General features: G+C 62.7%; 51 protein-coding genes (2 of these 51 only partly in view). 16 read left to right on the forward strand and 35 right to left on the reverse strand.

The genetic code is table 11. From position 1 onward, the window contains the following. Window positions 1-362: the 3' end of a CoA-acylating methylmalonate-semialdehyde dehydrogenase gene (locus A3AC_RS0115650; RefSeq protein WP_025599948.1), read on the forward strand. Its footprint begins 1,162 nt before the window's first position; the window shows 362 of its 1,524 coding nt (coding positions 1,163-1,524); its start codon lies beyond the left edge, outside the window; its stop codon occupies window positions 360-362. Window positions 363-473: 111 nt separating this feature from the next. On the opposite strand, the gene A3AC_RS0115655 is transcribed toward A3AC_RS0115650, so the two are convergent. From A3AC_RS0115655 to A3AC_RS0115680, 6 genes are all read right to left on the reverse strand, one after another. Next, complete coding sequence (locus A3AC_RS0115655; protein ID WP_025599949.1) at window positions 474-1,814, reverse strand: MFS transporter; 1,341 nt, start codon at window positions 1,812-1,814, stop codon at window positions 474-476. Between the two features lie 64 nt (window positions 1,815-1,878). Continuing rightward, on the reverse strand, window positions 1,879-2,448 hold the full coding sequence (locus A3AC_RS0115660) for an isochorismatase family protein (protein ID WP_025599950.1): 570 nt from the start codon (window positions 2,446-2,448) through the stop codon (window positions 1,879-1,881). 32 nt (window positions 2,449-2,480) lie between these two features. Continuing rightward, window positions 2,481-2,933 carry a MarR family winged helix-turn-helix transcriptional regulator gene (locus tag A3AC_RS0115665; RefSeq protein WP_025599952.1) on the reverse strand — a complete coding sequence of 151 codons (453 nt, stop codon included), beginning with the start codon at window positions 2,931-2,933 and terminating at the stop codon, window positions 2,481-2,483. A gap of 71 nt (window positions 2,934-3,004) precedes the next feature. Continuing rightward, window positions 3,005-4,948, reverse strand: coding sequence for a putative bifunctional diguanylate cyclase/phosphodiesterase (locus tag A3AC_RS0115670; RefSeq protein WP_025599953.1), 1,944 nt, complete (start codon window positions 4,946-4,948; stop codon window positions 3,005-3,007). Further along, complete coding sequence (locus A3AC_RS0115675) at window positions 4,945-5,472, reverse strand: YfiR family protein (protein WP_025599954.1); 528 nt, start codon at window positions 5,470-5,472, stop codon at window positions 4,945-4,947. The genes A3AC_RS0115670 and A3AC_RS0115675 overlap by 4 nt, the downstream gene beginning before the upstream one ends. A gap of 1 nt (window position 5,473) precedes the next feature. Next, the gene (locus tag A3AC_RS0115680) at window positions 5,474-7,513 is read right to left on the reverse strand and encodes a TonB-dependent receptor plug domain-containing protein (RefSeq protein ID WP_025599955.1); all 2,040 of its coding nucleotides are present in this window, start codon (window positions 7,511-7,513) and stop codon (window positions 5,474-5,476) included. Between the two features lie 321 nt (window positions 7,514-7,834). Between A3AC_RS0115680 and A3AC_RS0115685 the strand changes: the two genes are divergently transcribed. The 6 genes from A3AC_RS0115685 to A3AC_RS0115710 all read left to right on the forward strand — a co-directional run bounded on the left by A3AC_RS0115685 (window position 7,835) and on the right by A3AC_RS0115710 (window position 11,592). Further along, a complete protein-coding gene (locus tag A3AC_RS0115685; protein WP_051361637.1) occupies window positions 7,835-8,083 on the forward strand; it encodes a hypothetical protein in 249 nt (82 codons plus the stop codon). Between the two features lie 383 nt (window positions 8,084-8,466). Next, the gene (locus A3AC_RS0115690; RefSeq protein ID WP_025599958.1) at window positions 8,467-8,751 is read left to right on the forward strand and encodes a CsbD family protein; all 285 of its coding nucleotides are present in this window, start codon (window positions 8,467-8,469) and stop codon (window positions 8,749-8,751) included. Window positions 8,752-8,858: 107 nt separating this feature from the next. Then, window positions 8,859-9,233 (forward strand): phage holin family protein, encoded by a 375-nt coding sequence (locus A3AC_RS0115695; RefSeq protein WP_025599959.1) that lies wholly within the window; start codon window positions 8,859-8,861, stop codon window positions 9,231-9,233. Next, window positions 9,230-9,532, forward strand: coding sequence for a hypothetical protein (locus A3AC_RS0115700; protein ID WP_025599960.1), 303 nt, complete (start codon window positions 9,230-9,232; stop codon window positions 9,530-9,532). The genes A3AC_RS0115695 and A3AC_RS0115700 overlap by 4 nt, the downstream gene beginning before the upstream one ends. Before the next feature lie 155 nt (window positions 9,533-9,687). Then, complete coding sequence (locus A3AC_RS0115705) at window positions 9,688-10,857, forward strand: zinc-dependent alcohol dehydrogenase (RefSeq protein ID WP_025599962.1); 1,170 nt, start codon at window positions 9,688-9,690, stop codon at window positions 10,855-10,857. 123 nt (window positions 10,858-10,980) lie between these two features. Beyond that, window positions 10,981-11,592: a hypothetical protein gene (locus tag A3AC_RS0115710; protein ID WP_025599963.1), complete on the forward strand. Its 612-nt coding sequence runs from the start codon at window positions 10,981-10,983 to the stop codon at window positions 11,590-11,592. Window positions 11,593-11,691: 99 nt separating this feature from the next. On the opposite strand, the gene A3AC_RS0115715 is transcribed toward A3AC_RS0115710, so the two are convergent. Further along, window positions 11,692-11,949, reverse strand: a complete 258-nt coding sequence (locus tag A3AC_RS0115715; RefSeq protein WP_025599964.1) for a hypothetical protein — start codon at window positions 11,947-11,949, stop codon at window positions 11,692-11,694. A 149-nt stretch (window positions 11,950-12,098) separates the two neighbouring features. On the opposite strand from A3AC_RS0115715, the gene A3AC_RS0115720 reads away from it, so the two are divergent. Further along, on the forward strand, window positions 12,099-13,847 hold the full coding sequence (locus tag A3AC_RS0115720; protein ID WP_025599965.1) for a RecQ family ATP-dependent DNA helicase: 1,749 nt from the start codon (window positions 12,099-12,101) through the stop codon (window positions 13,845-13,847). On the opposite strand, the gene A3AC_RS0115725 is transcribed toward A3AC_RS0115720, so the two are convergent. From A3AC_RS0115725 to A3AC_RS0115760, 8 genes are all read right to left on the reverse strand, one after another. Continuing rightward, window positions 13,826-14,833 carry a UDP-glucuronic acid decarboxylase family protein gene (locus A3AC_RS0115725; RefSeq protein ID WP_025599966.1) on the reverse strand — a complete coding sequence of 336 codons (1,008 nt, stop codon included), beginning with the start codon at window positions 14,831-14,833 and terminating at the stop codon, window positions 13,826-13,828. The two genes, A3AC_RS0115720 and A3AC_RS0115725, sit on opposite strands and share 22 nt — an antisense overlap. A 34-nt stretch (window positions 14,834-14,867) precedes the next feature. After that, window positions 14,868-15,824, reverse strand: a complete 957-nt coding sequence (locus A3AC_RS0115730) for a glycosyltransferase family 4 protein (protein WP_025599968.1) — start codon at window positions 15,822-15,824, stop codon at window positions 14,868-14,870. Next, window positions 15,814-16,953 (reverse strand): glycosyltransferase family 9 protein, encoded by a 1,140-nt coding sequence (locus A3AC_RS0115735; protein ID WP_025599969.1) that lies wholly within the window; start codon window positions 16,951-16,953, stop codon window positions 15,814-15,816. The genes A3AC_RS0115730 and A3AC_RS0115735 overlap by 11 nt, the downstream gene beginning before the upstream one ends. Next, complete coding sequence (locus A3AC_RS0115740) at window positions 16,950-18,029, reverse strand: glycosyltransferase (RefSeq protein WP_025599971.1); 1,080 nt, start codon at window positions 18,027-18,029, stop codon at window positions 16,950-16,952. Before A3AC_RS0115740 ends, A3AC_RS0115735 begins: the two co-directional genes overlap by 4 nt. After that, entirely contained in the window at window positions 18,026-19,771 is a 1,746-nt protein-coding gene (locus A3AC_RS0115745; RefSeq protein ID WP_025599972.1) for a carbamoyltransferase family protein, read from the reverse strand. Before A3AC_RS0115745 ends, A3AC_RS0115740 begins: the two co-directional genes overlap by 4 nt. A gap of 25 nt (window positions 19,772-19,796) precedes the next feature. Continuing rightward, the gene (gene waaF, locus A3AC_RS0115750; protein WP_025599974.1) at window positions 19,797-21,056 is read right to left on the reverse strand and encodes a lipopolysaccharide heptosyltransferase II; all 1,260 of its coding nucleotides are present in this window, start codon (window positions 21,054-21,056) and stop codon (window positions 19,797-19,799) included. Next, complete coding sequence (locus A3AC_RS0115755; protein WP_025599975.1) at window positions 21,053-21,658, reverse strand: D-glycero-alpha-D-manno-heptose-1,7-bisphosphate 7-phosphatase; 606 nt, start codon at window positions 21,656-21,658, stop codon at window positions 21,053-21,055. The genes waaF and A3AC_RS0115755 overlap by 4 nt, the downstream gene beginning before the upstream one ends. A gap of 109 nt (window positions 21,659-21,767) precedes the next feature. After that, a complete protein-coding gene (locus A3AC_RS0115760) occupies window positions 21,768-23,063 on the reverse strand; it encodes a glycosyltransferase family 4 protein (protein WP_025599976.1) in 1,296 nt (431 codons plus the stop codon). A 486-nt stretch (window positions 23,064-23,549) separates the two neighbouring features. On the opposite strand from A3AC_RS0115760, the gene A3AC_RS0115765 reads away from it, so the two are divergent. Next, window positions 23,550-26,231, forward strand: a complete 2,682-nt coding sequence (locus A3AC_RS0115765) for an ATP-binding cassette domain-containing protein (protein WP_025599977.1) — start codon at window positions 23,550-23,552, stop codon at window positions 26,229-26,231. A 35-nt stretch (window positions 26,232-26,266) separates the two neighbouring features. Here the strand turns inward: A3AC_RS0115765 and A3AC_RS0115770 are convergent, their stop codons facing one another. Both A3AC_RS0115770 and A3AC_RS0115775 read right to left on the reverse strand, forming a co-directional pair. Then, window positions 26,267-27,211 (reverse strand): glycosyltransferase family 2 protein, encoded by a 945-nt coding sequence (locus A3AC_RS0115770; protein WP_025599978.1) that lies wholly within the window; start codon window positions 27,209-27,211, stop codon window positions 26,267-26,269. Window positions 27,212-27,271: 60 nt separating this feature from the next. Beyond that, window positions 27,272-27,982: a PIG-L deacetylase family protein gene (locus A3AC_RS0115775; protein WP_025599979.1), complete on the reverse strand. Its 711-nt coding sequence runs from the start codon at window positions 27,980-27,982 to the stop codon at window positions 27,272-27,274. A gap of 212 nt (window positions 27,983-28,194) precedes the next feature. Here A3AC_RS0115775 and A3AC_RS0115780 point away from each other — a divergent pair, with 212 nt between their 5' ends. Both A3AC_RS0115780 and A3AC_RS0115785 read left to right on the forward strand, forming a co-directional pair. Beyond that, on the forward strand, window positions 28,195-29,226 hold the full coding sequence (locus A3AC_RS0115780) for a flavodoxin family protein (RefSeq protein WP_025599980.1): 1,032 nt from the start codon (window positions 28,195-28,197) through the stop codon (window positions 29,224-29,226). A gap of 88 nt (window positions 29,227-29,314) precedes the next feature. Next, window positions 29,315-30,553 carry a phosphatidylserine decarboxylase family protein gene (locus A3AC_RS0115785; RefSeq protein ID WP_025599981.1) on the forward strand — a complete coding sequence of 413 codons (1,239 nt, stop codon included), beginning with the start codon at window positions 29,315-29,317 and terminating at the stop codon, window positions 30,551-30,553. A 115-nt stretch (window positions 30,554-30,668) separates the two neighbouring features. Here the strand turns inward: A3AC_RS0115785 and A3AC_RS0115790 are convergent, their stop codons facing one another. After that, window positions 30,669-31,544 (reverse strand): manganese catalase family protein, encoded by an 876-nt coding sequence (locus tag A3AC_RS0115790; RefSeq protein WP_025599983.1) that lies wholly within the window; start codon window positions 31,542-31,544, stop codon window positions 30,669-30,671. A 165-nt stretch (window positions 31,545-31,709) separates the two neighbouring features. On the opposite strand from A3AC_RS0115790, the gene A3AC_RS0115795 reads away from it, so the two are divergent. Further along, window positions 31,710-32,210 (forward strand): YciE/YciF ferroxidase family protein, encoded by a 501-nt coding sequence (locus tag A3AC_RS0115795; protein WP_025599985.1) that lies wholly within the window; start codon window positions 31,710-31,712, stop codon window positions 32,208-32,210. 129 nt (window positions 32,211-32,339) lie between these two features. Here the strand turns inward: A3AC_RS0115795 and A3AC_RS0115800 are convergent, their stop codons facing one another. The 4 genes from A3AC_RS0115800 to A3AC_RS30015 form a co-directional block, all read right to left on the reverse strand. Further along, complete coding sequence (locus A3AC_RS0115800; RefSeq protein WP_025599986.1) at window positions 32,340-32,852, reverse strand: hemerythrin domain-containing protein; 513 nt, start codon at window positions 32,850-32,852, stop codon at window positions 32,340-32,342. Between the two features lie 82 nt (window positions 32,853-32,934). Beyond that, window positions 32,935-33,453: a hypothetical protein gene (locus A3AC_RS0115805; RefSeq protein WP_025599987.1), complete on the reverse strand. Its 519-nt coding sequence runs from the start codon at window positions 33,451-33,453 to the stop codon at window positions 32,935-32,937. A 53-nt stretch (window positions 33,454-33,506) separates the two neighbouring features. Beyond that, on the reverse strand, window positions 33,507-33,734 hold the full coding sequence (locus A3AC_RS0115810) for a hypothetical protein (protein WP_025599988.1): 228 nt from the start codon (window positions 33,732-33,734) through the stop codon (window positions 33,507-33,509). A 73-nt stretch (window positions 33,735-33,807) separates the two neighbouring features. Beyond that, window positions 33,808-34,371, reverse strand: coding sequence for an NUDIX hydrolase (locus tag A3AC_RS30015; protein ID WP_332261475.1), 564 nt, complete (start codon window positions 34,369-34,371; stop codon window positions 33,808-33,810). Window positions 34,372-34,391: 20 nt separating this feature from the next. On the opposite strand from A3AC_RS30015, the gene A3AC_RS0115820 reads away from it, so the two are divergent. Continuing rightward, entirely contained in the window at window positions 34,392-37,076 is a 2,685-nt protein-coding gene (locus A3AC_RS0115820) for a glucose/quinate/shikimate family membrane-bound PQQ-dependent dehydrogenase (protein WP_025599990.1), read from the forward strand. Between the two features lie 268 nt (window positions 37,077-37,344). Here the strand turns inward: A3AC_RS0115820 and cydB are convergent, their stop codons facing one another. Both cydB and A3AC_RS0115835 read right to left on the reverse strand, forming a co-directional pair. Continuing rightward, window positions 37,345-38,361 carry a cytochrome d ubiquinol oxidase subunit II gene (gene cydB, locus A3AC_RS0115830; RefSeq protein ID WP_025599993.1) on the reverse strand — a complete coding sequence of 339 codons (1,017 nt, stop codon included), beginning with the start codon at window positions 38,359-38,361 and terminating at the stop codon, window positions 37,345-37,347. Beyond that, on the reverse strand, window positions 38,342-39,793 hold the full coding sequence (locus A3AC_RS0115835; RefSeq protein WP_025599995.1) for a cytochrome ubiquinol oxidase subunit I: 1,452 nt from the start codon (window positions 39,791-39,793) through the stop codon (window positions 38,342-38,344). Before A3AC_RS0115835 ends, cydB begins: the two co-directional genes overlap by 20 nt. Window positions 39,794-40,033: 240 nt before the next feature. On the opposite strand from A3AC_RS0115835, the gene A3AC_RS0115840 reads away from it, so the two are divergent. Next, complete coding sequence (locus tag A3AC_RS0115840) at window positions 40,034-42,340, forward strand: FdhF/YdeP family oxidoreductase (protein WP_025599996.1); 2,307 nt, start codon at window positions 40,034-40,036, stop codon at window positions 42,338-42,340. A gap of 63 nt (window positions 42,341-42,403) precedes the next feature. On the opposite strand, the gene A3AC_RS0115845 is transcribed toward A3AC_RS0115840, so the two are convergent. The 3 genes from A3AC_RS0115845 to A3AC_RS0115855 all read right to left on the reverse strand — a co-directional run bounded on the left by A3AC_RS0115845 (window position 42,404) and on the right by A3AC_RS0115855 (window position 45,784). After that, a complete protein-coding gene (locus tag A3AC_RS0115845; protein ID WP_025599997.1) occupies window positions 42,404-42,991 on the reverse strand; it encodes a hemerythrin domain-containing protein in 588 nt (195 codons plus the stop codon). A 114-nt stretch (window positions 42,992-43,105) separates the two neighbouring features. Continuing rightward, window positions 43,106-45,166 (reverse strand): NAD(+) synthase, encoded by a 2,061-nt coding sequence (locus A3AC_RS0115850; RefSeq protein WP_025599999.1) that lies wholly within the window; start codon window positions 45,164-45,166, stop codon window positions 43,106-43,108. Window positions 45,167-45,259: 93 nt separating this feature from the next. Beyond that, on the reverse strand, window positions 45,260-45,784 hold the full coding sequence (locus tag A3AC_RS0115855) for a CinA family protein (protein ID WP_025600000.1): 525 nt from the start codon (window positions 45,782-45,784) through the stop codon (window positions 45,260-45,262). A 287-nt stretch (window positions 45,785-46,071) separates the two neighbouring features. Between A3AC_RS0115855 and A3AC_RS0115860 the strand changes: the two genes are divergently transcribed. After that, complete coding sequence (locus tag A3AC_RS0115860) at window positions 46,072-46,581, forward strand: GNAT family N-acetyltransferase (RefSeq protein WP_025600002.1); 510 nt, start codon at window positions 46,072-46,074, stop codon at window positions 46,579-46,581. Window positions 46,582-46,637: 56 nt separating this feature from the next. On the opposite strand, the gene A3AC_RS0115865 is transcribed toward A3AC_RS0115860, so the two are convergent. Genes A3AC_RS0115865 through coxB form a run of 6 tightly spaced genes read right to left on the reverse strand, consistent with a single transcriptional unit; the run spans window position 46,638 to window position 52,897 of the window. Next, window positions 46,638-47,930, reverse strand: coding sequence for a c-type cytochrome (locus A3AC_RS0115865; protein ID WP_025600003.1), 1,293 nt, complete (start codon window positions 47,928-47,930; stop codon window positions 46,638-46,640). Then, complete coding sequence (locus tag A3AC_RS0115870; RefSeq protein ID WP_025600005.1) at window positions 47,927-48,901, reverse strand: cytochrome c oxidase assembly protein; 975 nt, start codon at window positions 48,899-48,901, stop codon at window positions 47,927-47,929. Before A3AC_RS0115870 ends, A3AC_RS0115865 begins: the two co-directional genes overlap by 4 nt. Next, window positions 48,874-49,206, reverse strand: coding sequence for a hypothetical protein (locus tag A3AC_RS0115875; protein WP_025600006.1), 333 nt, complete (start codon window positions 49,204-49,206; stop codon window positions 48,874-48,876). Before A3AC_RS0115875 ends, A3AC_RS0115870 begins: the two co-directional genes overlap by 28 nt. Window positions 49,207-49,218: 12 nt before the next feature. Then, window positions 49,219-49,869, reverse strand: a complete 651-nt coding sequence (locus tag A3AC_RS0115880) for a cytochrome c oxidase subunit 3 (RefSeq protein ID WP_025600008.1) — start codon at window positions 49,867-49,869, stop codon at window positions 49,219-49,221. Further along, on the reverse strand, window positions 49,866-51,815 hold the full coding sequence (ctaD, locus tag A3AC_RS0115885; RefSeq protein ID WP_025600010.1) for a cytochrome c oxidase subunit I: 1,950 nt from the start codon (window positions 51,813-51,815) through the stop codon (window positions 49,866-49,868). Before ctaD ends, A3AC_RS0115880 begins: the two co-directional genes overlap by 4 nt. Then, a complete protein-coding gene (coxB, locus tag A3AC_RS0115890; protein ID WP_025600011.1) occupies window positions 51,812-52,897 on the reverse strand; it encodes a cytochrome c oxidase subunit II in 1,086 nt (361 codons plus the stop codon). The genes ctaD and coxB overlap by 4 nt, the downstream gene beginning before the upstream one ends. A gap of 308 nt (window positions 52,898-53,205) precedes the next feature. On the opposite strand from coxB, the gene A3AC_RS0115895 reads away from it, so the two are divergent. After that, the gene (locus tag A3AC_RS0115895; RefSeq protein ID WP_025600013.1) at window positions 53,206-55,569 is read left to right on the forward strand and encodes a PAS domain S-box protein; all 2,364 of its coding nucleotides are present in this window, start codon (window positions 53,206-53,208) and stop codon (window positions 55,567-55,569) included. A 20-nt stretch (window positions 55,570-55,589) separates the two neighbouring features. Here A3AC_RS0115895 and A3AC_RS0115900 read toward each other — a convergent pair whose 3' ends face one another. Continuing rightward, window positions 55,590-55,871: a hypothetical protein gene (locus A3AC_RS0115900; protein WP_025600014.1), complete on the reverse strand. Its 282-nt coding sequence runs from the start codon at window positions 55,869-55,871 to the stop codon at window positions 55,590-55,592. Window positions 55,872-56,003: 132 nt separating this feature from the next. After that, window positions 56,004-56,356, reverse strand: the 3' portion of a protein-coding gene (locus A3AC_RS0115905) for a hypothetical protein (RefSeq protein ID WP_025600016.1). It continues 100 nt past the right edge of the window; the window shows 353 of its 453 coding nt (coding positions 101-453); its start codon lies off the right edge, out of view; it ends in the stop codon at window positions 56,004-56,006.

Here is a 56,356-nt window from a genome sequence, read left to right on the forward strand (position 1 = left end):
TCTACAAGGAAGAGATTTTCGGCCCGGTGCTGGCGGTGGTACGTGTGCCCGATTTCGCGAGCGCGGTCGAACTGATCAACGCGCATGAGTTCGGTAACGGCGTGTCGCTATTCACCTCGGACGGCGGCGTTGCGCGCGCGTTGGGCCGGCAGATACAGGTGGGCATGGTCGGCATCAATGTGCCCATTCCGGTGCCGATGGCATGGCACTCGTTCGGCGGCTGGAAGAAGTCGCTGTTCGGCGACCATCATGCGTACGGCGAAGAGGGCGTGCGCTTCTATACGCGTTACAAGAGCATCATGCAGCGCTGGCCCGACAGCATCGCCAAGGGTGCTGAGTTTACGATGCCTGTGGCGAAGTAACTCGCGAGCCGGGCAACGAGCGGAACAAGCGCAACAAGAGCAACGAGCGCGATCAGCGCAACAAGAGAAGCCGCGGCTGACACTTCAGCCGCGGCTTTTTTCATTGTGGCTTCATACACCCGACGACGACTCTTCTTCCGCCTCATCGAGCACCGCGTTTTGCACGGCGGTAGCAGGGCTTACATAGGGCGGCGCCTGGCGCGGCTCGTCGATGCTGTAGCGAAGGCGCCCGGCGTCGACAAATACGCGCAGGCCCCGGTATTTGACGAGATACAGCAGGCCTACCAGCGCGGCCGCGAAACCCGACGCCGCGCCCACGCCAAGCGCCCAGCGTGGACCGAAACGATCCGCGACCCAGCCGACCACCGGCGCGCCAAGCGGCGTGCCGCCGAGCGCAATGGCAAGCAGAATTGCGATTACGCGGCCGCGCATCGCGGGTTCCGTGGAGAGTTGCACGAGACTGTTGGTCGACGTATTGAAGGTTTGCGTCGACACGCCGATAAAGACGAGCACCATGCCGAACAGCACATAATTCGGCATCAGCGAAGCGGCGGTGCAGCCCACGCCGAAGATCGCGGCCGCGCCAAGCAGCAACGCCATGCGCGGCCGCGCGCGGCGCGCGGCCAGCAGCGCGCCGGTGACCGAACCCACCGCCATGGTCGAGCTCAGCACGCCGTATTCGCCTGCACCCGCATGAAAAGCGGTGACCGACATGGTCGAAATGAAAATCGGGAAGTTAAGCCCGAACGTGCCGATAAGGAACTGCATCAACAGCGCGGCCTTCAGATCGGGGCGCTTCCATACATATTTGAAGCCTTCCACAAAGCTGCCGCGCGAGCGTACCGCACGAGGCTTCGCATGCAGTTCGCGCACGCGCAGCATGCGCAATGCACCGAGCACGGCAACAAAAGAGAGTGCATTGATCAGGAACACCCAACCGGTTCCAACCGATGCAATCAGCAAGCCGGCCACCGCCGGACCGATCATGCGCGCTGCGTTGAACGACGTTGAATTGAGGGCGACTGCATTCGACAGATCGCTTTCGCCAACCAGATCGGACACGAAGGTCTGTCGCGCGGGCGAATCGAATGCGGTCACGCAGCCGAGCAGTCCCGCGAAAACATACACATGCCAGAGCTCGACGAGGCCCGTAATGGTGAGCAGGCCAAGGCCCAGCGCGAGACTGCCCATGGCGGCCTGCGTGACCAGCAGAAGCTTGCGACGGTCGAAGTGATCCGCTGCATAGCCGGTGAGCGGCAACAGCAGCATTTGTGGCCCGAACTGCAACGACATGACGATACCCACGGAAGTCGCATTGTGTTGTGTGAGTTCCGTGAGCACGAGCCAGTCCTGCGCGGTGCGTTGCATCCACGTGCCGACGTTCGAGACGATGGCGCCGCTTGCCCACATCCGGTAATTGAAGTTGCGAAGCGAGCGGAACGTGCTGCTCATAGCAACGCCTTGCGCGGCGGCAAGTGGGCGACGTGCGGCTCACGGCGCATGCGCATCGTCATGCTCATGCCGATGCGCGAGTCTGTTCCAGCATGTCTAGCACTTCCTGTGTCGTGCCGGTCTCGCCGAGCCGCGGGAAGATGCGCGTGAGGCTGTTGGTATGAGCATCCAGATGCAGGTCAGTCATCGCGTCCACGGCAAATGCGATGTTCAGGCCAAGCTCGTGCGCGAAACGCGCGGTGGATTCGACGCCGATGCTGGTGGACACGCCCGCAAGCACGATTTGCGTTACGCCTTGCTCGCGCAGATACGCTTCGAGGTCCGTGTTCGTGAACGCGCCCCACGTGCGCTTGGTCACCAGGTGATCCGACGCTTGCCGGTTCAGTTCGGGCACGAGATCCGCGAATCCCGGCGGGAAGTTGCCGGTAGGGCGCGTCTGTTCCGCGCGCCCCGGTGCGCCGCCCGCCACGTTGACGAGTACGACCGGAAGGCCGTGGCGCCGGAATGCGTCGGCTAACGCGGCCGCGCGTTGCACCACGTCTGCGGTGGGATGCGCTGTGGGCATCGCCACGATGCCTTGCTGTAAATCGATCACGACCAGTGCGGTTCTTCCATCGAGTGTAGACAGTGCCACGGGTGCTCCTGTTGAGGTTTGTGCCTGACGCTTTACGACTCGATCAGGCGTTTGAGCAATGCGACGGCGGTGACGAGCTGCTTTTGCTCGGCCGCCGAAAAGCGCGTCTGGATGGTGCGGAAAAGCCAGTCTTCGCGCGCGGCGCGGCTTGCCTTGATTTTCTTGCGGAAGGCCGGTGTGACGGACAGCACGGTTTGCCGGCCGTCGTTCGGATCGGGCGCGCCGCTCACGAGGCCCGCGGCTTTCAGAACCGAAAGCGTCTCGCTCATGGATTGTGAACGCATGCCCTGTGCGCGCGCGAGTTCGGTAACCGTTGCCGGGCCGTCGCGCTCGAGCAGACCGAGTACCTGGATTTGCGAAGGCGTGAAGTCGCCGAGATGCGCCTCTTCACGCAGGCGGCGGCGGAGCTTGCCGTTCAGCACGCGCAGGTCTTCAGCCAATACATGCAGGGAGTTGGAGTCGAGCGGCGGATCGTTCTTGCCCATGCGTGCCGGAATAATATATGAAGGTTACCTGCGTAGGGTACCTTCGTATATTGCAGCGGTCAAGGGCGCACTCAGGCGGTCGGGGCGCGTTGTGGCCGCGCTCCGGGCTGCGTGCGCAGTCCGACTGGCCTGTCTTTTTCCGGGGCTTCTTCCGCGCGAATGATCGCGAGCAGTTGCGGCAGCGACATCGGATGCCCAGTGAGGTAGCCTTGCACGACATCGCAGCGCGCATCGCACAGCCATTCCAGTTGCGCCGGATATTCGACGCCTTCTGCGACCACCAGCAGCCCGAAACTATGCGCCATCGAAATAATGGCCGTGACGATGGGCTGACCGCCGTTCGGCAATGGACAGATAAAGCTGCGGTCGATCTTGATGCTGTGCACCGGAAAGGATTGCAGATACGACAGCGACGAGTAACCGGTGCCGAAGTCGTCGAGCGAAAGGCGCACGCCCGCTGCGCGCAATTCCTGCATTGCCTGAATGCCCACCGACATGTTGGACATCAATTGACTTTCGGTCAGCTCGAGTTCGAGCAGCGAAGCGGGCAGGCCGCTTTTTTGCAGCGCGTTGCACACTTCGTTGGTGAAGCCCTCGGCCCGCAATTGCCGCGCCGAAATGTTCACAGCCACATGCACGCTTGCGTTGCGGCCGGCGTTCCAGTTTGCCGCGTCGCGGCATGCGCGCCACAGAACCCAGCGGCCGAGCGACACGATCAGGTCGCTGTTCTCTGCAATCGGCACGAATTCGGCGGGCGAGATCGGCCCTTCCGAAGGATGCGTCCAGCGCACCAGCGCTTCCGCGCCAAGCAGCCGGCCCGACAGGCAGTCGAATTGCGGCTGGTAGACGATCTCCAGTCCGTCCTGATCGACGGCCTTGCGCAGTTCGGCCTCAATACGCGCGCGCCGTTGTGCCTCTGCCGTCATCTCGCTCTGAAATTCCACGGCAATGCTCTTGCCCCTGCTTTTAGCGGAGTACAGCGCGATGTCGGCATTGCTGACCAGTTCGGCCATTTCGCGGGTGTCCTCGGGATAGACGCTAAAGCCCACGCTCGCCGTCACGGCCGAGTCGCTGCCTTGCAGAAGGAACGGGCGTGACAGATTGCGCGCGATGCGCCCGGCAGTCGCGCGTGCGCGAACGCGGCTGGCGTCGGGCCCGAGCACCACGGCGAATTCGTCGCCGCCGATGCGGCTCACGAGGTCATTGGGCCGCACCACATTGCGCAAGGCTTCGGCAACCTGCTTGAGCAGTTCGTCGCCCGCGCCGTGACCCAGCGTGTCGTTGACGATCTTGAAGTTGTCGAGGTCCACCATCATCAGCGCAACGCGCTTGTCCGCCGCGCTCGCCTTGTGCAGGCGCGCCTTCAGTTCGTCGTAGAACGCGCGACGGTTCGGCAGATCCGTCAGCGGATCGGTCGAGGCGAGATATTGGAGGTCCTTTTCCGCGCGCGAGACGCGCTCGCGCATGCGCCTCATGACGAGCGAGGCGATCCACACGGAACACAACGATGCGCCCACGAGGAAGCAGCCATATTGTGCGAGCTGCATCTGAATGGCGTCCGTCGTCGCCACGATCACAATGCTGCCGAGCGACTGGTTGTTATGAACGATCGGAGCCGCGACGAAGATGTCTGCGAGCGAAAGGCGCTGCGAGTTGCCGGCTTTCGCCAGCGTGCCTTCCTCGGACTCCTCGCGGCTCAAGCCTGGGCGGGTGTAGCGCACGAACAGGTCGCCGGCCGGCGTATAGACAGTGGCGCTTTCCACGTGCGGGACCTTGCGCAATGAGCCGAGCACTTCCGCGGTGGCATCGCGGTCGCGGAACATCGCGGAGGCGGTCAGATTTTCGGCGAGCACCGAGGCTTGCATGCTGACGTCCTCGGTCAGCGAAGTGCGCAGCGAAAGCGCCTGATAAACGAGCAGCACGACGCTCGAAACCAGCAGCGCGATCGCCACGCCGACGAGGTTCACGTGCTCGCGCGGCCATGCGAATTTGCGCCAGACCGAGAAACTGTTCATAGAACCGTCCTTGCCAGCCGCATGAGTTTCGAACTCAGCGTGATGCGCCGGCGTGAAGCTTCGGTAACGTTGATATCGAATTTCAGATGCTCGCCCTCGCGCACGAGGCGGATCACCCAGCCCTGCTCGGTGGCGTCGGCCTCACTGACGATCACGACGGGCGCGTCGGACGCGAGCAGCGCCTTGATCGCCGAACTCGCCGCGGTGCCCGCTGTGAGCACCGCGAGTTGGCAATCCGCCGCTTTTTCCGCGCGGGGCAACGGGCGAACCCGCCACGCCTCTTTGCCTCCGTGCTTGCCGTCCAGTCTCGCGAGTGCCTGGCCAAGCGGGCTCTCAGGATCCGCGCATACGGATACTATGTTGTCGGCGGGGCGCCCCGCAGGCCAGTCGGTGAACTGCGCGAAGTTGAAGATGTACGCGGCCTCGAGCGCAGGCAGGTCGACCTGCGCGTCGACGGTGTGCACGATCAGGGGCGACGCGAACAGGACATACGCCGCGATGATCTGGATGCGAACGCGGTCCATATCAGAACCCGTAGACGGCCTTGAAGAGGAAGGTACGGCTTTGCTGCGCAACAGTCTCCTGTATGAAGCCGGGGCCCACTGGGTCGGCGTACCGTTTGTCGGTCAGGTTATAGATCGAGAAAGACAGTTCGGCTCCACGAACCAGCCGGCGCGAACTGAGCGTGAGGTTCGCCAGACAGAAGCCGCCCGCCTCGCCGGCCACGGCCAGACGCGACGACGTGCATTGCACCTCGAGCCCGCTCATCAACGCATCGGCGAAGAAAGGCGCGGCCAGGTTGAGCTTCGCGAGATGCCGCGGCGAGTTCTGCAGCGCGGCGCCGGTGTCGGAATCGTGAGCGATCTGATACGAGTAACTCGCGCGCAGACGCGCGCGCGCGAATCGCTGCTCGTAAGCGAGTTCGGCGCCGCGCGCGGTCGCGCGGCTCACGTTGCGGAACATGAAGAGGCCGGACGAGTCCTGCGTCTCGCTGATCAGATCGCGCGCGTAGTACTGGAAGAGCGAAAGCGTTGCGCGGCCCGTCGTGGACACCGCTCTTTCATAGACGAGTTCGGTCGTCGCGATGTGCTCGGCCTTTAGCGACCGGTTCCCCAATTGCCCGTCAGGGCCGCTTGACGCGTAGTACATCTCGTAGGCGTTCGGCGCGCGGTAGGCCTCGCCGTACAGCAGCTTGAACGTATCGCGCGGCGTCAGCTTATAGATCAGCGCGATGCGCGGACTCAGGTTGCCGCCCGCGGCGGTCTGCTCGTCGTAACGCAAGCCCGCGTTCAACGTGAAGTTGGCGGGCAGCGTGATTTCATCCTCGATATAGACGCCGGCACGATTGCCGCTGTGATGGTCGTCGAGAATTTGCGAATAGGGCGCGACGTTGTAGTTGTACTGGTCGAGGCGCGCGTCTCTCGCGAAGTCCGTGCCGATCACGATGCGATGCTTCGCAAGCGACGAAATGGTTGCATGCACATCGGCCCCGTACCACAGCGCATGGCTTCCGTCGATGTTGACTATGTACGGTTCTGGGCCGTTGACCGCGGGCATCCGGTAGTCGTAACGGCCCCAGTAGACCTGCGACGCCAGCAAGACGCCGTCGGAGAGCGCGTGCTGGTAAGAGAGATCCAGATAGCTATGCGTATCCGACACGCTGAACGGCGCATTGAACACTGCGCCGTATGGCGCATCGGGAATACCCTTAGTGCGATTTCCGTAGATGAGGCTCAGCCGGAAGTCGCCATAAGCGGCTCGCGCAAGAAAGTTCTGCGCACGGTCGTAGTCCAGCCGGTTCGCGATGCCGTGGTTCTGATCGGGCGTGTCGAACTCTGGATAGTAGAGATCCTGGCCGTTTCGTCCGTACGCTGTTGCCGACAGCAGAATGTCGGCTCCGTGCGCTCCATGCCAGCCGTATGACGCACGCGCCTTCTTTTCGCCGAAGCTGCCTGCCGCGACGGCGGCTTCCGCGCCGGCCAGATCGCTGCCGCTTTTGGTGATCACGTTGATGACGCCAAAAAGTGCGTTGGCTCCATACATCGACGAACCCGGACCCGGCACGTACTCGATGCGCTTGACCATGTCCATGTCGAGCGGGAAGTCCGAGCCGATAGGCGCCTGACCGAACACGCCGTCGTTCGTGCGAATGCCGTCTATCAGCAGCAGGAAGCGGCTGTTGTAGTCGCCGGGGCGCTGAAAACCGCGTGCGCCGAGATATTCATATGAGCGGTCGTTCGTCACATAGAGGCCAGGCAGCGACGCAAGCGCGTCGGCGAGCGTGCGCCAGCCAAATTGACGGATGTCCTCGGCGGTCAGCACGACGACTGCAGCGGGGGCGTCGGTGACGGACTGATCGAAACGCGACGCGGTATTCACCGTGACCTGCATCAACGCTTCCAGAGGCATCGCGGCGAGCTCGGCAGTGTCCGGGGTCGGCGCGATGCTCCCGGCAGACTCGTTGTTGGCGAATGCGGCCGGCGAGCACAGCGTCGCCAGTCCAGCTACCGAATAAACGACAAGGCGGTGCGTAATGGAATCGGAAGCGCGCGTAATTAGAGCCATGACAGCCGTTGATCTGAGGAACGCTCCTCACAAAATGGATTGTTACGTCCTGTTATCGGCTCGCGGCAGAGAAGCTTGAATGAAGATGCGCTCCGCATGCAGGTTAGGCGAGGGCGGACATTGTAAAAAAGGGCGTGGACAAAGGCCGTTTTGCGCGATGAAAAGGCGCGCAGGAGCGAGGCCGCCGGGCGGGATTCATGCGTTCTCGCACGCCGCTATAGCGCGCCCTGCATGGATTTCGGCGGTATCGGACGGGTGAACTGGAGTGTTGCGGCACGCGGCTTGCTCTCTCAGTGCTTTTTACCGCTAGACGCCACCTTCATGCGACAGACCTTCCCCACCGGAGCGCTCGGCTCCATGCGACAGGCAATGATCGAACGCGATCTCGCCCATATAGAACACGTGCTGTTGTCCTCCCAGGCAAGCGCGCGCGAGAATTCGGCTCTTCCTCTTAGCTACTGGCACGACCGCTTGCGCCGCATCAAGGACGGCGGCCAGTTGTGGGGCATGCATCTTCGCAAGATCGACACGTTGCAGCGCCTTCTCGACGGCGCGCTACCGCCGGGTTAACCCTGTTCCTCATCCGTTGTTTGCACGCGCCTGCTGCACGCGGTTGCGTATGCAGCCGCGCGTCGCGACTTGCCCTGGTTGCGCGAATGCATTTGTCGATGTATTAGGGAGCCCTGGAGCATTTGCCTTTGCGCACTCGGCTGTCTGCTCGTAGTGCCCGCCTGATTCCGCGTTTTCTTCGCGACGATCCGTCGCCCACTTCTGTGCTCTTCTCCCTCGCGCGTCCGTAGGACTTGCGGCGCCGACACCTCCTTATCAACTCAGTCTTCGACATCTGCTCGCGCGGCGCGCTTCTTGCGGCGTGACGGCAACGCATGCCGGGGGCTCCGGCAACGCGGCCAGTGCAGTGCACCTTCGGTGCGCACCAACCACGGAGAAGAGACATGGAAACAGGGAAAGTGGAAGGAACGGTGAAGGAAATCGGCGGCAAGCTGGAGCAGACGGCGGGCGAAATGCTCGGTGACACCGGGACGCAAATGTCCGGCACTGCACGCGAATTGAGCGGCAAGGCTCAACAGGTGTGGTCGGATCTCGCGGACGTGGTGCGGGAGACCACCACCGAGCGGCCATTCACTGCGCTCGCAATTGCGGCCGCCGCCGGCTTCATACTCGGCGCGCTGCGCTCGGCGACCGCCCGCGATGTTCGCGGCGACAGGGATTACCGTTAGATACGGTTGGCACAGAGCCGATTGCATCGTTCCGATGAGCGCTCGCCGCCGGCCGGCACATCCGGCGGCGGGCGCCCGTGACGGCAATTGCTGGCGGGAGATACACGATGTCGATACATACCAAGGTCAGCCAGTGGCGCAACGTCGCGCGCTTCTGTTCCAGCCGGGCTGTCGATTATGCCGAGCTTCTGGCGCTCGAACTGGACGAGGCTAAAGCGCGACTGGTACGCGAGGTGATCGCGATGGTCGTGCTGGCGGTCGCCGCCATGTTCACCCTCTCTTTTCTTTGCGTGGCCATCATCGTGACGGCGTGGAATACGCCCTACGTCGTGGCCGTTGCGTGGGGCGTCGCGGCCGCGTGGCTGCTCATATCGATTGCCACGTTCGCGATGATGAAGATGCAAAAGCCTGTCGAGCCGTTGCACGTGCTGCGCGACGAAGTGTCGAGCGACCTCGAAGCCCTGAAGGATGCCCTCAAATGAAACACGATCCACGCTGGCATCAGGAACACCGCGCGGCCATCCTGCAGCGCATGGCCATGACGCGGGCGCAGTTGCTGTCCGCGAATCTCGCGCTGCGTACGCCGCGTCGAGCGATAAAGGCCGGCGTGCCGGCCGTCAACGTGATGACCTCGCTCGCCGATACGCCATATGTTGCACTGGTGCTGGCGGCCGGTCTTGCCGCTGTGCTGCTCGGGCCGCGCAAGGCGATCGGAACGCTGGCGCGCACCAGCGTGATGGCCTGGCTCACGAAGTCCGCGCGAAGCGTATTTCAGCGCTAGCGCTCTGCGGCGCTTCCCTACCCGCGCCGCGAATTTACACGCGCGATGTAGCAACTATCGCGTGACGCCGATCGCGGCGCATTCATGCGCGTATGTGCAGTGCGCACGGTTGAGCAGCGAGCCGAAGGAACCGTACCTAGAGTGTGGAGGAATTTATGAAGGCCCTCAGGTGGCATGGCAAGAAAGACATACGCTGCGACAGCGTGCCCGATCCGAAGATCGAACATCCGCGTGACGCGATCATCAAGGTGTCGAGCTGCGCGATATGCGGCTCCGATCTTCACCTCTACGACGGCTTCATGCCCGGTATGGAATCCGGCGACATCATGGGTCACGAATTCATGGGCGAGGTGGTGGAAGTCGGCAACGAGAACACCGCGCTGAAGGTCGGCGACCGCATCGTCGTGCCGTTCACGATTATCTGCGGGGAATGCGATCAATGCAGGCGCGGCAACTTCTCGGTGTGCGAACGCAGTAACCGCAACAAGGACGTCGCCGACAAGATGTTCGGCCACACGACAGCAGGTCTCTTCGGCTATACGCACCTGACGGGCGGTTATCCCGGCGGACAGGCCGAGTTCGTGCGCGTGCCGTACGCGGACAAAACGCACGTGAAAATTCCCGACGGTCTCACCGACGAACAGGTGCTGTTTCTCGGCGACATCTTTCCGACCGGCTGGCAAGCCGCTGTGCAATGCGATATCGAACCGACCGACACGGTCGCGATCTGGGGCGCGGGTCCCGTCGGGCAAATGGCGATTCGCAGCGCCGTGCTGCTCGGCGCGAAGCAGGTGATTGTGATCGACTGCGTGCCCGAGCGTCTTTCGATGGCGCGCGCGGGCGGTGCCGTCACGATCGACTTCAAGGAAGAAAGCGTGCTCGAGCGATTGAAGGAACTGACGGGCGGCAAAGGCCCGGAGAAATGTATCGACGCCGTGGGCATGGAATCGCACGCCACGCGCTCGCTGGACGCAATGTACGACCGCGCGAAGCAGGCCGTGATGCTCGAAACGGACCGCCCGCATGTACTGCGCGAGATGATCTATGTTTGCCGTCCTGCTGGAACGTTGTCCGTGCCTGGCGTGTACGGCGGGCTGCTGGACAAGATTCCGTTCGGTGCGTCCATGAACAAGGGACTCACGTGGCGCATGGGGCAAACGCACGTGAACCGGTGGACCGACGACCTGTTGCGGCGAATCCAGCAAGGGCAGATCGATCCGTCGTTCGTAATCACGCATACGGTTTCGCTGGATGACGGTCCGCGCATGTACAAGACGTTTCGCGACAAGGAAGACGGCTGCATCAAGGTCGTGCTGAAGCCTTGACGGTTTGTGCGGCCGGTCGCGGCGGACTGTGACTTGCTGTCACTGTCATGCAAAGCGCGCTGCATTTTTTTGGGCATGAGAGAGCGGCGTTAATCGCGGCTCTTTACGATGAAGGTGACGCAAATGGATTCTCGGAGTGACTCGAAGCAGGAGGGCGCTCGCGCGCTGAAGGAAAGGCTGCCGCAACCGGATTCGATCGCGCGCGGCCTCGGCTGGTTCAGCATTGCACTGGGTGTCGCGGAACTCGTCGCGCCTCGCATGATGGCCCGCGTCGCCGGCGTGGAGACAGGCGACGGCGCCATGCGTTTTTATGGCTTGCGCGAGCTGGCGTGCGGCGTTGGCATTCTGGCGTCGCGTAATCCACGGCCGTTTTTATGGGCACGCGTGGGCGGCGATGCGCTCGATCTCGGCACGCTGGCGCTGTCGTCGAACAGGTTGAGCGCGCGCGAGCGGCAACGCGCGGGCGTTGCGGCGGTCAACGTTGCGTGCGTCACGGCGCTCGACGTGTATGCCGCGACGTGTGCGTCCAACGCGCCGCGCGGGCAGTCCCTCGACTACAGCGACCGCACGGGTTTCGCGAAATCGGCGGAGCAGATGCGCGGCGCCGCGCTCGCGGACTTCAAAACGCCCCGCGATATGCGCACGCCCGAGGCCCTCGCGCCATACACGCGTAGCGAGCGTTCGGCGTCGCAGGCGGGAGTTGGACGCGTCGGCAGCGCGACGAACGGAGCATGAGTGGGCGAAGCGTATCTGTTCGCGTTGCGGGTACGCTTCGTTTCATTTCGGTTTCGGTAACCACGTGCGGCGATTCCGGCCATCGGAGAGCGGGCCGGCTCAAGCACCCAAGTCGTCCTTAGTGGTGGGATGCCCCTTCGCGCCGCCCGGTTCCAGATCCGGGTCGACGTGATCGTGCTCGGGTGTGTACGGCCCTTCTGACGGATGATCTTTTCCTTTTGGAATGAGCGTGGCGTCCATGCTTCCGTGCGGGCGCTGTTCGACTGTGCCATCGGACTTCACCTTCACGTCGCCATCGCGAACCCGTTCACGCCGTTGGTCCGCGCGTTCGACCGGATCGGACGGTTCCTGATTCATCGCTTTCTCCTTTCGGTTCGTTCACGCATTCGTTCATGCACATCATGCATCGAGCAAACGCGATACCCGCGGCGCGCTGCACGCGAATTGCTGTCAACTTTCATCTCACCGCGGGCGAGCGTGCCCGCCAAGGACACCAGCTTCCAGCCATGACACTCGACCAACGGCTTCGCAGCATGCGCAAGACCATGCGCGACATGTTCGGCATCGCGCGTTTGCGCGCCGGCCAGGAGGACATCATCCGCAGCGTATTGCAACATCGCGACACGCTCGCCACGATGCCGACCGGCGCGGGCAAGTCGCTGTGCTATCAGTTGCCCGCGTTGCATCTGGATGGCATGACGCTTGTCGTCTCGCCGTTGATCGCGCTGATGAAGGACCAGGCCGACAAGCTGCTCGCGGCGGGCATCGACTGCACGCTCGTGAACAGCACGCTTAAGAGCCGCGCCGAGCGCGAAGCGCTGCAACGCATAGCAGCGGGCGACAGCGGCATTGTGTTCGTGACGCCGGAGCGTCTCGCGCAGCCGGCCTTCATCGAAACGTTGCGCGCGCGCCCGGAGAATCGCGTCGGCCTCGTGGTCGTGGACGAAGCGCACTGCGTGTCGCATTGGGGACACGATTTCCGCCCCGCGTTCCTCGAGATCGCGGCGGCGGTGAAGGCGCTTGGGCAGCCGCCCGTGCTCGCGTTGACTGCCACGGCAACGCCGCGCGTGATCGACGACATCGTTCATTCGCTCGCGTTGCGCGAGCCGCGCGTGGTTCGCACCGGCACGTATCGCGAGAATCTGCGCTATCGCGTGGTACAGGTCAGCACGGCGGGTGGCAAGGACGGCGCTGCGCGCGCAACGGCCGCGAAGCGCGAGCAACTGTCGACGCTGATCGCGTCTCTTCAGGGCACCGGCATCGTCTATGCGGCCACCGTGCGCGACGTCGACCGCATCTACGGCTGGCTGTCAGAAGCCGGGGAATCGGTCTCACGCTACCACGGTCGGATGGCGGCGGCCGCGCGCGAAGAGGCGCAGGAACAGTTCATGTCCGGCACGACCCGCCTGATGGTCGCGACGAACGCGTTCGGCATGGGCATCGACAAGGCGGACATACGCTTCGTGATTCATTACCAGATGCCTGGCAGTCTGGATGCGTACTATCAGGAGACGGGCCGCGCGGGCCGCGATGGAGAACCCGCCGATTGCGTGCTGCTGTTCGATCTGAACGACAAGCGCATCCAGCAGTTCTTTCTCGCCGGGCGCTATCCGAGTGTCGAACTCGCGCAGCGCGTGTATGACGCGTTGGCGGCGCGTGTCGGCGAAGACCCGAAGGGCGCGACGCTGAAGGCGCTCAAAGAAGCGTTGCCTGAAGTGGGCGCGGGCAAGCTGGAAGTCGCCTTGAACATGCTGGTCGATGCGCGCGTGGCGGGCCGCGACCGTCAGCGCCGCTATCGTCTGCGCGAACATGACGACGCACGGCAGCCGGCGCGCGACACGGTCGCGCAAGCCGCAGCGCAATTCGAGCAGATGAGCGCGCACGACAGGCAGACGCTGCAGGCGATGATCGACTACGCGCAAACCGGGCAATGCCGCTGGCGCGCGATTCTGGACTATTACGGCGATGCGCCTGCTGTCGAGCGCTGCGGTGTGTGCGATAACTGTGTGCGTCCGCCGCAGATCGATGTGGCGCCGGAGGCTATCGTTGCGGGCGAAACGTCAGCGCATGAACTCTCGCCGACCAGCAGGAAAGCGCCGCCCAAACCGCGCATCTGGGCTCCTGGCGATGCAGTGCGCGTGCCGCGTTACGGTGCGGGCGAAGTCGCGCTCGCGAGCGGCGAACAGGTGGCCGTGCAATTCCCGGACGGCAGCACCCGCACGTTTCTCGCGAGCTACGTAAGAGCCGGACGCTGAGTCGCGGGCTCCGTGGAGGTGTCCACTGCGGAGCCCGCCTCGATCCGCGCGCGGAAGTACCGCGCGGTTTGCTTCAGCCCCTCGTCGAGCGAGGTTTGCGGCTGCCAGCCGAGCAGTTCGCGCGCGCGCGAAATGTCCGGCTGCCGATGCCACGGATCGTCCGTCGGCAATGGATGCAATTCGAGCGGAGAGTTCGAGCCGGTAATCGCGACGATCCGCTCTGCAATTTCGCGCATGCTCACTTCGTGCGGATTGCCCAGATTGACGGGGCCGCCTGGATCGTCGGCGGTATTCATCAGGCGGATGAAGGCGTCGATCATGTCGTCCACGTAGCAGAACGAACGCGTTTGCGAGCCGTCGCCGTAGAGCGTGAGCGGCTCCCCGCGCAGCGCCTGCATCATGAAGTTCGATACCACGCGGCCATCGGCGGGATGCATGCGCGGCCCATACGTGTTGAAGATTCGCGCAATGCGAATCGACAAGCCATGCTGGCGGCGGTAGTCCATGAAAAGCGTTTCTGCGCAGCGCTTGCCCTCGTCGTAACAGGAGCGCGGTCCGATCGGATTCACATGGCCCCAGTAGTCTTCCTTCTGCGGATGCACGAGTGCATCGCCGTACACCTCGCTTGTCGACGCCTGAAAAATCCTGGCCTTCACGCGCTTCGCGAGGCCGAGCATGTTGATTGCGCCATGCACGCTCGTCTTGGTGGTTTGCACCGGGTCGTGCTGATAATGAATCGGCGATGCGGGACACGCGAGGTTGTAGATTTCGTCCACCTCGACATACAAAGGAAATGTCACGTCGTGACGCATCAGCTCGAAGTTCGCGCAGTCCAGCAGATGCGCAATGTTGTCCTTCGTGCCCGTATAGAAGTTGTCCACGCACAGCACGTCGTGGCCCTGCGTGACGAGCCGCTCGCACAGGTGCGAGCCGAGAAAGCCGGCGCCGCCTGTGACCAGAATCCGCTTGCGAGTGAGTTCTTTCATGTCGTATCGTCCTCGTGATGATTCGACCCGCGGCTCATGCGGTGACCTGCAGCAGGGCGTCGTGCCAGTCCTGCGCGAAGCGGTCTATGTGGAACCGCTCCAGCGCGGTGCGCCGGGCGCCTTCGCCAAGACGCCGTGCTTCCGCCGGGTCACGCAGCAACTCGTGCATCGCGTCAAGCAGTGCATTCACGTCGGTATGCACGAAGCCGTTTTCGCCGTTGCGAATCACGGTGGCGAGTTCCGTGGTCGCGAGCCCGACAATCGGCATGCCGATCGTCATCGCCTCGACAATCGCAAGGCCGAGACTGGTCCAGCGAATCGGATTGAAAAAGAAGCGGTAGCGCGCGGTGAACGCCGCGAGATCCAGATTGCCGATTTCGCCGATGCCGTCGAGGCGCTGCGCATCCATGCCAACCAGATCGAGCGGCACGCGCGTGCGCAGGTCAGCGAATACGTCCGCGCCCAGCCGCCGCCCGCGCTGTGCAAGATGATTCACGACGACAATGCCGCGTTCCAGTTCGCCGCTGTAGCGCACGCCTTCGGGCACCACCACGCCGTGCTCGATCACGCGCGTGGGCGTCACGCCGCAATCCCACATCAACTGGTTGAAGTGCGTGACGTGTACCAGCAGTGTGTCCGGATCGTCGACCCAATGCCACTGCTGGAACGGGTTTTCCTGCGGCGGATCGTGTTCGATATAGATGCGCGGCAGGCGCCGTTGCGCGTCGCTCAGCACATGCTCGCGGTCGTATTCCCAGTGCGTTCTGTGCTGATACAGCACGACGTCGAATTCCTGATCGGGCACGTCGTCCGCATTGATTTCGTGGACGTTGTCGCCCCACGGCAGCACGCCGACCTTGCCTGCATAGCCGGGCGGGTTGCCCGGCTTGGTGACCAGATAGAAGTCGTGCGGCGCCTGGGTCAGGTAGTACAGATAGTTGCCGTGGACGTGCCATGTCAGCACACGCAGACGGCGGCAGTTACGCAGCATGATGCAACTCCTCGAAGGGCCCGGTTCCTGTTTGCGTGTGCAATGCATACGGACCGGCGGGATGCGCGCCGCGAGCGTGGGCGAGTTGCGCGCGCGCCGTCTCGACCACGAGATCGACGCTGATGTTGAGCGCGCACGGATGACCATAGGGACATTCGCGGAACATGCACGGACGGCACGGCGGATAATCCGCGAGCACCCGATGCCGCGCGTGATCGAGCGGCGCCCAGCGTTGCGTGTCGCTACCTGAAGCGATCACGACCGATGCGGTCGCCATGGCGGCGGCGATGTGCGAAATGCCGGTGTCGTTGCAAACCACCAGCCGCGCATGCGCGACGAGCGCAGCCAGTCCACCGAGCGAGGTCGCGCCGGCCAGGTGCAACGCGGGCGCGGTCATCGCGCCGAGCACCTCGCCGGTCAGCGATGCTTCCGCCGCTGTGCCGGTGATCGCGATCTGCCAGCCTTCGGCGGCGAGGCGATCCGCGACTTCAGCGAAACGTTCGGCGGGCCAGCGGCGCGAGGGTAGTTGCGCGCCCGGATGAACCAGCACGAGGCGCTGCGCCTCGATACCGTGGGTTGCCGCGAGCGACGCATATTCCTCGCCGTCGCGCTCGCTGAGCGGAAACCACAACTGCCGCTCGGCGGTTTCAGCGCCAAGCGCGCTCATCAAGGCGAGATAGCGCTCGGGCTCCGGCAGATCATCCGGCCAGCCGATGAATACGCCGTCGCGCGGTTGCTCGTCTGGCTGGACAAAGCCCGCGTACGCCCGTGCGCCGAATTGCAGCAGCAGATCGTTCGCGACGCCGCCGCTGCCATGCAGCTGAATCGCTAGATCGAAAGGTTGCGCACGCATCTGCTCGTAAAACGCGGGCAGGCCTTCGTTCGATTCGCGCTGCTCGGGAAAGCCCTCTGCACCGGGAAACACAATCAGTTCGTCGACGAGATCCGCATAACGCTCGACAAACGACTGCGCCCACGGCAAGCCGATCAGTGCAACATGCGCTTGCGGCGCGGCCTCGCGCAGCGCCCGCAGTGCGGGCACCGAGCACAGCATGTCGCCGAGTTGCAGCGCGCGAAAAATCGCTATGCGCCGCGGTGCGAGTGATGCGAGCAACGAGCCTGCATTCATAGGAAGAGCACCTTGTAACGTACCGCGCCGTAGAGCCGCCAGTAGATCGAGAGAAAAGGAATCGGAATGGACGTCCACGCCATTTCGGCAATGTGCCGCCAACTGCGGTCGCGCCCGCGCAAACGCATCACGCAGAAATAGACGGTCAATGCGAACCATGCGAGCAGGCCGAGGGTGATAGTCGTGGCGTCGCCCACCAGCGCGCCGATCAGCGCAGCGCATGCGGCGCACAGAATCAGGTAATAGAGCACCGGCGGCGATGAGCGAATCCGGGTCCTGAATAGTTCGGGATGCTTTTTATATAGAAGCGCGTCGAACTGGCTCTTCTTCTGCTGCGAGATGCTGACGCCCCAGCGCGCGGGGCGCACCGGATGCACGACAACCGCTTCGTTCGCGCGCACGATCTTGCCGCCGGCTTGCAGCAACGTGAACTGCAGGTCCGAGTCTTCGCGCCATGCCGCTGTGAAGCGTTCGTCGAAGCCGCCTGTCATGGTCAGAAAGCTTCGGGCTACGAACACATTGGCGGTGGCGAATTCGGCGCGTTCGAGACCGCTCGCATCGGCCTCGTAATCGGTGGGCGACGCGGGCAATGGAACGACGATTTTTCCCGCCGCAGCGGCCGCGCCCTGGCGAATCGCCGCGAGTCCTTCTTGCAACCAGTGTGGATCCGGCAGTGTGTCGTCGTCGGTGAAGGCGATTACCGGCGAGCGCGCCTGCTGCCAGCCCGCATTGCGCGCGCCCGCAGGGCCTTGCGTGCGAGTGACCGGCACATAGCGCACCGCGAGGCCGCGCGCGGCCTGTTCCGCAGCAATGCGAGCGACGCAGGCGCGCGTCGCTTCATCCGGACCGTCGTCGCACACCACGATTTCATAGCGTCCCGCGGGAAACTCCTGTTCGGTCAGCGCACGCAGGCAGGCGGCGAGCATATCGGGCCGCCGGTATGTCGGCACCACCACCGAGACGTCGAGGTGCGCGAGCAGCACGCCAGGATAGCCTGCCGCAATGGGCTCGGCCTCGCTATGCGGATTGCTGAAACTGCCCTGTACGCCGATGGGTCCCGTAGCGGATGGACTCATGCGCTGCCCCGCGTTTTGTCGACGAGGAACGGACCGATCACGAGTGCGTCGAGCGGCGAGGTCCAAAACGACTCCACCGCGTCGCGTGGCGAATTCACCATCGGCTCGCCACGCGTGTTGAACGACGTATTCACGAGAATCGGCACGCCGGTGCGTTCGTTGAACGCGGCAAGCAGGTCGTAGTAGAGCGGATGCTGCGAACGGTTGACGGTCTGCACGCGTGCGGTGCCGTCTACATGCCGCACGGCGGGAATGCGCGCGGCCTTGTCGGCACGCACGTCGAACACGAACAGCATGAAGGGCGCGACGTTGCCGTTCACGAACCATTCGCTCGCGTGCTCTTCCATGACGACTGGCGCGACCGGCCGGAAGTCCTCGCGGTCCTTGATCTCGTTGAGCTTTGCCTGCATGTGCGGATCGACGGGCGACGCGAGGATAGAACGCGCGCCGAGCGCGCGCGGACCGAATTCCGTGCGGCCCTGATACCAGCCGATCACCTTGCCGCTCGCGAGCAGGTCCGCCGTTTCGCCTGCAATATCGTCAAGCCGCCGGTACGGCACCTTCGACCATTTGAGGAACTGTTCGATTTCCTCTTCGGGATACTCCGGGCCGAGGTACGCGTGATCCATCGTCCAACGACGCTTGCGATCGCCGTGTTCGCTGCGTTCGCGATAGTCGATCCACAGTGCCGCGCCGAGCGCGGTGCCCGCGTCGCCCGCTGCGGGTTGCACCCATACTTCGTCGAAGGGGCCTGCATCGCGCAGTTTCGAATTCATCACGCAGTTCAATGCGACGCCGCCCGCCATGCTGAGCTTTCGCAAACCGGTCTTGTCATGCAGCCAGCCCGCGAGTTGCAGCACGGTTTCTTCGAGCACGCGCTGCAACGAATGCGCGATGTCGAAGTGGCGCTGCTCGAGCGGACCACCGCGTTCGCGCGCCGGGCCAAAGCGCTTGACGAGGCGCGGGGCCTCCACCGTATAGCTGCCGTCGCCGCGATAACGCACGATGTCGCGGAACACGTCGATGTATTCCGGCTTGCCGTACGACGCGAGCGCCATCACCTTGTACTCGTCCGAAGAATGCAGAAAGCCGAGCCAGTCGGTTACCGCTTCATAAAGCAGTCCTAGCGAGTGCGGCAACTCGACCTGTTTGAGCCGCGTGTATTCGCCGTCGACGAATTGGCCCATGCTCGTCGTCACGCCTTCGCCGCGGCCGTCCATGGTGAGCACGGCAGTGTCGCCGTATGGCGCGGCGAGAAACGCGCTTGCTTCGTGCGCGAGGTGATGGTCGACAAAATGCCATTTGAAGCCGTTGTCGCGGTCCACGCCCTGAAAGCGCTTGCGCAGATGATGCGGCGCGCCGTCGAGCAACTGGCCCTTCGCGTTTGCGATGTAGCTGAGAAAGAGCGGGTCCCACGGCGATGCGGAAGGGTCGGACAGGCGCGTGTTGGCCGGATCGAACGGCAGCTCGATGGTCGCGCCGGGGCGCTTCGGCATGCCGCTAAAGAGGCTCGGATCGTACGAGTACGCAACATGGTCGACGTCGGCAAGCGTGATGCCGGCGGCTTTCAGGCAGTAGTCGATCGCATCGAACGGCAGTTGCCAGGTCGAGAAGGGCACGGGGCGCTTCGCATGCTTGACGTGCGTGAAGCGTTCGTCTTCGGCGGCGGCGAGCACCACACCGTCGCGCAGCAGGGCTGCGGCGCTGTCGTGATAGACGGCATTGATTCCGAGTGTGTACATGGGCGTTCGCTGTAGGAGTGGGTTGTCAGGGCACCACCGGTTGACCGGGGAGCGGCGGCACCGCGTCGCTGTGGTGGTCAGTGGATGCGTTATCGGAAGAGCAGCACGCGGACGCGGCGCGCGACTGCGCTTCGGCGCGCAGCTCGAGCGCGGCTGTCACGACCTCGCCGGGCGTCACCCCAAGCAGGCACGCGTGATGATGTTGCGGACACACGCTGCGATAACACCAGCGGCATTCGACATCGCGAAACAGCACGCGATGCGGCGTTTGCCACGGCGTGTGCTGCGGATTCGTGAGTGCATACAGATCGACGACCGGCGTGCCGAGCGCGGACGCGAGATGCACCGGGCCGCTGTTGTTGGAGACCAGCACGCTGGCGCTTTCGACCAGCGCTGCCAGTTCGCCGAGTGCGAGCGCGCCGCTCATATCGTGCAGTTGTGTACGAACGCGCGGCGCAGCGGCGGAAATCACGGCCTCGACAAGGACGCGCTCGCTTGCGCTGCCGGTGATCAGAATGGGTGCGCCCGTTTCTTGAGCGAGCCGCGTCGCCACCTGACCGAAGCGCTCCGGCGGATAGCGGCGCGAGGCGGCGGTTGCGCCCGGGTGCAACACGATCGGCGCGCTCCCGTTTGCATCGAGGTGCATGCCGCGTGCCGCGAGTTGCCTTGCCAGCGTGCGCCGATCCGACTCGTGCACCGCGAAGCGCATGTGAGTATCGGGCGCATGCGCGCCGACCTGGCGCACGAGGTCCAGTTGCCGCTCCACTTCGTGGCGTGTGCGCTGCTGGGGCTCCGGTTCGCGCAACCAGTCGGTGAGCAACGCATACGGATTCTCGCGGCAATGCGCGAGCCGCCGCGGGATGCCCGCCAGATAGCACAGCATCGCGGCCGGCAACGGGCTCTGACTGTAGACGGTGAAGATCACTGCCGCGTCGAAGCCGCCGCGCCGCAAGCGTTCCTGCATGCGTTGATCGTCGGCGAGGGAACGTGAACTCGCAGACGGATTCGCGACCCATGGCGCCTCGTATTCGATCACGTCGTCGACATCGTCCAGATACGGCGCGAGCGCGGCGCCGCTGCGCGATCCAAGCAGCGTGATATGGCGTCCGGGACCGGACTCGCGCAATGCATGCAGCGCGGGTGTGGTCATCAGCACGTCGCCGAGGTTGTCGAGCCGCACGCACAGAATCCGCTTGATGTCCTCGCCCCAATGCGCAAGCTGCGGGCTCTCAGGCACGCGAGCGTGTGCGAGCATGGGTTGAGCGATCAGCAGCGGCGCGTTCATTGAGCGGTTTCCTCGCCGGCGGGCGCGGGCCGCGCCGCCGCTTCGACACTGCTCGCGACGATGCGGGCCGCCTCATGCAGATCAGCGGCGCGCGCGTGGGGCACGCGCTGCTGGCCTTCTATCCACTCGGTCTCATGGCCGTTGTCGAGCAGGATCGTGCGGCATCCGGCGCGATTGCCCGCTTCCACGTCGTCGAGAATGTCGCCGATGAACCAGCTCTGCGCGAGATCGAGCCGATGCTCGCGAGCCGCGCGCAGCAGCAGCCCTGGGGCCGGCTTGCGGCAGTCGCAGGCAGTCGCATAGGGCGCCACGCTGCCATCCGGATGATGCGGACACCAGTACGCGCCGGCGAGCGTCGCGCCGCACTCGGCAAACATGCGGGCGAGCTCGGCCTCCATGTCCTTTAACGCCGCACGCTGAAACTTGCCGAGCGCGACGCCCGACTGATTGCTGATCACGAACAGCGCGAACGGCTGGCTCGCGAGCAGCGTCAACGCTTCGCGCGCGCCCGGTGCGAGGCGCATCAGCGAAGGGTCGATGTTGTAGGGCACGTCGTCGAGCAGCGTGCCGTCTTTGTCGAGAAAAACAGCGGGTTGCGGCATGATGATGGCGGTGCTGAAAACGTGAACGATTCTCCGGAGACGAACAGCCGGTCCGCCCCGGTTCGACAAAACAGGTCGCGCTGATAGCGCTGCGATGAGGCGCGGCGTTCTAGCGGAACGACGCGCCGGCCGCCGCGCGCAGTCGAACCTCCACGCGTTCTTCCGCGGTTTTTGCAGGCAGGAGCCGCGCGGTGCGCATATAAATGCGCGCGAGCGATTCGCCCACGCCACGCCACGTGAACTCCTTGCGCGCGCGTTCGAGACCTGCTTCGCCCATGCGCTGCGCGAGCGCGGGATCGCGCCGCAACTGGTGAAGACGCGCGGCGAGCGCGAGCGGATCGCGCGGCGGCACCAGAAAGCCTGTGATGCCGTCGGCCACCGAATAGCGGATACCGCCGACATCTGCACCGATTACGGGCGTGCCGCAGGCCATTGCCTCGACCGGCGTGATGCCGAACGGCTCGTACCACGGCGTCGTCACGAACACGTCGGCGGCGCTGTAGTAGTAGCGCAGTTGCGCGCGCCCGCGCCGGCCGACAAAGTGCGTCTGCTCCGCGACGCCGCATTCGTGTGCGATGCCGCGCAAGCGCGCGATTTCCGGCGTGGCCTTTTCATTGGGCGCATCCGAGTTGCCGCCCACTACATACAGTTGCGCGGAGGTTCTGAAGGCCTTTTTCAGCACGCCGACACCGCGCACGACGTTGTCAATGCCCTTGCGCTCGACGAGGCGGCCGAGCTGCAGCACGGTGAATTGATCCTGCTCCCAGCCGAGCGCTTCTCGCGCGGTGGCGCGGTCCATCGGATGAAACTCGTCCGCGTCGAAGCCGCAGGGCACGATCTGAATGCGCGCGGGGTCGGCCTGGTAATGCCCGATCAGGTCCGCTTCGTCCTGCGGACATTCGGCGATTACCACGTCGGACTGCGCGACGAGGTCGTCCTCGATTGCGAAGCGCTCGTCCGGGAAGCCGTCGTTCGCGCCTTGATGGATCCGGCGCACGCGGCCGAGTGCATGGAATGTCGTGACGAGCGGCACGCCGAGCGCCGCTTTCACCTTCATCGCCGCGAGGCCCGACATGAAGAAGTTCGCATGTATCACGTCATACGGTTTCTTCTCGCGGCGAAAGAATTCGATCAGGAATGCGGCGAACTCGTCCATGAAGGGCAGCAGCAGTTCCTTCGGCAACTGCATGGGCGGCCCCGCGGGGACATGGATCACGCGCACGCCCTCCATATCGGAGATGAGCGGCAGCAGCGCGCGGTCGCGGCGCGTGAACACATCCACTTGATGGCCCATCTCCGTGAGTTCACGCGCGACGTTCGCGACGTAAATGTTTTGTCCTCCGCTGTCGACGCCTCCGGCGACGGCGAGGGGCGAGGCGTGTTCACTGATGAGGGCGATCTTCATTGACATTCCTTCGCGAGATAGGCGTTGGCAGGGCGTGTATGCGGCGCTTTGCTGAGAACTCTTATGCAATTTCGCGCGATACGACGCTGTTACCCGGCGACAGCATGCGCTGTGCCTATGCGCGACAAGGCGGGCACGCCACCTCAATGCAACGGTGGGTGCGGAGAAGCGCTGTAGCGTTCCCTGTTTCCGAACCGGGAAGCGCTGTGGCGTTCCCTTTTTCTACAAGCCGTCATGTAAATTCGAGTAGTACTTGTACGGAAAGAGCGAATTTTTTCCTCTACCATGCGAGGCGAATCGCGCCTGTCCCCTCTGTGCTGCGTGTGCTAAGTTTTGTCCGATGGCGGGCGCAGTGCTTGCTCGTCACTGGCCTCGGCGCGCTTCCCCGCCATGCGGCGTTATCGTCGCGCCGCTTTGCGAATCCGCGTAGTGGAATCGAATGTCCGTCTGCAGCGCCCGTGCTGCGGCGGCTCTCACAGGGACCCCATGCCGAATCCCGCAACGCTGCCCCGCTCCCAGTTGACCCGCCGCATTGCCGCCGACCTGATGCGTGCGGTCTGGCGCTACCGCAACCAGACGCTCGCCGCTTTGCTGCTGATGGTCTCGGCCAAGCTCTCGACCGTGCTCATGCCGCTCGTGCTGAAGCACGTGGTGGACGAATTGGGGCACCCGATCGCGCAGGCGCTGTTTCCCGTCTTCCTCGTATTGACCTATGCGTTGCTGCGTTTTCTCGGCGATGCGTTGAACGAAGCACGCGACGTGGTGTTCAGCATCGTGACGCAACGCACGGTTGCGGCCTTCACAGAGCGCACCTTCGCGCACCTGCATCGCATGAGCGCGCGCTTTCATACGAAGCGCGAGACCGGCGCAATCGTGCGCGACGTGCAGAAGGGCGCCGACGGCATTGGGTTTCTGCTGGGCGTCGCGCTCTTCACTATCGTGCCGACCGGGTTCGAGATCGTCACCATCGTCGCGATCATGGTCCACAATTACGCGCGCGAATTCATGATTGCGATTGCTGCGACCTTCGTGTGCTATGCGGTGTACACGTTCGTCTTCACGCGGCGGCGCGTCGCGTTCCAGCGTGCGGTCAATGCGCTCGAGGCGCAATCGGACGGCCGGCTGGTGGACAGTCTGCTGAATTACGACACCGTCAAATACTTCGCCACGGAAGACACCGAAACGCATCGACTTTCAGCGGTGCTGGAAAAATGGGTGCATGCGAGGACCGCGAATCAGCGCGCGCTGACTGCGTTGCATGTCGGGCAGAGCGCGGTGATCGCCTTCGGCATTGGCGCGATCATGCTGCTCGCGGCGCAGCATGTGGTGGCCGGCGCCATGACCGTGGGCGATCTGATTCTGGTGAACGCGTACATCATCCAGATCTGCATGCCGCTGAATACGCTCGGCTTCGTGTTCCGCGAGACCAACGACGCGATGGTGAACGTGGAGCGCATGTTCGAGATACTGGCTGCGCGCGGGCGCGTTGGCGAAGATATCGACGAACCCGCCGCCAAACCGCTTATGGTGAGCGCCGGTCAGATATCGTTCGAGCATGTGGACTTCGGCTACGACCCGGCGCGGCAGATTCTGCGCGACGTCGATTTTCATGCGTATCCGGGCAAGACGCTGGCCATTGTCGGCGGAAGCGGCTCGGGGAAGTCGACGCTGGTGAAGCTGCTGTTCCGTCTATATCAGCCGAGCAGCGGCACGATTCGCATCGACGGGCAGGACATTGGCCAGGTCACGCAAAAGAGCCTGCGTGAAGCGATCGGCATCGTGCCGCAAGACACGGTGCTGTTCAACGAAACGATCGCCTACAACATCGCCTATGGGCGGCCGTCCGCCACGCGCGCGGACGTCGTGCGGGCGGCGCGCGCGGCGCAGCTCGACGAATTCATCGAACGCTTGCCGGACCATTACGACACGCGTGTCGGCGAGCGCGGCGTGCGGCTCTCGGGCGGCGAGCGGCAGCGCATTGCCATCGCGCGCGCGATTCTGAAAGACCCGCGCATCATCGTATTCGACGAAGCCACATCCGCGCTCGACACGCGTTCGGAGCGCGCGATCCAGACCGAGTTGACGCGCCTCGCGCAAGGCCGCACGTCGATTGTGATTGCGCATCGACTCTCGACCGTAGTCGACGCCGACTGGATTCTGGTGATGGAACATGGCCGCGTGGTCGAGCAGGGCACGCATCGCGAACTGCTCGCGCGCGACGGCGTGTACGCGAAGATGTGGTCTCTGCAATGGCAGCAGGGCGAACTGGAGCACGCGCAGCGCAAGCTCACCGCGCAATCGGTCAGCCTCGCGGCGTTGATGGCGGGCGTGATCGACGCGTTGCACGACGAGATTGCGGCACAGCGCGTGACCCTGTATCCGCAGATCAGCGACAACGACCTGCGTGTGACCGGCGACCCGAGCGTGCTGCAACCGCTGATCGCCGAGTTGTGCCGCAACGAGATCGTGCACGCGAAGCCGGGGCAGCGCATCGAATTGCGCGTCGAGCGGCATAACAATCAGGTGTGGGTGACCGTGCTCGGCATGGGCGAGAAGCCCGCGGAACTGTCGCAAACAGCGGCGCGCTATATGGAAGAGGCGCTCGCCGCCGCGGGCGGCAGCTTCACCCTGACGCCGCTCAACGGCCGGCTCGCGTATGTGGCAATGTTGCCGCTGCGTCCCGTGGCCGATGCGGATGTGCAGGCACAGGCCGCGGCGGCGCCTGCCGACGTGGACGGCGCCGCGCCGCTCGAAGGTCTCTTCGTCATGGCGATCGACGATCAGGAAGATGCGCTCGACGCGCTCGAAGCGGTGCTCACCGCTAGCGGCGCGCGCGTGCGGACCGCATTGTCGGGCAAGGAGGCATTGGACTGGTTCGCGCAGACGGAGACCGTGCAATGGCCGCATGCATTGCTATGCGATATCGTGCTCGCCGACGAAGATGGCTACGACGTGCTGCGCCGTTTGCGTCGGCTCGAAGCCGAGCGCCAGTTGCCGTTGCAGGACCGTGTGCCGGCCATCGCCTTGACCGGCTACGCGCAGAGCGAGGACCGCATGCGCGCGAAAATGGCTGGTTTTCAGGCGCATTTGACGAAGCCCGTTGCGCCCGAGCAGCTGATCGGCGAGATTCGCAATCTTGCCATGGCGTCCGCGCGTACCGGCGCGTAGAAGATTCGCGGTAAGCGTGAGGCGCGTCTGATGATTCACGTGCTGGCGTCGGCTTTACCCACCGTTGGCTTCGCGCGAGTGCTGGGCGCCGGCGCTGCCATCTGCCGTTCGCCGGTCCGCACGCGTTCGCGCAGGTTCAGCACGTGAGGTGGCACGGGCTTGCGGTTTCTCAACGCCCATGCAAGGCCGCGCAGGAGTGGAAGACCGTCGCGAGCGAGCGTGCCTTCGCGTGAGAAGGTTGCGAGCGCCTGTGCTGTCGCGCGGCACGCTTCGGGCCACGGCAGACGCAGCCACGCGATCCACGCGGCATTTCGCGCGAGCGTGCGCCGCCGCAAGCCGCTGTCGCGCGACGGCGACGGATGATGATGGACCATCAACTGATCGCAGTAGACAATGGCGTGCCCGGATGCGAGTACGTCCAGCGCAACAAGTTCTTCTTCTCCGCCGATGAAAAGCCGCCGCTCATAGCCGCCCAACTCGCGAAACAGGGATGTGCGAAACACGCACGCGCCCGCCATGTAGCCGATCAGCGCGGGGCCCGGCAATCCCTCGCTGCCGAGCGGGCTCGCACGCATTACCGAGCACATCGGGTCGGTGATCTGGTCTTCGCCCACCACCACGCGGCCGCTCAGAATGCCGACGTTCGGCCATGCATCGAGCAGTTGCACCGCGCGTTCCAGCGCGCCCGGTTCCCACCAGGTGTCGTCATCGCAGAACGCGACGTAGTCGGTGCCGACACAGGCAGCGGCGCGGTTGCGTCCAGCCGCGCCGAGATTCGCCTTGCATTCGACGATGCATACGGTAGGAAAGAGCGTCTTCACCAACGCTACGGTGTTGTCGCTCGAGCCGTTATCTGCCACAAAGATTGGCGGATTTTCCGGAAGGGCGACTAAGCGCTCGAGGGTAGCCACAAGCTCGTCGGCGCGGTTGTGTGTCAGAACGACGACCGAAATGCGCCGGGAAAGCGGTTTATTGTCCATGCGGTTGTTTGCTTTTAACGAGGCGATGCCCCGGTCAAGCAAACGATGTGCCGTTCGCTTTCAACCAGCTTCAGGTTCTATTCGCCGCGTTTGTAGCTGCCAATACTTTTCCGTCGAATAGAGCCTGGTTTCGGCGTCTGCACCGAATGCGCGCAACTGGCTCGTGTATGCCGCAATTGCTTCGCGCTTCATCTTTTCATGCGAAGCGGATCGGTTGATCGTGGCGGGCACGTCATCGGCGGGACTGAGCAGGTAGCCGCGTTTCGTCAGTTCTTCAATGCGTTGGGACACGGCCTGGTCCATCCGTCTATATGGAACGTCTTCATAAGCATGGAATACCGTGTCGGGCATCTCGGTGATTAGCGGGAGACACGCGTCGGTTACGAGCATGTGATCCGAATGAAAGAGGCCAAGCGGCACTATTGCCTTGTCCGGCTTGTGCGCCCGGAATGTGTGGCGCAGAGCTTCGGTCAGTTCATTCAGCGACGGAGTCTGTCGATATTGCGCATCGCAGAAGGGCAGATGAACGGGTTGCGCGCCGAGCATTTGCAGCGCTAGGGCGTCTTCCCGCTTGCGGGCCTGCATGGCTTCGAATGCGTCTTTAAAGCCCGATTGGCGGTCCCAGTCGGTCGACATATTCTCGCGCGGCGGGGCCGTAAACACCGTGCAGACAATCGCCGAGGGGCTCGCTATGAGCAGCAGGCCACAACTCAATACCGCATCGTCGAGATGGGGAGAAACGACGAGCAGGCGGGCATGCGATTGCGTCATTTTGTGATGTATCGGTCGTTGGAGTGAGAGGCAATTCGCCAGGTGAGCAAATCGCGGGCCCGCTCTCTGACCAACAGCGGTGCTACGCAAGGAATGCGGCTTGCTGCTCTATGGCCGTACTGTTTTCCGTGTGACACCTCGTGAGCGAAGCGAAGAATCCGTCGATAGCGGCCCCGCCTGTCGAAGTCCGCAAAGGGCAGGTTACGGAGCAACTGCCGCGCGAAGTCTTTCGCGAACGCTTCATGGCGCGCTTCTACGATCCTGCTTTCCGCCAGGAAGACGAGGCGCTGGCACGGCTCGAGGCCATCGCGTGGGACGCCTATTCGCAATCGCGCAAGTCGCCGATAACGTCGAAGGCAGGCGCTGGCTATGCCGATCCCGACTACGACCTGTCCGTCGAATGGCGTGCCGCAAGCGAGCGCATCCAGGCTGCGCAGGCCCGGCAGCGCGATCCGGCTACCCGTTCGCGGGTGCTGATCGTGAATGCTTCGTCGCGAAACGACTATACGTGTCCGAGCGAAATGTCGAAGAGCTTCCGGCTTGCGAAGATTGCCCAAGGCGCGCTGGAGCGGCGCGCTTTCGACGTGGACTTCCTCGATCTGTCGCGCCTGAACTCCGACCGCGATCTGCATATTCACCCGTGCAAAGGGTGCGTTTCGACGGCAATGCCGCTTTGCCATTGGCCGTGCAGTTGCTATCCGAATCATTCGCTTGGCCTCGTCAACGACTGGATGAACGAGATCTACGAGCGTTTTGCAGCCGCTCACGGCGTGATTTTTGTCACGCCGGTCTACTGGTATCAGGTGACGAGCCCGTTGAAATTGCTGATGGATCGCCTCGTTTGCGCGGACGGTGGCAATCCCGATCCGACCTCGACGCACGGTAAGAATCCCGAGGAAGCGAAGAGAATCGAGCTTGCCGGTTGGGATTATCCAAAACATCTGGCGGGCAGGGCCTATGGCGTGGTGGTACATGGCGACGTCGCCGGCATCGAGGGATCGCGCCGCGCGTTGAGCGACTGGCTGGACTGGATGGGCCTGATCGTATCCGGTCCCAAATCGCAGCTCGATCGCTTTATCGGCTATTACGAGCCTTATGCGACGAGCCACGCGACGCTGGACCGCGACGAGGATATGCAGCAGGAAGTCGTGAACGTCGCGCAGGCGGTGGCCGAATGCGTCGATCAGATCCGCAGTGGACACAAGCAGCCAGGCGACGCGCTGCAAACGCCGCGCGCGAAATAAGCGAGGGCGGGCAGCGCCCCCGGAGACGCTCATTGGACGCCCGGCGCAGTTTCTTTTTAACCTTTGAACGCGACATTGAAGGATCAGCATGACAGACAAAAAAGCGGCTGAACGGCGCCGCCTCGGTGGCTGGCTACCGACCAACGAAGAGCATCTTGCGCGTTACCGCACCGATCTCGCGGAAAAAGCTCGCGCCCGCGCGGCACACGCGCCGCGTACAGAGGCAGTGGAACATCTCGCCGCGCTGCTGAACGGCGACCCGGTGCTTCGCATGGATATGACGCGGGCCATCAATCAGGCGCTCGATGAAGGCTACGTGCTCGGCTATTCGTCGATAGACGAGTTGATGGTGATCATCGACTATCTGATGACTTATGCGCCGCCGTTCAGCGAAACAAGCCTGATTCAGTGTCCGTTGAATGCAGTGCTCGACTGGCCGATGTGTATGCCCTCCGGCTACGCGCTTTTTCGCGATCCGGCGTTCAACCAGCGGCTCAAGCATGTGCTCAATTGCTGGTGCGGATTCCTGAGCGGGCCGCATTCGCGAGAACATCTGAATACGTCGCCGCCAAACGGCTGGTTCTCGTCTGAGGCCGACAAGAAGATCAATTTCTCGCAGTTCTGTTGCGATAGGGACAAACCGTACTGGGGCTTTTCTTCATGGAACGACTTTTTCACGCGCCGCTTTCGCGAGGGCGCGCGACCCGTGGATCAGCCGGATAACGACAAGATCATTGTCAGCGCCTGTGAGGCGGCTCCGTACAACATCGAGACGGATGTCAAACTGACCGACAGCTTCTGGATCAAATCGCAGCCTTATTCGCTGCTGGATATGTTTTCCGCCGGCCAGCGCGAGCTCGCGCAGCGCTTTGTCGGCGGCTCTATTTACCAGTGCTTCCTGAGCGCATTCAACTACCACCGCTGGCACGCGCCGATAAGCGGCGTCATCAAAAAGGCATATGCACTGGATGGTACCTATTATTCTGACGCCGATGCGGAGGGCCGTGACCCTGGCGGTCTGAACGATTCCCAGGGCTACATCACCGCCATTGCGGCGCGCGCCGTTATCGTGATCGAAAGCGACGACCCCGCTGTCGGGCAGGTGGGCTGCATATTCGTCGGTATGGCCGATGTGTCGTCGTGCATTATCGAAGCGCTGCCGGGGCAACGCGTTGCGAAAGGCGACGAAATCGGCTTCTTCCAGTACGGCGGCTCGACGTGCTGCCTCGTGTTCGAACCGGGCGTAATCGACAGTTTCGTTCCCCAACCACCGTTCGACAATGCGCCGCCGGTCAAGGTGAAAACGCACCTGGCGACGGCGAGGTAGCGAGGCCGAACGCAATTTTCGACGGCTGCAAAGCTAAGCTGAAACGCCGCGAAGCGCGATACGCTCCGCGGCATTCTTCTTTTACAAGCGACTTTGGAATGCAGCGGACCAGAAACTATCCGGGCTGCTGTCCTGAGCCAAGATCCGCCCCCGTGACCGGGTCTGTCGCTGTGTTCGAAGCGGTTCGCGAAGCCAGCGCGCCGAGCACTTCGACATCCGCTTGCGTCACGTTGACCGACGGCAGACCGTCGCCGCCGTCCACCGCCGGTTGCGGCGCTTCGACAAACTCCCATTCCGGTCCTTCGTTCCAGGGGCCGCGTGCGTCTCCCTCTCCAGCAGACATGTTGTAGTACACGTTTGTAAATTCAGGAACGCCTGGCAATTTGCCTTGCGGGAAGTTCGGCTGGATGGAATGCAGTGCTTTCTCGAACGACTTCTGGTGAGCAATTTCGCGCGTCATCAGAAAGCCCAAGGCTTCCTTGATGCCCGGATCGTCCGTGACGTTCAGCAGGCGCTCATAGACGATCTTCGCGCGTGCTTCCGCAGCGATATTCGATCGCAGATCCGCGGTCGGCTCGCCGATCGTGTCGATGTACGCCGCTGTCCACGGCACGCCGGCGGAGTTGGTCAGCGCAGGTCCGCCGCCGTACAGCAGCGCGGTGGTGTGCGAGTCGTTGCCGCCGCCTGTCAGCGAGCGATACAGTTCCGCCTCCTGCTCGACGCCTTCGGCCAACTGGCCTTTCGCGCCCTTGTTCAACATGGCGACGATCGAGCCGATCACTTCGAGGTGACTCAGTTCTTCCGTTGCGATGTCGAACAGCAAATCCTTGCGGCCCGGGTCATCTTCAGCGACGGCCTGAGTAAAGTACCGGCACGCCGCTGCCAGTTCGCCCTGTGGCCCGCCGAATTGCTCGAGCATCAGATTGGCAAGGCCTGGATTGGGTGCTGCGACACGCACGGTATATTGAAGTCGCTTGTTGTGAACGAACATGGCTTCTCCGTTGAGTATGGTTGGGGAAAGTTGGACTGCGTGACGTTCTACGCATGCGCCGTACCTGGTGCGAATGGGCACTACCGTCTGCGCGAAACGCGCTAATCTCGCCGGGCACACCCGTTGCGCGATGCAGGGCTCCTTAACACTACTTGGGAGTTGCACATGACACAGCGAAAGACCATCGACGATCTGTTCGTTCACATGCTCTCGGATATCTACAGTGCGGAGAAGCAATTGACCAAAGCATTGGCAAAGCTCTCGCGTGCTGCGTCCGATCCGCAACTGAGCGAGGCGTTCAGGATCCACCTGGAGGAAACGCAGGGGCAGGTGGAAAGAATCGATAAGGTTGTAGAAACGAGCGGTGTGAAGTTGAAAAGAATGAAGTGCGTCGCAATGGAAGGCCTGATCGAAGAGGGGCAGGAACTCATCGACGAAATAGACAAAGGCCCGGTTCTCGACGCGGGCCTTGTCGCCGCCGCGCAAAAGGTCGAGCACTACGAAATTGCGGCTTACGGCAGCCTGTGCGCAATCGGTAAGCAGTTGGGTTTTACCGAGGGCGTGAATCTGCTGAAGGAAACGCTCGAAGAAGAAAAGGCAACCGACATGAAGCTCACCGAATTCGCCGAGCGGGCAGGCAACGAAAAGGCAAAGCAGCAAAAGTAACGGGGCATTCCGCCGGGTGAAAACGAGGCGGGATGAATGCAGGTGTGTTGATGTTGTCGATCCCGCCCGTGACAGGGCGGGTATTTTGCGGGCCGCGCATTACGCGTCAGCCCGCACCTGGAACATGCATCAGGTTTTGTCGCCGACAGAGCGGCTTCCCACCTGGTCGAGTTTGCTTTGCAATTCCATCTTGCGCTTTGCGATCTTCTGGCCCAGTGCCTTTACGTCGAGATTGGCCTTGCGCAGTTCGGGGAAAAGCTCGCTCTCTTCTTCCTCGACGTGATGTTGCACCATTTCGCTCATTACCTTGAAGGTCGCATCGAAGCCCTTGTCGCCCGCCTTCAGCGTTTCGAATTTGCTGATCAGCGTCTTCACCAGAAAGTGTTCGACGTAGGCTTCCTCGACGTCGACCACGTCGCTTGAAGGAAGCGCTTCGCTCGCGGCTGGATAAAGCAGCTCTTCTTCGATAATGGTGTGAATGGTCAGTTCTTCGCAGGCACGTTGAGCGAGAGTTGCCTTCGCTTCCAGGTCGTCTTCTTTGGCCTGCTTGAACGCGGTAAAAAGCCGTTCCACTGCGCGATGGTCTGCGGTGAGCAGTTCCAGCGCGTCGTCTGTGTTGGGGGTCGGTTGTTTTTCTGGCATGTCGCTCTCCATGTTGAACGCCGCCGCGCGGCGGCACGTATCGAGGCAAGCACCGCAAGCATTGTGCCTGTGCAAACCCGGCTCAGCTTCTGCCCTTGCGCGGCGCGGCAGCGTTGACGAGCGGATTGAACGCAGCCGTGCGGGTTGGTTTCTCTGCGGACCTGTCGGCATCTTTCGCCTTCGAGGCGCCGCTTTTCCGGGTAGCTGGCGCGCCGCGCGTGCTGCCGGACAATTGTTTCGCGAGTTCGGCGCTTTCGTCGTCTTCTGCTGGTTCCTCGTTATCTTCTTCCTCTTCGGCTTCACGCGACGCGCGGCTCGTCTTTTTTGTTTTTGCCGCGCCGGCAATGTGTTCGATCACGGACAGAAACGACTTGCGGGCCGCGCGCAACGGTTCGCCTGGCAGCATCGTAAGTGTGACCACTTCGTGAATGGAGCGTCCGTCGACGGAGCGCTCGGTCGGCTCAGTGTCCCAGTCGGGGTTCGCGTTGGCGAATGCGGTTAGAAGCCGCTCGAGGACGGCGGGCGACAGCACGCCGCCGTCATACAGGCTGATGATCGCGCGTTCGGCGAGCGCGAAAGGTGTAGCCGAAGTTTTAGGCACCGTGCTCGCCTCCTCGCCGGTAAAGGACGCGATAGTTCAGGGGTTCACAGCGTTCAGACGGCCTGCCTGGCTTCACTGCCTTTCAACTCGCCGTGACGATGAGCGTGTGTGGCCGCGTATTTGAGCTCGAAATGCGCGCCTTTGCCGCTGCGTGTCGGCGGAAAATGTTCTCCCTCCACGCATGTCACTTCGAACGTGTCTTTGCCGTCGTCACGAACGACTGCATAGATGCCGGACGTCTTGACGATCTCGCCCGGCTTGAATGAGTTATCTCCTGCCATTTGAAACTCCGTGAGTGAGTACACAACAAGCATTGCTATGCAACGCTTATGCCACCCATTTCCACAACGTGCGTCATGCGCGCTCGAAAAAGACCCGATGCAGGCTTTCCTGTCGAGCGGAGCCCAAAGGGCCGCGTTCTTCGAACAGCACCTGGACAATTCCGCGCGTGGACACACTGACCCATGCGGAATGAATGTCTTTAGCGCGGATCCAGCGGCATCGGCGGATTTCGTGACCCGGTACCGGTTCTACATTGTCGGGAATGCGCGCGGCGAATACATAGTGGCGAGTGCGTGCGCCCCGGAACTCAAAGATGTAGTGAAGCGCCAGGTCGCTCAATTGTGTTTCTTCTACGAGTTCGCGAACTGCAGCCGCGGATATGGGTTCGCCTGCCTTGCATCGGCCCCCCGGTAGCGCCCATCTTCCATTGGCTCTCGCGACAAGCAGGATGCGATTGGCGCGCAGACACAGTACGGTGGCTCGGTGCTTCATGGCATATCGGCAAAGAGGTGCGAGCTTACAAAGCATGCAATATGCCTTCCCGCCGTCGGTCCGGGAACTACAAATGCTACTCGCAGGGCGGCGCCTTCCAGCTCTGTGCAGGCGGGCGATTTTTTGCAATTCAATTTGAATCATTGTCTGCAGAGGTGGCGAATATGTCGAAGCCGCATCGGTTTCCACCCGCGCTCGCGGTCCCCGCGGTCGTATTTATCATTCTCGGTTTAGCGTTGGCCGCGGGCGGCGTTCCGCTCGTCACGCTTGGCGGCTCCTGGTACTACGTGATTACGGGTATTGCGATCGCGTTGACTGGCGTGCTGGTCAGCATTCGCCGGCGCTCAGCGCTGTGGTTGTTCGCGCTGATCCTGTTCGGCTCGACGATCTGGGCCGTGGCGGAAGCGCGCTTCGACTTCTGGCAATTGTTGCCGCGTTTGTGGGTGTGGCTCGTGCTCGCCTTGTGGCTTCTGTTGCCGCCTGTCACACACAAGCTGGTTTTCGGACCGCCGGCAGCACATCGGGAGGGTGTGGTGCCGTTGGCAGCTGCCGTGATCGTGACGGTGCTGCTCGGCATCGGCACGGCATTCAATCATCCGTACGATCACCCCGGCACGCTTGCGTCTACGGCGGCCACTCCCAGTACGACGCTTGCCGGCGACGCAAACCGCCAGGCGGCCGACTGGATTGATTATGGAGGTTCGCCATTCGGTCAGCGCTATTCGCCGCTTACGCAAATCACGCCGGAAAATGCGGGGAAATTGAAGGTGGCGTGGCAGTTCGAAACAGGCGACAAGCCGGGTCCCGGAGACCCGACTGAGACGACTGCCGAGAATACGCCGATCAAGGTTGGCAATAAGCTGTTTCTCTGCACGCCGCACAGTATCGTGATCGCACTCGATCCCGCGTCGGGCAAGGAGCTCTGGCGCTACGATCCGCATATTCAGAGCCCTGTCGGGTTCAAGCACTGGGAACATATGACATGCCGTGGCGTGTCTTATCACGACGACGCGATGTATCCCGCGAATGCCACGGTTGCGGCGGCGGCTAACGCGGCGGCTGCTTCGGCTGCGGGGGCGGATACGGGCGCGAGTGCCGCAGCGAATGCGGCTTCGGGTGCGGCCTCGAGTGTGACTGCCGATGCATCGTCCAGCACGGCGGGATCGAGTACTCCAACGTCTGCTTCGGCACCTGCTGCCGGCGCAGCATCGGCGAACACCGAAGCAGGCGCAGGCGCTTCGGCCCCGCCTGTCACTGCGGCTGCGGAACCCGCGTCAGGCACGACCGCCGCCAGCGATTCTTCAACCGCCACGCAGCAGACGGCCAACGCCGCGGCGAGCGCCGAATGCCCGCGCCGCATTTTCCTGCCGACTGCCGATGCGCGCCTCATCGCACTCAATGCGGACACAGGCCAGCCATGCGCACATTTCGGCAATAACGGTCAGATCGACCTGCGCACGAACATCGGTCCGTTCACACCCGGTGGTTATTACTCGACATCGCCGCCCGCGGTCACGCGCGATCTCGTCATCATCAGCGGACACGTCACCGATAACGAATCGACCAACGAACCCTCGGGCGTCACTCGTGCTTTCGACGTACATGACGGTCATCTTGTGTGGAACTGGGACGCGGGCAATCCGGATGCGATCCAGCCCATCGGCCCGAATCAGACATATGTTCGCAATTCGCCGAACATGTGGTCGGTGTTCAGCGTCGACGAAAAGCTCGGCATGGTTTATCTGCCGCTTGGCAATCAGACGCCCGACCAGTGGGGCGGCGCGCGCACGCCGGCTTCGGAAAAGGTGGGGGCGGGCGTGGTCGCGCTCGATCTCGCCAGCGGCCGGATGCGCTGGAATTATCAGTTCACGCACCATGATCTATGGGACATGGACGTGGGCGGGCAACCTTCGTTGATCGATCTGCAGACACCGGGCGGCGTGCAGCCTGCACTGATTGCGTCGACCAAGCAGGGCAGCATCTACGTGCTGAACCGCGAAACAGGCAAGCCTATCGTCCCCATCGCGGAAGAGCCGGTGCCCCAAGGCGCGGGTACGGGCGATCACACCTCGCCGACGCAACCGTTCTCGGCACTGAACTTCAAGCCGCCGAAAGTCCGCGAGCGCGACATGTGGGGCACCAATCCTTTCGACCAGTTGTGGTGCCGCGTGAAATTCAAGTCGCTACGCTATGACGGCATGTTCACGCCGCCTTCCGAACAGGGATCGCTTGTTTTCCCGGGCAATTTCGGGGTATTCGATTGGGGCGGCGTGGCAGTCGATCCGGTGCGGCAAATACTCATTGCGAATCCGAGTTACATGGCCTTCACGTCGAAGCTGATACCGCGTTCACAGATTCCGTCCGATAACGGCGACAAGAAGGGCAGTGAAACGAGCGGCATCAAGCTCGCTCGCGGCACGCCGTATGGGTTCGAGCTCAACGCGTTTCTTTCGCCGCTCGGCATTCCGTGCCAGGCGCCGCCATGGGGCTATGTGGCGGGCGTCGATCTGCGCACTAACCGCATTGCATGGGAACACAAGAACGGCACGATCCGCGATAGTGCGCCTTTGCCGATTCCGATGCCGCTCGGCGTGCCGAGTCTCGGCGGGATGATTACGACCGCCGGTGGCGTCGCATTCCTCTCGGGTACGCTCGACTACTATTTGCGCGCTTACGATGTGCGTACCGGCGACCGCTTGTGGCAGGCGCGCTTGCCTGCAGGCGGCCAGGCCACGCCAATGACATATGCGGACAGCAACGGCAAGCAGTACGTACTTGTGACCGCCGGCGGCCACGGCTCGCTGGGCACGAAGCAGGGAGACTACGTGATCGCCTACACGTTGCCCTGAAAGACGACTGCGGATTGAAAATCAGCGCGCCGGCGAATGCGGAAATCATCTCGTATCGCGGCGCGCTTTCGAGCGGTTTGTCGATAAACGTGGAAAACGTTACGCGTCAGCGGGCAAACATTTCCACCGACCAGACAGTGCACGAATACTATGAGCCGGTCATTGCGTTGCCGCGTGTAATGCGGCTTTCAATAAGCCTGCTACCAGGCCCACCGTGACGACGCCCAGCACCCATAGGCCGACGAACCATGCGAATCGTCGCCACATGCTAGTGATACCCCTCGCCAGCGCGCATTTTGCCTTTGAAGACAGAATACGCGTAGATGGTGTACCCGAGAATCATCGGGATCGTGATAGCGGCGCCGACCAGCAGAAATAGCAGGCTCGCGTGGGGCGCCGCTGCATCGCGGAAAGAAATGGTGGGCGGCACGAGATACGGATAGAGGCTGATCAGAAGCCCCGCATAGCAAAGAATGAAAATGCCATAGGCAAATAGCAACGGCAGTACATGACGGCGCGCGGAAAGACTGCGCCAGAAACCCGCAGCGAGAAGTACCAGCAGTATCGGCACCGGAGCGGTCAATGCGGCAGCGGGCCAGCGGAACCAGCGCTCAGTGAGCGAGCCTTGCAGCATCGGCGTCCACAGCGTGACTACCACGATCAGTGCGAGAACCGCGACTGCCATGGCGCGAGCATAACGGCGGCAGCGTTCATGCAGTGGGCCCTCGGTACGCCAGATTAGCCAGCATGAACCAAGCAATGCATAGCCGACGATGACCGCGAGGCCGCACAACACGGTAAAACCGGTGAGCCAGTCCCACCATCCGCCGGAATACGAAACGCCCTGGACGTGAATGCCCTGGAGCAGTCCGCCCAGCACGAGCCCCTGGCATAGCGCGGCCATGGCCGAGCCCGAGAAGAACGCGACGTCCCACCACGTACGGCCCGATCCTGTTGCGCGAAAACGGAACTCGAAGGCGACGCCGCGAAACACGAGCGCGAGCAGCATCGCGATGACAGGCGGATAGAGTGCGGGGAGAATGATCGAATAGGCAAGCGGAAAAACCGCAAACAGGCCGCCGCCGCCGAGCACCAGCCAGGTCTCGTTGCCGTCCCATACCGGCGCGATGGAATTGACCATCAGATCGCGGTCGTCCCGATTGCGTTCGACGGCGAACAGGATGCCCACGCCCAGGTCGAAGCCGTCGAGCAGCACGTACGCCAGCACGGCAAACGCGAGAATGGCGGCCCATATGAGCGGCAGATCAATCGTGGCGGCTGTCATGGCGCGAGTCCCGCGAAAGAGAGTGGTCCGTGGTGTCCGATACGGCTTGCCGCTGTGCAGGCCCAGGCGTGATGCCCGCGCTGCGATGCGGTTTGTCCTTCGCGGGCCCTTCTGTGGTGAGCGATGGCGGCCTCGCCATGAGCCGCAACAGGAACACCATGGCCGCGCCGAATACGATCAGATAGACCACGCCGAAAGCCGCCAGCGATGTGGCGACACCGGGCGCGGCGATGGGCGAGACGCTGTCCACGGTACGCAGATGCCCGTATACGGTGTAAGGTTGACGGCCCACTTCAGTAACGGTCCAGCCGCACAGCAATGCGATAAGACCCGAAGGTCCCATTGCGACCATGAGCCGATGCAGCCAGCGCGCGCGATAAAGCGAATGTCGGGCCCGCAGTGCGAGACTGGTAAAGCCGGTCAGCGCCATCAGCACACCGAGGCCAACCATGATGCGAAAGGCCCAGAAAATCAGCGGCGAATACGGACGATCGGCTGGCGCGAACTCCTTGAGGCCCTTGATCGAGCCGTTCCAGGTGTGCGTGAGAATCAGCGCGCCCAGGTGCGGAACCTCGACGGCATAATCGGTGGTCTCGGTCTTCATGTTTGGCATGCCGAACAATATGAGCGGCTGGCCTGGTTTCGATTCCCAGTCGCCCTCCAGCGCAGCGATTTTCGCGGGTTGATGCCTCAGTGTGTTGACGCCGTGCTGGTCGCCGGCGAGGATCTGGATCGGCGCGACGATACACGCCATCCATAACGCCATGGAAGCCATCAGGCGCGCAGGCTCATTGCCCTGATCGCGCAGCAGATGCCACGCACCTACCGCGCCCACGATAAACGCCACGCTCAGATAAGCGGCCAGCACCATGTGCGCGAGCCGGTAGGGGAACGACGGATTGAAGATGATGCTGAGCCAGTCGGCAGGGAAAAAGCGCCCATCCACCTCTGTAAATCCCTGCGGCGTCTGCATCCACGAATTCACGGCCAGAATCCAGAAGGCGCTTATCAACGTGCCGACTGCCACGAGTACCGTCGCAAGAAAATGCAGCCTGGGACCGACGCGCTTCATGCCGAACAGCATTACGCCGAGAAAACCCGACTCGAGAAAGAATGCAGTCAGCACTTCGTAGCCCATGAGCGGGCCCACCACGGGACCGGCGCGATACGCGAAGCCCGCCCAGTTGGTGCCGAACTCATACGACATGACGAGGCCCGACACCACGCCCACGCCGAACACCACGGCGAAGATCGTCAACCAGTAGCGGAATACCGCCAGGTAGACGGGTTTGCCGGTGACGAGCCATGCGCCTTCCAGTACCGCGAGGTAGCTGGCGAGCCCAATCGACATAGCCGGGAAAATGATGTGAAAGGCGATGGTGAAACCGAATTGCGTCCGGGCGAGAAAGAGAGCGTCAACCGAGGGTGGCATCACGGTACCTCGTGTGCGGGACGTGAAGGGCGAGGGGTGAAACGGCGTTTTGCGCTGCAAGATGCTTATGAAGGGTAGCAAATCGCCGGCCCGGCTGCGTGAATCTTCACGCACCCACCCACTGCATTCGAGCACGCCGTAAGCCGCCCCGTAAACCTATTGTCAGGACTGTATGCGCCATTCTCAAACAGGTACATGCATTGCTGTCCGCTCATGCATTCTCAATGCGCGGAGACGGTGATGAAAGAGAGCGACACGACACGAGATTACCCGTTTGCCTCCGGCGGCTGGGGATCGTTGAGGGCAGTCACGACGATCCTCGCGCAAGAGCACGTGGGCGTAAAGGACAGCGCGGCACTGGCGAAACAGAACAAGCCGGACGGCTTCATGTGCGTGAGCTGTTCGTGGGCCAAGCCAGCCGATCCGCACGTGTTCGAGTTCTGCGAAAGCGGTGCGAAGGCAACTGCATGGGATCTCACGTCGAAGCGAATGACGCCGGAGTTCTTCCAATTGCACACCGTGACCGAATTGATGTCATGGCACGATCACGATCTCGAGGAGGCAGGGCGTCTCACGGCGCCGTTGCGCTACGATCCCGCTACCGACAAGTACGTGCAGATAGAGTGGCAACAGGCGTTCGACGAAATCGCCCGCGAGCTTAACCAGCTCGAGCCGGACAGCGTGGTGTTCTACGCGTCGGGCCGCGCATCGCTCGAAACCTCATACATGTACCAGCTTTTCGCGCGCATGTACGGTACGAACAACTTGCCGGACAGCTCGAACATGTGTCACGAGAGCACCAGCGTCGGCTTGAATGAAGCGATCGGGGTTGGTGTCGGCACCATCACCCTCGAAGACTTCGAGAAAACGGATCTCATGTTCTTTTTTGGGCAGAACGTCGGCACCAATAGTCCGCGCATGCTTCATCAGTTGCAGGACGCGCGCAAACGCGGCGTGCCGATCATTACGTTCAATCCGCTTCGCGAGCCGGGCCTCGTGCGTTTTGCCAACCCGCAGTCGCCGGTGCAGATGCTCACGCCGGACAACACGCAGATCAGCACGCAATATCATCAGGTGAAGACAGGCGGTGATACGGCGGCAATTCTCGGCATCTGCAAGGCGGTCATTGCAGCGGACGACCTGGCCATTGAGCAGGCGCGGCCGCGCGTGGTCGATGTCGATTTCATTCGCGAGCACACCACCGGCTATGAAGCATTCGCGAACTATGCGCGCGAAGTGTCGTGGGCCGACATAGAAAACGTGAGCGGCCTGCCGCGCGAGGCGATGGAAGCTGCAGCCGGCGAGTACATCAAAGCGAATGCTGTGATGATTCACTACGGCATGGGACTTACTCAGCACAGGCTTGGGGTGCAGAACGTGCGCATGGTGTGCAATCTGCTGTTGCTGCGCGGCAATATCGGCAAACCGGGAGCAGGGCCTTCTCCGGTGCGCGGGCACTCGAATGTGCAGGGGCAGCGTACCGTCGGCATCACGGAGAAACCCGAACTGGCGCCGCTCGACAAGCTGGCGAGTCAGTTCTCTTTCGAACCGCCGCGCAAAAAAGGCCTGAATACCGTCGAAGCGTTCGAGGCAATGCTCAAGGGCGACATAAAAGGCGTGTTCAATCTGGGCGGCAATCTCGTGCGTTCCGTGCCGGACCGTTTGCGGATAGAACCGGCATGGCGAGGATTGCGGCTGAATGTGAACGTTGCGACGAAGCTCAACCGCAGCCACCTCGTCCACGGCGAGATCTCGTACATTCTCCCGTGTTTGAGCCGCATTGAAATCGACCGGCAGGCGAGTGGCGAGCAGGCGGTTTCAATGGAAGATAGCACCGCCTGCATGCATGGCTCGCGCGGCGTGGCCGAGCCCGCGGGTGAGAACATTCGCTCCGAGCCGTACATTGTCGCCGGTATTGCGAAGGCGACGCTGGGTAGTCGCTTCAATGTGGACTGGGATGCATGGCGAGACGATTACTCCGCGGTGCGCGACGAAATTGCAAAGACGTACCCCGAAATCTTTCACGACTTCAATCAACGCATGTGGACGCCAGGCGGATTCCACAAGCCGTTGCCCGCACGCGAGCGGCAATGGAAAACGAAAAGCGGCAAAGCGGAGTTCATCGTGCCGAAGGCGCTAGGCGAAGATCCCGATATGCCCGAGCGCGGACCAGACGCGCTGCGGCTCATGACGCTGCGCTCCGACAGCCAGTTCAATACGACGATCTATGGTCTCGACGACCGTTTTCGCGGCGTCAAAGGCAACCGCATGATTGTGCTGATGAATAAAGGAGATATGGCGGCCAACGGTCTTTCCGAAGGCGACAGGATCGGCTTGCAAACCATTTCCGACGACGGCTTTGACCGGCGCGTAACCGGCCTCACTGTGAAGGCGTACGACATCCCTCCCGGCTGCATAGCCGGTTATTATCCCGAATGCAATCCGCTGCTGCCGCTGTGGCATTACGCTGAAGAGAGCAAAGTGCCCGGCGCCAAATCGATTCCAGTGAGGATTGTCGACAAGCCGGGTACGCCTGCTGCCGCGTGAGAAAGTTGCCGGACCGCTCCGCAAATGGCCCGGCACATCTTGTTTTACGCGCAATGACCGCCGTTAATCGGCGTAACGCATTTTGCGCGTTTTGGGCAGGCAATGCGTCGCGCCGATCACAAGCAGAGAGCCGAGCAGGAACGTGGCGATCGGGAAGGTGCCCGCCGTGTTCACGGCGATTTCGCGCGGGCGCTCGCCGAGAAGCTGCAGTCTGCGGCGCGTCATCTTCGCACCTAGCGAACGCAGCTCGTTCTTCAATGCGCGCTCGGCGGCGGGCAGCAACACAGTTTCCTCATCCGCCACATGGTGCATGACTTCGCGCATCAATTGCTGGAACAGGCCGTCGTATGCCGCGTCTTCGGGGCCGGTCGCGCGCAGCTTCGCGATGGTGGCGCGCATTTCGTCGTGTTCCGGGCGGCTCTTTTCAAGCGTCTGATCTTCGCTGAGTACGCCGCTCAGTGCTGGATAAAAGATTTCTTCTTCCAGCTGTGCGTGAATTTCAAGCGCGGCACATACTGAATTGACAATGGCGCGTTTGCGCCACCACGGACTGTCGGCGTGATAGCGATGAAATGCGGTGAGCACATGCATATGATCCAGGCGGATCATCGCGGTAATGGTAGGGGACATCGAGGAATTGCTATCGGGCATGGCAGTTCTCCAGAATGACGCGGCGCCAGGCGTCGGTATTGGGGGTTGTCGGCATGCGCAACGTCGGCATGCGGGCGCTCGCGGATGCGCCACCTCCCGCATTTGGCATTCCTGCTATGCCTCGCCCTGGTCAGGAATTTTTTCTATGTCGCGCAGCCACACGGTGGCCTCGCTGTCGCTCGGCGCCCGCCAATCGCCGCGCGGTGAAAGCGAGCCGCCCGAGCCCACTTTCGGCGCGTTGGGAATGCACGAGCGCTTGAACTGGCTCGTGTGGAAAAAGCGCTCGGCAAAAATCGCCAGGTTGCGTTTGATGTCGGCCAGCGTGTATTCATTGCGCGTGATATTCCGGCCTGCCGGCCACACGCCACGCTCACGGTCGGCCCACGCACTATGCGCAAGAAACGCGACCTTGGAGGGAGTAAAGCCAAAGCGCAGCAGGTAATAGAGGTTGAAGTCCTGCAATTCATACGGGCCGATGATGTTCTCCGTTTTCTGGTCAATGACTTTCTCGACTTTTCCGGGCACCAGTTCCGGGCTGATCTCCGTTGCGAGAATCTGCTCCAGCACGCTAGAACCCGCATCGCCCACCTGACCCGATTCCGCCACCCAGCGGACCAGGTGCGTAATCAGCGTCTTCGGCACGCTCGCGTTGACGCTGTAATGCGACATGTGATCGCCGACGCCATAGGTGCACCAGCCAAGCGCCAGTTCGCTGAGATCGCCGGTGCCGATCACGATGGCGTGGTGAAAATTGGCGAGCCTGAAAAGATGGCTGGTGCGCTCGCCTGCCTGAACGTTTTCGAACGTCACGTCATACTGTTTTTCGCCCGCTGCAAAGGGGTGATGCAAGTCCTTCAGCATCTGCATGCAGCTTGGACGTATGTCGATTTCTTCCATCGAACAGCCAACCGCCTGCATCACATCTTTGGCCTGCTGGAGCGTGCGGCTGCTGGTCGCGAAGCCCGGCATGGTGTAGCCGAGGATATTCGAGCGCGGCAGTTTCAGGCGATCCATGGCCTTGGCGCAGACGAGCAGTGCCTGAGTTGAATCGAGCCCGCCTGAAACGCCGATCACCACTTTGGAGATCTTCGCCGCGCCGAGTCGCTGCAAAAGCCCCTGTACCTGAATGTTGTAAACCTCGGCGCAGCGTTCGTCGCGCGTGGCCGGATTGGACGGCACGTAGGGGAAGCGGTTGATCGCGCGCATGAGCGGAAGATGCTCTGCGCGAGGCAGCGAAGCGGGCACGCTGACTACCTGGAACTTGCCGACTTCCTGCGCGTGGCGGCGCGTGGACTGGCCGAAAGTGGTCTGCCTCATCCTCTCGCGCGATAGCCGTTCGAGATCGACGTCGCCATAAATGATGTGCGACGTATCGAGAAATCGCTCCGATTCCGCGAGCATTTCGCCGTTTTCGTAGATCAGCGCCTGACCGTCCCACGCGAGGTCGGTCGTGGATTCGCCGCGGCCCGCCGACGAATACAGATACGCGGACAGGCAACGCGCGGATTGTTGGCCCACCAGTTGATGCCGGTAGCCCGACTTGCCGATCACGATGTTCGACGCCGAAAGGTTCACGAGCACCGTTGCACCCGCAAGTGCGGCGAACGACGAAGGCGGCACCGGCACCCACACGTCCTCGCATATTTCAATGTGAAAGCGAAAGAGCGGCGCTTGCGGAATCTCGAACAGCAGGAATGCACTGAAAGGCGTCTGCTGTCCGCACAACGTCACCTCGCCGGAGGATGCGTTTTCCGCCGCGCTGAATTGCCGGGCCTCGTAAAACTCGCCGTAGTTCGGCAAATAGCTCTTGGGCACCACACCGCACAGTTTGCCGTTGGAAATCACGAGCGCGCAATTGAAGAGCTTGTGTTCGATCTTCAGCGGTGCACCGATCACAAGTATCGCGGGAATATTGGTGGACGCCGCAACGATGTCCGCGATTGCCGCCTCGCACGCATCGAGCAATGCGCGCTGATGGAACAGGTCGTCGCAGCTATAAGCGGAAATGCCCAGCTCGGGAAACACCACGAGCGCAGCACCTTGTTGCGCGGCTTCCTGCGCGAGGCGCAGCGTTTCCTGCCCGTTGAATTGCGGATCGGCGACGCGGCACACCGGAACGGCAACCGCGACACGCGCGAAATCATGGCTGTAGAGATTGAAGAATGATCGCGTCATGGTGTGCAGCGCCTTCGAAAAGCCGGCCAAAAGCGGGCGCTTGCCTCGCTGGCCGGCATTGAACACAGCCCGATGCAGCGTCTTGCAGGCTGCTCAGGCGGAAGACGAGGAGCGGCGCCTCGCGTTGGGCAACTCGTTGAAATAATGTTCGATACGCGACAGCGCATAAAGCGCCGCGTTCTGCCTGATGGTGGTGCGGTCGCCGCCGAACACCCGCGTCTCGCTGAACATGTATTCACCGTCGCGGCGCCTATAGCGCCATGCGAAGCATTGAGTGCCCGGCGCCAGGTTCTCGCCTTTCGGCGGCGGACCCGCAATGCCCGTATTCGCAACCGCAATATGCGCCGAGCACGCTTCCAGCGCAAGTACGCCGGTGGCCATCTCGCGGGCGACTTCCTCGCTCGTCAAGCCGTGCTCTTCGATGGTCCGCGCCTGCACGTTGAGCACGCCGCATTTACCCGAAGGCGAATAGACGACAAGGCCCACGTCGAGGCATGCGCCGCTGCCGGGCACGTCGGCGATCATCGAGGCGATAAGGCCGCCGGTGCACGATTCGGCGGTGGCGATCACGAGACCGCGCGACGACAGAAATCCAACCACGCTGCGGGGAATGTTCATTTTTCCGTCCTCGTTTCTTCAAGATGGACCAGTTGCTTCTCTGCAAGCAAACGCAATACCCGTTGCGCACGCAGCATCATGGAGCGGCACGATCATTGCTCGACACGAGCGTCCCTTCACCGGGACGCCATGGTTGTTTGTTCCGTTCGGCCCGCCAGGCACCGGCGGGCCGTTTTTTAGCCGGCATGAAGGATGGGCAGCCGTCTGCCTGATCGGTACAGCGATTGCTGTTTTGTGTGTGGCATGCGATGGCATGCGGTGACACGCGACGGAAGGAGGCGACGCTCATGATGTTTCCCACAATCGTTATCAACCGCGAGGCCCCGTCTTCGATTGATGCATTGACCCTGCTCGACGAACTGAGCGCCATGCTCGTGGTATTCACCGGCGACGGCGGACAGAGCCGCTTCTCGATTCACGACGTCGCGCTGGAGCGCTCGCGTTTTCTCGTGGCACGAAGCGATTCTGCAACTCCGCTCGGCTGTGGCGCATTCCGTCCGCTAGGCGAGCATATCGCTGAAATCAAGCGCCTGTATGCGCGTCCCGGCGCGGACGGCGTGGGCACCGCAATCCTCGCGCGGCTCGAGAAAGAAGCAGCGGAACTCGGCTACCAGGCGTTATGGCTCGGCACTCACATGAATAATCGCCGTGCTATCGGGTTCTACGAAAAGCACGGCTTTCATCGCATTGCGCCGTATGGGCCGTATGTGAGCAAGGCGGACTCATGCTGTTATGAGAAGCGCATCGATGGACAGGCGCCCGACAATCAGCGCAAGGAAACGATGCGCGATGCCTGACGCACGGAAAGCGCGCCCGTATCGCAGTTGCATCGCACGGCGCTACACAGGCTGCGCTATTTGTGCAGCTTCTCGCGCAGCGACTGAACATCGTTCGCGGTGATGGGACGCGCGTCGTTGCCCCATGAAGCGCGGATCCATGAAAGCACGTTTGCCATTTGCGCATTCGTGAGCGTTTGAGCGAAGCCGGGCATGGGCTGCCGCGGCGGCCCGCTGATCGTCGCGGGACTATTGCCGCCTTCCACCAGCAGGCGGATCAGCGAGGTGGTGTCTTCCGTGAGTACTGATGGATTGCCTGCCAGCCGCGGGAATACACTGGGAACGCCGGTTCCTTCAACGCCGTGACATTGCGCGCAGAACGAAATATAGACGCGCGCCCCCACCGATTGCGGCGCATCAACGCGATTGCCGTTACGTGCCGGCAAATCCGGCCGTGCATGCGGATCGTAGTACCCCGAAGGCTTTTGCGCGGGCAGCGACTTGAGATAGCGCGCCATTGCGAGCGCGTCGTCGTCGGTCAGATACTGACTGCTGTCTTCCACCTGTTCGACCATCGAGCCGAAGGCCGCGAGACCCGCACCGTGGCCCGTCTTCAGAAACGCAGCGAGATCTTTTTCGCCGATGCGCCCGAGCCCCGAGCCCGGATCGCTCGTGAGATTCGGCGCGAACCAGTTGTCGTTGACGCCACCTGTCAGATACTTGGGCGACGATTCGTCGTAACCGCGTTCCTGAAAACCCGGGCCGCGCGGCGTGTGACACGCGCCGCAGTGACCGGGGCCCTGAACCAGAAACGCACCGCGATTCCATTGCGCGTCGCGTCCGGGTTTTGGTCGATAGGGTTCTTTCGGCGCGAACGCCTGTTGCCAGAAATACAGCAGCCAGCGCTGGTTGAACGGAAATGGGATCTTGCTCGGCGGGGCCGGTTCGGGCACGGGTTTCACTGCGCGCATGAAATAGGCATAAAGCGCGCGCATGTCGTCGTCGGATAGTTTGGAGAACGACGCATAGGGCATGGCCGGATAGAGCCGCTTGTTGCCCGGCGAGACGCCTTCGCGCACGGATCGTGCAAACTCTTCATAGCTGAATGCGCCGATGCCGTAGCGGCGGTCGGGCGAGATGTTGCTGCTCATGATCGTGCCGAAGGGCGACGTGAGTCCAAGGCCGCCGCCATACGCCTGCCCGCCGACGGCCGTGTGGCATCCGGCGCAATCGGACGCTTTCGCGAGATATTCGCCGCGCGCCACCAGTGCGGAGTCCAAGTCCGGCTGCTGGGCGCTCGCGCTTTGCGCCGGCAAGATGCAGAGCATTGCGGCAGCGGCCAGCGCCGTCTGTTTCAAGCGCCGCGTCATGAGCTGCTGTCCCGGCGTGCGGCCAGGGCGGTGGGCATGAGCGGCGCAGGCGTGCGGTGCGTCAGCCAGCGCGCGCCGGTGGCGAGCGCTGCGACCAGATACGCGAGACCGCCGGGCACCCACATCACGAGTCCGCCCAGTTGTTGATCCTGCAACGGATCGAAACCGAGCGCCGACGTAGGCTCGACATACGCCGGATACCAGAGGCCTGGCGCAAGCGTCAGCAATGCCCCGAGCGCGCCGGTGTGGACCATGGTCGTGAAGAGCGACAGCATTGCGTAGCCGCTCTGATCGCGCCGTGCGCTTTCTCCGAACACGGTCCACCAGAACAGTAGCGCGCTGAGCAGAAAACTCGCGTGCTGAAGCGTGTGAATGCCGGGCGATGCGAGCGCCGCTTCGAAGAAGCGCGGCATATGCCAGGCCCATAGCGCGGCGGCATGCAGCAGCCACGCGACGGCCGGCGCGCACAGCGTGCGCCACAGTCCGCGCAAGGCCGGCGTGCGAACCGCTGCCGCTATCCTGTGGCGCAACGCAGGCGGAAAGGCCCACAGCCATACGCCGAGCGGCCTGCTCAGAACGAGCAGCGGGGCGGCGACGATCATCATCGATTCATGCTGAACCATATGCGCGGAAAAGAGCGCTGCGCTCAGTGCATCGAGCGGCAAAGCGAGCGCCGCGACGAGTGTGAGCCATCCGAACACGAAGGCTCCGAGCTGACGCACGCGAATGCTCCGACCACGCCTGCTGCGCGCGCGCACGCGCCGGTAGCCGGCCACATACAAAGTGAAACTCGCGATAAGCAATGCGACGACCCACGGTTCGAAGGTCCAACGCAGCATAGGCGGCCCACTGCGTTCAGCGCCACTCAGCACATGCGCATGTACGCTGGCGCAAGCGCACGCGCAACCCGCAGCAGAAACGAGCAGGCAGCGTATTGTTCCGTTCATTGCACGCATGGAGAAAGAAGCCATTGCGGTATCCACATCGCGACTAGTGCGAGCGTCGAAATCATGCCGACCCATGTGGCCGCGCACGCAAGCATCGCGGGTCGCGCGGGCAGAGCCGGAGCGCTCGCCGGCGCCGCCATGCCGGCTTCGCGCCAGCGGTGCCATGCCAGCAGCGTGGCGACAAGCGAAAAGAGCAGCGCGGTGCCGGTCACGCTGCCGAGCGGCAACAGCGTTCGCCACGCGCATGAAGGCGTGACGAGTGCATAGTCCGCGCTCAACGCGGCGAGTACCGCGGAGGGCGCACCAAGAAGCGCAAGCCAGGTTCGCATCGCAAACCTCCATCACAACCGGGGAGCCAGATAGATCACCGCATAGATCGGCAACCAGCTCAGTACGACGAAGTACCAGTACAGCGCGTTCTCGCTCACGTCGACGAAACGCTTTCCTTCAAACGGCCCGGTGAACAACAGCACGGCGAGTACGGCTGTGTCGATTGCGTCCGTAATGAGGTGCGTAGTGTGCAAGCCGAGCAGCAGCCACACCACGGAGCCGTACGCGTTGGTGTACCAGCTCACATTCAGCGCGGCGAACTCGAAGCCGCGCAGCACGAGAAACACCACGGCGAACAACAGGCAGATGGTGAGCCACAGGCGCGCGCGGGCACGTTGCTGACGGTCCGCGGCCTGTTTCGCCAACTGGTTGGGCCACATGCTGACGAGCAGAATCACCGTGTTGACGGTGCCCCATAGCAGATCGGGCGGCGCAGCATTGAGGGGCCAGCGAGCAGTGAGGCTGCGCAGATAGAAGTACGCCATGACCGCGATGGCGAACACCGTGCCCTCTATCAGCATCAGGCACATCGTGCTCCACCACATCAGGCTGCGGTGCCCGAAGCCGAAGCTCGGCAAATGCCGCACGTCGAGCGTCAACGCGGGCGCGGGGCCGTCTTCGTGCCGCGCCACATCGACCGGGACTTTGCGCAGTTCGGTCATGGCCGTTGCTCGAGTTGCAGCGCGCGTTTGTTTTGCCCGTGACTGGGCCAGAACCAGCCGATCATCGCGACGACGACCGGGACCGAGCCCCACACCACCGCCCACGGCGAAAAGATCGAGCCGATGAACAGCACGGTGGTGGCCACCGCGCTGATAAACGGCCAGATCGACGGCGATGGAAAGAGCAGTCGCAGATCGGGCCGCGCATCGAGCACGGTAGTGCAGAGCACTTCGCGTGACTCGGCAGCGAGGCCACTGACATATGCGGGCTGTGCGCCGGCTTCCCACAGCGGGTCGCGTCCGTGCACCACGGGCAGCGCGTCGAAATTGTGCGGCGGCGGCGGGCTCGCGGTGCTCCATTCGAGCGTGCCCGCGCCCCATGGGTCCGCGCCCGCCACCGCGCCATGCCGGTAGCTATGCAGCGCATTGACGATAAAAACCAGCACGCTCACGCCGATGGTCACCGCGCCTATCGTGGCGGTCAGGTTCAGGCTGTCCCAGCCCATTCCCCGCGGATAAGTCCACACTCGGCGCGGCATGCCGTGCAGACCGAGAATATGCATCGGGAAAAAGGTGACATTGAAGCCGATAAAGAAGAGCCAGAATTGCAGGCGCCCCAGCGTCTCGTTCATCAGGCGGCCGGTGGCTTTCGGATACCAGTAATAGAACGCGCCAAATAGCGGAAACACGGCACCGCCGAGCAGCACGTAATGCAGATGCGCGACGACGAAGTAGGTGTCGTGCACTTGCAGATCGAGCGACACAGAGCCGAGCATCACGCCCGTCATTCCACCCAGCACCAGAATGAAGAAGAAGCCGAGCGCGAACCACAACGGCGTTTTCAGGTTGAGGCGGCCGGTCCAGAGCGTTGCGATCCAGCAGAAGATCTGCACGCCGGACGGTATTGCGATCATCAGGCTGGCGGCGGTAAAAAAGCTCTTGCCGAGCGCGGGAATGCTGGTCGCGAACATGTGATGCACCCACAGGCCGAATGCGAGAAACGCAGTGGCGATCAGCGCGAGCACCATTGCCGGGTAGCCGAAAATCGGGCGGCGCGCGAAGGTCGGGATGATCGACGAGAGAAAGCCGAGCGGCGGAATGAAGATCAGATACACCTCGGGATGGCCGAAGAACCAGAAAAGGTGCTGCCACAGCAGCACGTCGCCGCCGCGCGCCGCGTTATAGAAATGCGTGCCGACCAGACGGTCCAGAATCAGCGCAGTACTGCTGAGCATGACCGCGGGCATGGCGAACAGCACCATGAACTGCGTGATGAGCGTGGCCCACACGAAGAGCGGCATGCGGTTGAGCGACATGCCGGGCGCACGCATCTTGAAGATGGTGGTGATCAGTACGACTGCTTCGAGCAGCCCGGACAGCTCGGTGAAGGTGATCATCTGCGCCCAGATGTCGACGCCTTTGCCCGTCGAATAGTCGGGCCCGGCGAGCGGCACGTAGCTGAACCATCCGGCGTCCGGACCGGCGCCGAGTATGAATGCGACGTACAGCGTCGCGCCGCCGAACAGGAAAACCCAGTACGCGTACGCGTTCATCCGCGGAAAGGCGACGCTGCGTGCGCCGATCATCAGCGGCACGAGCCATCCGGCGACGGCCTGCATGACCGGCACCGCAAACAGGAACATCATCGTGGTGCCGTGAATCGTGAAGAGCTGGTTGTACAGTTCGGGGCCGACGAGGCGATTGCCGGGCCGCGCGAGTTGCAGGCGCATGGCAAGCGCGAGCAGGCCGGCCAGCAGAAAGAATACGAACGTGGTGATCACGAAGCGCCGCGCCACGGTCTTGTGATTCACCGCGCAGAGGCGGCCGGGCCATCCGGGCGGATCGCTCCAGGTGCGCGCGAGTGCCTCGGCGATGTGCGCTCCGGCAGCGGGGCCGTCCACCGGATGTTCGATACGTCGCGGCGAGGCGGAATGAGGTTCGCTCATTGAAGGGTTCCGATCCATGCGACAACGGCATTGAGGTCCTGCGCCGACAACTGGCTTGGGGGCATCGTCGTGCCGGGCTTCATGCTGCCCGGCGCCTTGATCCACGATTCCAGATTCGCGGGCGTGTTCTCGAACGTGCCGGCGCCGAGCATCGGCCGGCTCATGACATGCGTGAGGTCGGGCCCGAGCACGCCCTGAGCGGAGGTGCCGCGCACCGTGTGACAACCGGCGCAGTTGCCGGTCACGAAAAGGCGCTCGCCTTGCGCTTGCAGCGCGTTGGCCGGCTGCGGCGCGGGGGCCCGCTGGCGCGCGAGCCAGGCGTCGTATTGGGCGGGCGGTTCGGCAACCACCGTGAAGGCCATCAACGCATGCTCCAGCCCGCAGAATTCGGCGCACTGGCCACGATAGCTGCCGGCGCGGTCGGCACGGAATTCGATGGTCGATTCGCGCCCGGGAATCATATCTTTCTTGCCGTGCAGATTCGGCACCCAGAACGTATGGATCACGTCGTCGGCTTTCAGCGAGATGACGACAGGCCGTCCCACCGGAATGTGCAGCTCGTTCGCAACCGCGAAGCTGCTGCCGGGCGTATCGTCCGCGTAACGCGCTTCCCACCACCACTGGTGCCCGGTCATCTCCAGATGAACGGCGTCGGCAACGGGCAGGCGCGACAATGCGCGATCGGTCGCGATGTCGGCGACGAGCAGCCCGAACAGCAGCACCACCGAGACGATCGACGCCCCGCCCACCACGCGGCGCACGCGTTTCTCGGGACGCTCCAGCGAGCCGAGGTCGGCGCGCGCATCGCGGCCAGCGCGCGGCGCGCGCATCGTCGCGACGAGCAGCGCGATCAGCACGGCCGCGAACACGAGGGAGCAGACGGTGAGCGTAAGCGTCCACAGCGAGAAGATGTGCGAAGCCTGTACGCCCGCGGGGCTGAGCGCATTTTGCGCGGGGGCGGCCTGTACCATCGACGGCAGGCCGCAGCAACAGGCGGCGGCTGCCCGCAGCGGCAGCGCGCCGCGCAGTCGCGTTCCAGCAGGGTTGTTCCGCCGGCTTTGAGGTGCGTGGCCTGTGTGCATGCTTGCGCGAGGTCGCTCGAGTGGGGACGTTTGCGAGTCCGGAGCAATCCCTGTACCTTCTGTCAACGTACGTCTGGCGGCGTCTGCCGCAGACCTGGGCGAGCTCGCGCCGGAGTTCGGAAACATCGCTTCATATCGCTCGCGTTCGCTAATAAAATGTCGCGATGCACATAGAGCCGCAAAGAACCGGCTTTCGCGGGGCTTTGCGGGCGAAACGACAGCAGGGCGTAGAAGAGAATACGCGGCGGCCTTGCCCGCGCATCAAATTGCAGATCAGCTACTCGGCCGATTCTCCTTGGAGCAGGTTAATGGTGCATGCATACGAGCCGGATGACATCGTTCAGAACTGGGCCAACATATGGGTTCAGTCTCTGCGCGACTATGCGGTAATCGGGTTATCCGAAGACGGCCGCATTCGCTCGTGGAATCCTGGCGGCGAGGCCATTCATGGCTTTCGCGAGGACGAAGTCCTGGGTAAGCCGCTGGACGTTCTTTACACCGCCGAAGAGCGAGCCAAGGGGCTGCCGCAAGCGGCGCTTGCCACGGCGCGTCGCGAGGGACGCTGCGAGAGCGAAGGCTGGCGTCTGCGCAAGGACGGCAAGTTGTTCTGGGCAAGCGCCGTGATCACCGCGCTGTATTCGCCCGACGGTGTGCTGCTCGGCTTCGGCGAGATCGTGCGCGACATGACCGACAAGAAGACGGTGCACGAGGCAGTGCTCGAAAGCGAGCGGCGTTTCCGGCTGCTGGTCGACGGCGTTACCGATTACGCGATCTACATGCTGTCGCCCGAAGGGCTGGTGACAAACTGGAATTCGGGCGCGCGCCGCATCAAGGGTTATACGGCGAGTGAAATCATCGGCTCGCATTTTTCGCGTTTCTATACGCCGGAAGATGCCGCAAAGGGACTGCCGCAGCGCGGTCTCGCGGGCGCCGCGCGCGACGGCCGCTTCGAGGCGGAAGGGTGGCGCGTGCGCAAGGACGGCTCGCGTTTCTGGGCGCATGTGGTGATCGACGCGATTCGCGAGGGCGGCACGCTGGTCGGTTTCGCCAAGATCACGCGCGACATCAACGAAAGAATGGAAGCGACCCGCCTCCTGGAAGAGACGCGCGTCGCGCTCGTGCAGTCGCAGAAGATGGAAGCCATCGGCAAGCTGACCGGCGGCGTCGCGCACGATTTCAACAACGTCATGCAAATTTTGCGCGGCAATCTGGAACTGCTGGAAAGCCGCCACAAGCGCGACGGCTGGACGCGCGAGCGCCTCCACAAGGCGATCGACGCGGTGGAGCGCGGCGCGAAGCTCGCGTCGCAACTGCTCGCGTTCGGGCGCCAGCAGCCGTTGCGGCCTATCGTCATCAATCTGGCGGCCGCGATTCGCGGCATGGACGATCTGCTGCGCCGCGCGCTCGGCGAAACGGTTCAGATCGAGACCGTGGTGGCGGGCGGGCTGTGGAATACGTTGATCGACGTTCATCAGATGGAAAACGTGATCCTCAATCTTGCGATCAATGCTCGCGACGCGATGAGCGAAGGCGGCAAGCTGACGATGGAAGTGTCGAACGCAATGCTCGACGACCAGTACGTAGTGGGTTTCCCGGATGTGCCGCCGGGCCAGTATGTGATGCTGGCCGTGACCGATACGGGTACGGGCATGCCGCCCGAAGTGGTACAGCGCGCATTCGATCCGTTTTTCACGACCAAACCCGAGGGCCAGGGCACCGGGCTCGGGCTGAGCATGGCCTATGGCTTCGTGAAGCAGAGCGGCGGGCACATCAGGATTTACAGCGAAGTCGGACATGGCACGACGATCAAGATCTATCTGCCGCGCTCCACCGAAGAAGCGGTCGAGGCGCCCCCTGCGCAGCCCGTTACGCTGCTGGGCGGAACCGAAACGATCCTGGTGGTGGAGGACGACAAGGACGTGCAATCCACAGTGGTCGACACGCTTTCCGGCCTCGGCTACAGCGTGCTGAAGGCGAATGATGCGGAGCAGGCGCTCGCCGTGGTGCGCAGCGGCGTGCATATCGACCTGTTGTTTACCGACGTGGTGATGCCCGGCCCGTTACGCAGCCCGGCGATGGTCGCGCAGGCGGTGCAGTTGTTGCCGCGCCTGAAGGTGCTTTTTACATCGGGCTACACGCAAAACGCGATCGTGCATGGCGGACGGCTCGACCCGGGCGTCGAATTGCTCAGCAAGCCGTACAGCCGCGAACAGCTCGCGTACAAGATACGGCAGATACTCGGTGTGCCGCCGCTCGCCCGCGGCGTCCCCGCCGCCCCAACTCACTCGGCGCAGCCAACCGAGCCTGCGTCCGCAGCCGGTGCGAGTTTGCGCCTGCTGCTGGTCGACGACGACATCGAAACCGCGGAGGCAGTGGGCGAGTTGCTGAAACTGGTGGGCCACGAGCCGGCCATCACCGGTTCGCCGCAGGAGGCGTTGCGCCTGCTGGAGGCGGAGCCGTTCGACGTGCTGATCACCGACCTGTCGATGCCGGCCATGCCGGGCCTCGAACTGGCGCAACAGGCCACTCAATTGCGGCCCACGCTACGCGTGATTTTCGCGTCCGGCCACGAAATGCCCGCGGTGAATGCATTGCCGTTTCGCTGGGGCGCACTTCGCAAGCCGTATGGCATTGAGGAACTCGACGCGATGCTGCGTGGCTTCGGCGAGTAGTACGCGCGGTGCCCGGCGTGTCAGCGTGCGCAGGAACTGCAGACGAATTTGAACTGAGCGACCGTGCCCGCGGTGTCGCGTTTACCGCGTTGCCGTAGCTCTTCCGCGAGGAGCTGCTGGAAGAGCGCCACTTGCGCTTGCCCATACAGTTCGCAGAACTCGGTGAGCGTTTCGACGATCGCCCGCCTCTCGCTTTCCGGAGTCAATGTACTGCTGATGTGCGAAGAGCCGCGTGCGAGTTCGAGCAGGTACGCAAGGCGCGCGCTCGCCACGGCGGCACCGCCAGATTTGGCCTTCGGCATAGGGCTCTCTCAGGATTTTTATTGATGTACGGCGAGGCTGGCTCGCGGGTAGTGCGTGGTAAATGACTGCTTCTGAATTTATCGCGCGTTCCTGAAGGAAATCTTAAGGCCTGGCTTTAGTAGCCAGCGTGTCTAGGCGGTCCCCGGCGACCTGGCGATATCGGACAAGTCGCGCCTGCCGCCCACGTCGTCTTGCGCACCGCGCCGGATGGGCGGCAATCCGCTGATTCTTTCCGCAAGCATCCGCTCGTACACGCCGAAGTGCAAATCCACCTCCTCTTGTGTCACCACGGTCACGAAGATACGCACCTGTGAGGGCAGCAAGCCGAGCACGGTGGCAATCGCCGCCTCCAGTTGCGGGGCGCACAAGCGGTCTTCGGCGAAAGTGGTGCCCACCGAAATGTCGTACGATTTTTCTTCTCGCACCGCAACATCCACGAGCCGCGCGCGGGCGCTCATGTTGTTCTCGATCGCAATGCGTATTA

Origin of the sequence: Burkholderia sp. WSM2230, assembly GCF_000472445.1 — a bacterium.
Lineage (GTDB): Bacteria > Pseudomonadota > Gammaproteobacteria > Burkholderiales > Burkholderiaceae > Paraburkholderia.

Bases quoted from the DNA above. Each gene is read 5' to 3' on its own strand.
- A3AC_RS0115655 (WP_025599949.1), bottom strand. From the start codon at position 1,814: ATGAGCAGCACGTTCCGCTCGCTTCGCAACTTCAATTACCGGATGTGG.
- A3AC_RS0115665 (WP_025599952.1), bottom strand. From the start codon at position 2,933: ATGGGCAAGAACGATCCGCCGCTCGACTCCAACTCCCTGCATGTATTG.
- A3AC_RS0115670 (WP_025599953.1), bottom strand. From the start codon at position 4,948: ATGAACAGTTTCTCGGTCTGGCGCAAATTCGCATGGCCGCGCGAGCAC.
- A3AC_RS0115675 (WP_025599954.1), bottom strand. From the start codon at position 5,472: ATGGACCGCGTTCGCATCCAGATCATCGCGGCGTATGTCCTGTTCGCG.
- A3AC_RS0115680 (WP_025599955.1), bottom strand. From the start codon at position 7,513: ATGGCTCTAATTACGCGCGCTTCCGATTCCATTACGCACCGCCTTGTC.
- A3AC_RS0115685 (WP_051361637.1), top strand. From the start codon at position 7,835: ATGCGACAGACCTTCCCCACCGGAGCGCTCGGCTCCATGCGACAGGCA.
- A3AC_RS0115690 (WP_025599958.1), top strand. From the start codon at position 8,467: ATGGAAACAGGGAAAGTGGAAGGAACGGTGAAGGAAATCGGCGGCAAG.
- A3AC_RS0115695 (WP_025599959.1), top strand. From the start codon at position 8,859: ATGTCGATACATACCAAGGTCAGCCAGTGGCGCAACGTCGCGCGCTTC.
- A3AC_RS0115700 (WP_025599960.1), top strand. From the start codon at position 9,230: ATGAAACACGATCCACGCTGGCATCAGGAACACCGCGCGGCCATCCTG.
- A3AC_RS0115705 (WP_025599962.1), top strand. From the start codon at position 9,688: ATGAAGGCCCTCAGGTGGCATGGCAAGAAAGACATACGCTGCGACAGC.
- A3AC_RS0115710 (WP_025599963.1), top strand. From the start codon at position 10,981: ATGGATTCTCGGAGTGACTCGAAGCAGGAGGGCGCTCGCGCGCTGAAG.
- A3AC_RS0115715 (WP_025599964.1), bottom strand. From the start codon at position 11,949: ATGAATCAGGAACCGTCCGATCCGGTCGAACGCGCGGACCAACGGCGT.
- A3AC_RS0115720 (WP_025599965.1), top strand. From the start codon at position 12,099: ATGACACTCGACCAACGGCTTCGCAGCATGCGCAAGACCATGCGCGAC.
- A3AC_RS0115725 (WP_025599966.1), bottom strand. From the start codon at position 14,833: ATGAAAGAACTCACTCGCAAGCGGATTCTGGTCACAGGCGGCGCCGGC.
- A3AC_RS0115730 (WP_025599968.1), bottom strand. From the start codon at position 15,824: ATGCTGCGTAACTGCCGCCGTCTGCGTGTGCTGACATGGCACGTCCAC.
- A3AC_RS0115735 (WP_025599969.1), bottom strand. From the start codon at position 16,953: ATGAATGCAGGCTCGTTGCTCGCATCACTCGCACCGCGGCGCATAGCG.
- A3AC_RS0115740 (WP_025599971.1), bottom strand. From the start codon at position 18,029: ATGAGTCCATCCGCTACGGGACCCATCGGCGTACAGGGCAGTTTCAGC.
- A3AC_RS0115745 (WP_025599972.1), bottom strand. From the start codon at position 19,771: ATGTACACACTCGGAATCAATGCCGTCTATCACGACAGCGCCGCAGCC.
- waaF (WP_025599974.1), bottom strand. From the start codon at position 21,056: ATGAACGCGCCGCTGCTGATCGCTCAACCCATGCTCGCACACGCTCGC.
- A3AC_RS0115755 (WP_025599975.1), bottom strand. From the start codon at position 21,658: ATGCCGCAACCCGCTGTTTTTCTCGACAAAGACGGCACGCTGCTCGAC.
- A3AC_RS0115760 (WP_025599976.1), bottom strand. From the start codon at position 23,063: ATGAAGATCGCCCTCATCAGTGAACACGCCTCGCCCCTCGCCGTCGCC.
- A3AC_RS0115765 (WP_025599977.1), top strand. From the start codon at position 23,550: ATGCCGAATCCCGCAACGCTGCCCCGCTCCCAGTTGACCCGCCGCATT.
- A3AC_RS0115770 (WP_025599978.1), bottom strand. From the start codon at position 27,211: ATGGACAATAAACCGCTTTCCCGGCGCATTTCGGTCGTCGTTCTGACA.
- A3AC_RS0115775 (WP_025599979.1), bottom strand. From the start codon at position 27,982: ATGACGCAATCGCATGCCCGCCTGCTCGTCGTTTCTCCCCATCTCGAC.
- A3AC_RS0115785 (WP_025599981.1), top strand. From the start codon at position 29,315: ATGACAGACAAAAAAGCGGCTGAACGGCGCCGCCTCGGTGGCTGGCTA.
- A3AC_RS0115790 (WP_025599983.1), bottom strand. From the start codon at position 31,544: ATGTTCGTTCACAACAAGCGACTTCAATATACCGTGCGTGTCGCAGCA.
- A3AC_RS0115795 (WP_025599985.1), top strand. From the start codon at position 31,710: ATGACACAGCGAAAGACCATCGACGATCTGTTCGTTCACATGCTCTCG.
- A3AC_RS0115800 (WP_025599986.1), bottom strand. From the start codon at position 32,852: ATGCCAGAAAAACAACCGACCCCCAACACAGACGACGCGCTGGAACTG.
- A3AC_RS0115810 (WP_025599988.1), bottom strand. From the start codon at position 33,734: ATGGCAGGAGATAACTCATTCAAGCCGGGCGAGATCGTCAAGACGTCC.
- A3AC_RS30015 (WP_332261475.1), bottom strand. From the start codon at position 34,371: ATGATTCAAATTGAATTGCAAAAAATCGCCCGCCTGCACAGAGCTGGA.
- A3AC_RS0115820 (WP_025599990.1), top strand. From the start codon at position 34,392: ATGTCGAAGCCGCATCGGTTTCCACCCGCGCTCGCGGTCCCCGCGGTC.
- cydB (WP_025599993.1), bottom strand. From the start codon at position 38,361: ATGACAGCCGCCACGATTGATCTGCCGCTCATATGGGCCGCCATTCTC.
- A3AC_RS0115835 (WP_025599995.1), bottom strand. From the start codon at position 39,793: ATGCCACCCTCGGTTGACGCTCTCTTTCTCGCCCGGACGCAATTCGGT.
- A3AC_RS0115840 (WP_025599996.1), top strand. From the start codon at position 40,034: ATGAAAGAGAGCGACACGACACGAGATTACCCGTTTGCCTCCGGCGGC.
- A3AC_RS0115845 (WP_025599997.1), bottom strand. From the start codon at position 42,991: ATGCCCGATAGCAATTCCTCGATGTCCCCTACCATTACCGCGATGATC.
- A3AC_RS0115850 (WP_025599999.1), bottom strand. From the start codon at position 45,166: ATGACGCGATCATTCTTCAATCTCTACAGCCATGATTTCGCGCGTGTC.
- A3AC_RS0115855 (WP_025600000.1), bottom strand. From the start codon at position 45,784: ATGAACATTCCCCGCAGCGTGGTTGGATTTCTGTCGTCGCGCGGTCTC.
- A3AC_RS0115860 (WP_025600002.1), top strand. From the start codon at position 46,072: ATGATGTTTCCCACAATCGTTATCAACCGCGAGGCCCCGTCTTCGATT.
- A3AC_RS0115865 (WP_025600003.1), bottom strand. From the start codon at position 47,930: ATGACGCGGCGCTTGAAACAGACGGCGCTGGCCGCTGCCGCAATGCTC.
- A3AC_RS0115870 (WP_025600005.1), bottom strand. From the start codon at position 48,901: ATGGCTTCTTTCTCCATGCGTGCAATGAACGGAACAATACGCTGCCTG.
- A3AC_RS0115875 (WP_025600006.1), bottom strand. From the start codon at position 49,206: ATGCGAACCTGGCTTGCGCTTCTTGGTGCGCCCTCCGCGGTACTCGCC.
- A3AC_RS0115880 (WP_025600008.1), bottom strand. From the start codon at position 49,869: ATGACCGAACTGCGCAAAGTCCCGGTCGATGTGGCGCGGCACGAAGAC.
- ctaD (WP_025600010.1), bottom strand. From the start codon at position 51,815: ATGAGCGAACCTCATTCCGCCTCGCCGCGACGTATCGAACATCCGGTG.
- coxB (WP_025600011.1), bottom strand. From the start codon at position 52,897: ATGCACACAGGCCACGCACCTCAAAGCCGGCGGAACAACCCTGCTGGA.
- A3AC_RS0115895 (WP_025600013.1), top strand. From the start codon at position 53,206: ATGGTGCATGCATACGAGCCGGATGACATCGTTCAGAACTGGGCCAAC.
- A3AC_RS0115900 (WP_025600014.1), bottom strand. From the start codon at position 55,871: ATGCCGAAGGCCAAATCTGGCGGTGCCGCCGTGGCGAGCGCGCGCCTT.